Raw genomic sequence first — 57,005 nt, forward strand, 5'->3', positions numbered from 1 at the left:
CAAAGCTCTGGCCTCGTATAAGTTCTGGCGTTGATGCTAAATGTCCACTTCCGACTTTGGATTTAATAGGCGTTTATTTATTTAGCGTAGTGCTTTTTCTCAGCGACTGATTAAGAAAATCAATAAATGAGGTCACTTTCAATAACGGGTACTTTCTGCCCGAATAAAATGCATACAAGACTAAATCATCAGGTTCTTCGGGCAAATCTATTTTGATTAGTTCACCGCTTTCCAGCTCATTACGACAAGCATCCAGGGGCAATATCGCAAAGCCTAAAGCATTTAACGCGGCTGCTTTTGCCATTTGCCCACTATTTACTTTGTAGGTCGATGAAACATTAATCGTAAGGCCATTTTTGAAGCGCCATGGCATGCCTTGCAACACTGATAAACTCGTAATACAGGGGGAATTGCTGAGTTCTTTCAGTGATTCAGGTTTTACATGGTGTGACAGCAATTGCGGTGCTGCGACAATACAGCTGGGTAGGCGTATAATTTCTTTTGCAATCCAACCGGAGTCTTCCAGCCGGCCGCGATCAAATTTAAATAATATATCGAACCCTTCCATCAAACTATCAGTGGGATTGAGTTGCGTATCATAACTTAGATTAATTCTGGGGTGTTGAGCACAAAATTGTGCAATGGCATCGGCAAGAAAAGGTAAATCAGGTGCAACAATTTTCAAATGGCCTGCAATGCTATTTCCATAGCGGTGAACCTCTCCAAGCGTATCACTCATAGCCGTCATTAATGGTGAAAGTCCGTGGTATAACTGTTTACCCGCTGTTGAGGCTACCATCTTTCGTGTAGTTCGCTCGAGTAAGCGAACATTCAGGGCTTGTTCTAATAATGCCACATGTCTGCTGACATTCGAGGTAGGCTGTCCGAGTTTTTCTGCTGCCAGTTTAAAACTACCTGATTTAAATACGCAGTTAAAACTCAATAACCACTTCAATTCAACCTTATCTAACATAATTGTCTCATTTTATGGGATTGTTAAAGTAAAAATACCATGTTTATCCTGCTGTATAAATTTGAGAAGGTTGCCTTATACTTCGATACAGGACATTAAGAGTGAAAACAGTGAAGAATATAGCCATCATCGGCGGTGGCATCGCAGGCTTGTCTCTGGCAATCCTGGCCCGAAAGCAAGGTATTAACGTAACATTGTTTGAAAAGTACACTACGTTTTCTGGCTCCGGTGCAGGCACCACCCTTTGGCCTAATGGTACCTTTGTACTTGAACAATTGTGTGGGCTGGACAAGTTTATCGGGCAGGCTGGGAGGCCCCGATTAATGTGCCAGTATGATCGCCAAGGCGTTCAGAAGAATGAGTTTAATATTGAGGAACTGAATACTGCCACAGGATTCCCGACCTTGAGTATTCTAAGACGTGATCTGCTCCACATTCTCTCTGAACAACTGAATAAGCTGAACATAACGGTACATTTTAATCACAATATACACGCTAGAGAGATCCCAAAACTTCAGGAACAGTTTGATTTGGTTGTCGGTTGTGACGGCCGCCTCCAGTCTCCAGTCCGCGAGATACTGTATAAAAAGACTATTGCTCCGCAATACCAAGGTTTTGTTAATATCATTGGGATTAGTAAATTAAAACAAACTCATTCAAACCAAACGATTCAGGAGTATCGCGACAGTGGAGAAAGATTTGGGATCGTTCCTGTAAATAATCAATTCTGCTATTGGGCGGCTGCCTGGCCATGCTCGATCGATAAGAAAAGAACACAAAAAAGTTGGCATCATGAAATGCATCAACGTTTCGCCCGCTGGCCTGACGATATCCAAAAGGTATTAGATTGCTCGGAAGAAAGCTCTGTTAAGCGCATATTCGTGCATGATATCGACCCTCTACCTTACTGGCACAACAAAAACCTGGTCATGATTGGAGACGCTGCGCATGCTTCATTACCAACCTCAGGCCAGGGTGCTTGCCAAGCACTTGAAGATGCATGGCATTTATCCAGGTTGTTAAGCCGCCATTCGACGTTAGACAAAATGTTAGGTGATTTTTATACGAAGCGCATACATAAAACAACGAGTGCGCAAAATATTGGCAGACATGTGGCGCAGCAAATCTTTCACAATAAAGAATTGACGGACAACCCCTTACCGGAGATGTCCGCGACTCAACTTAGCAAGCTCTATATGCATGGGTTAGAATAAATTCCTACCAGAAAATAATAAAGCCAGAGTGTCGTATGGTGGAGATAGGGATGCGGTTGCCAATCAAGATTAAAATCCACTTCTGACTAAAATCAGAAGTAGAAAATCACATCCTTGTACATCTGCTGTTTGTCTGTCGCCGACTTTGAGCTATGCCAATCAATCTGATTGCCATGCCTAAGTTTCCTGCTAAATGGAAGACAACTTATGGCAATTCAAATTCATTCACCTTGGAACAAAGGCCGCATTGTCGGTCAGAAAAAGCCTCTTCAAATATCACATATATGGGGTATCTGAATTCGTTTAGAGCTTGAAGGGCGGACATTTAACTTCGCATTCTTTGCGTGGCGGGTATTAAGATTATAGGCGATGCTCGCTTCTCTAAAAGTTAAGTGATTGTTTCCATTGCAAAGCAGATGAATTCAAGTGGTTTACCTCGATAATCGACTCAGCGGGCTCACTACACCGTTTACACCTTGCTGAAGTACATGAGTATAAATTTGAGTGGTTTTAACATCTGAATACTCAGTTTCAGATATTCGTCAACCTGTGCAATTTGATTTCTGATAAAAGGAATAAGTTCTGTTGCTAGTGCAACAACGCGAAGCTGCGCGGCTTCCATACTTCTAAAACCGCTGTCATTGCTCCAGGTATTTCTCCACTTCAAATAGGTAGAGACGGTCCTTAGAGAATACTGCCTTAACAACATGTATTCAGAGACGTGATTTTAAAAAGGGGGCTTATCTTCATTTTGCTCAGCTATATTCAAGAAAACGACCCACTTGCGCGTTTTCGTCCTTTGCGAAATGAGCTCCGCCATCTTATAGGCATTACCTACTTTGACTTTAAGAGATATCGTTCTTCTGGCACTATGGATAAAAACGAGCCCATGCTTGGTAGAAAAACGCGTAATTTGTGCACTATTAAATTAATGGAATGGATGCGCCTAAACTACTCTAGTTACTGAGATAATGTTTAGGAGAAAGCGATGAAACAGCAAGTCGCGACACTTGGTATTGATATCGCTAAAAATGTATTTCAAGTATGCGGGATCACTACATTTGGTAAGAGTGTTTTTAATAAGAAAGTATCTAGAAGTAAGCTGCTTTCATTTTTAGCGCAACAACCGAGTTGTATTGTAGAAATGGCGGCTTCAGTAGTTTACATTATTGGGCTCGTGAAATATCAAAGCTAGGTTCATGGCGTCAAACTCATGCCACCTCAGCATGTAATGCCTTATGTGAGAACCAATAAAAGCGAAGATGCTCGAGCGGTTTGTGAAGCCGTTACTAGACCCTCAATGAGGTTCAGGTGTTAGGTAGCAAAGGAAATGCATAAATTTTTAGTTGTTTTAAGTACATTACTTCAGTTGCTATATTTGTTAGCACTCTTGCATTTTTCTTTCGGTTGTCTGGATGCTGTACAGGTTTATTCAAGCGGAGATCCCAAGGTTTTAGCAAGTACAATTTCTACCGCTATAGTTAGATCAATGATTCCGCATATACCTGGTTTTATCGGTTTACTGTTGGGCATATACCTGATTAAAAGTTCGTTAAAACAGCCGCCTAAATGGTTTAATTCGTTTCGTAAAGCATGTCCTACTTGTGGTTATTTTTCATACCGATGGGTACTCTCGTTAGGTGTTTGGCAAATAAGGCCTATAAAACATGTAACCTAAAAAAATTAAGTCACTCACTTCGTTCACTGGGACGCAGACATGCGGGGCGGCTTCGCCATTATGCCCTACGTGCCCGCGCCCGTTATTGAATAGTTAGCTTTCGTTGGGAATTTCTACTCATGTTTAGAATTTTATTAACGCCCCTTATTTTTATCTTTTGCTCTCTCGCTCATGCAAGTTGGAGTAGTTATGCCTATATATCCCCTGAAACTGAAGACGAATTCAAGATAAAGGTGTATGTGGTACCAGCGGATAAAAATGGGAAAATGTTCTTTGTGAGATTGAGCGCTGTTTCCTTTCCGTCCAAGCAAGCCTGGGTAATTACAACGTCAGCACCTATTTCTCCCGAGGAACAGAATCAGAGAAAACGTTTCTGGAGCGAGGTGCTTGATACTTCTGGCGTTGAATCCATTATTCCGTTGCGGCCCAAAGGTATACCCATGTTTCCTTCGGAAGATAAAGAGAAAACTGATAAGGTCTACGAAATGGTAGTTCCGGCAAGTCGAGTTCACAGAACATATATCTATATAGATTTTCCTTCCCCCGTTCATGATGGCGGTTATTTTTATTCTGTAGATATCGGTTCCTATGTTAAAGACGGCAAATAAAGCTAACAAGCCGTTAAACAACGATGCACAAACTTTGCTCCGTTTCGCGTATGGCTATCGTCATTCTACGCTACACTCCACAAAGTCTGTGCGCGTGTTAACGGAGGGTTAAGTTTCTAGAGAAGTGTTCGGGTAGAAAGGAGGTGTAATGAAAAAGATGTTTTTAACTTCGTCTTTCGTGGATGTAGCCGATTTATTCGTGAAGTTCGCCGAGGAAAAATGTGCAGGCAAAACTGTTACATTCATACCAACGGCGAGTCTTGTTGAAGATGTTAAATTTTATGTGGATGCTGGCAAAAAGGCTCTTGAAAAACACGGGCTAATTGTTGACGAGCTTGAAGTTTCAACGGCAACCAAGGAAAAAATAGTTAGTACGCTCGAAAAGAATGATTATATCTATGTTACTGGTGGCAATACTTTCTTTCTGCTTCAAGAGCTGAAAAGAACAGGCGCGGATAAAGTCATATCTGAACAAATAAATTCAGGGAAAATGTATATTGGTGAGTCTGCCGGTTCCATTGTGCTTTCACGCAATATTGACTATGTAAGAGACATGGATGATTTCACTGCTGCGTCGAACATTGGCACGTTTTCATCATTAGGCATGATTGATTTTTATCCGGTTCCTCATCATACAAACTTTCCATTCAAAGAGTCAGTCGAAAGAATCATCTCTACCTATGAAGGGAAAATAGATCTTTGCCCAATTAGCAACACACAAGCGATTGTCATTGATTGCAATAAATTTGAAGTTTGGGATGCTAAAACTTAACAAGTTACTCACCGGAAAAAACATCTCGCTGGCGCTCGTCATTTTCCGGTGAGTAAAGCGCTGAACTCAAGGTCTGTAGCGGTCAGTCAGATTAAATATGAGCTACTACAGATTGAGCAATAAAAAAGCGGCGCATTTAGCGCCGCTTAGCAGGGAGATAATGTCTTAGTGGTTACTGTTTGTTTTCCAGTAATGCACTGCCAATTTCAATTTGGCGTGGCTTTTTCTCTTCCGGAATTTCGCGTTCCAGGTCGATACTCAGTAGCCCGTGTTCCAGGTTGGCGCCGGTTACTTTTACGTGATCACCTAAGTGGAACTTACGTTCAAAGTTGCGCTCAGAAATGCCTTTGTGCAGGAACTGACGTTTTTGTTCCTCATCCTGGCTCTCCTCGGCGTCTTTTTTACCGGCCACAGTCAGCGCGTTTTCCAGCACTTCGATGGATACATCGTCTTTGCTGAAGCCGGCTACGGCCATGCTGATTCGGTATTTGTCTTCGCCCAGTAACTCAATGTTGTAAGGCGGATACGTAGCTTGATTACCGTTTTGAGAAGCTGCATCAATCATCGATGCCAGACGGTCAAAGCCAATAAAAGAACGGTAAAGTGGAGATAGATCGATAGTACGCATAGTCATATCCTCGCAATTAAGCAATATGTAAAGTTAGGTTTAACACCATCCCGCTTAGCGGCGATGGTTCCGTCGGTCTTTTTATTAAGCCCCGACAGTAAAAGAGATATGTGCGGCGGGTGTTTTTTCAATAGCGTGCATAAAAAAATCCCGCTTTTTTAGGCGGGATTTTTGAAAATCAATTTAAAATCAAAAGATTACATATATACAGATTTCACAATATGGCCATCTTTAACCACCAGGCCCACGTTTTCGAGCAGCGAAATATCATCCAGCGGGTTACCTTTTACACCCACAATGTCGGCTTTTTTACCGACGCTGATACTGCCTAGCGTGTCCTGTTGTTTAAGCAGCGTGGCAGGATGAATCGTGGCCGCCTGAATCGCCTGCATTGGTGTCATACCAAAGCGCACCATGCGAGCAAACTGCTTGCCGTTGTCGCCGTGCGGGTAAACCCCGGCATCTGAACCAAACACCATTTTTACCCCGGCCTTCACCGCCTTTTGAAAGTTCTCGCGCTGACGCTTTCCTACAATACGTTCTTTGGCGAGGCTTTCTTCTAAGATCCCAGCCTTTTCGCCTTCACTCAAAATATACTCGGTAACGTAAATATCCATCGAGAAGTAAGTGCCATGCTCTAGCGCCAGCTCAATGCCTTCTTCATCCAGTAAGCTAACGTGTTCTACTGAGTCTACACCGGCTTTAATGGCGGTTTTAATGCCACTGGTGCCGTGCGCATGCGTGGCAACGGTTAAGCCGCGCATGTGGGCTTCCTCTACCAGTGCCTGCATTTCTTCGAAGGTGTATTGTTGAACGCCCACTTTGGTGCCTTTCGATAATACACCACCAGTGCCACAGAATTTAATCACCGTGGCGCCGTATTTAATGTTACGACGCACGATTTCGCGCACTGCCCAGGGGCCGTCGGCTACGCCTTCACTCACGGTATGGAATTCATAAGGCAGCAGATTATTGTCACAGTGCCCGCCGGTTACGCCCAGAGACGGGCCGGAGACAAACATCCGTGGCCCTTGTATGTCGCCATCGTTAATCGCATCTCTTAAGGCCACATCAGCAAAGCCAGGGGCGCCCACGTTACGCACTGTGGTAAAGCCAGCCATGAGTGTGGCTTTGGCATGTTTTACGCCGGTCAGGGTAACCCGGGGTAAGGAATCCGCCAGACGCTTATAACCGTGTTTGGTGGCATCAGAGGTGAGGTGCACGTGCATATCCATCAGTCCGGGCATGAGGGTGTAATCGCCAAGTTCCATCACGTCGGCATCAGTGGGAATGGTTACCGAGCGTTTGGCGCCAGCCGCCACAATGGTGTTATCTTCCATTACCACTACGGCGTTTTTGATGAGTTTGCCATCTTCTACATCGATCATACGGTCGGCAGTCAGTACCGTGGTTTTAGCAACAGCGGCAGAAGCGCCAAGTGTCAGTGCAAGGAGTGTTATTATCGTTTTCATTGAGTCCCCTGGAATGTCAAAGCTTAAGATTCAAAACTAGCAGCTAGCCAGCAGAAGGTATAGCTTAATCGCGATTAAGCGGCGCTATTGAGCGAGGAAATCTCAGTTGCGCTGTGCACCGCGCTCGCGCAGTTTCATAATGAGGAAAACCAGCCCTAGCAAACCGGTTAACACCCACAGCGGGAAATCGCCCCAACGGCGGTAGGGCGTGCTGCCTGAAACGGTTGGCAACTTGGCTGATAAGGCTGCAGTTTCAAACTGCGGTAACTGCGCGACAACTTTACCCTGATGGTCGATAAAGGCCGATATACCGTTGTTGGTAGAACGGATCACGCCAATGCCGAGCTCTTTGGCTCGCATACGGGCAATTTGTAAATGCTGAGCAGGGCCGTGGGAGCGACCGAACCAGGCGTCGTTGCTAACGGTGATGATAAAATCGGTATCGGCGTAAAGGTTGGCTCTCACCTGACGCGGAAAGGCAATCTCAAAACAAATGGCCGGGGCCAGGTGCAGGCCATTGGCCAGCAGGTTGGGTTGTTGAAAGTCGCCGCGGTTAAATGATGACATGGGTAAGTCGAACAAAGGAGCCAGCGGCCGCAGTAAGTCCTCAAAAGGGACAAATTCGCCAATCGGTAGCAGGTGATGCTTGGCATACCGGTTGCCGTGAAAATAACGGTACTGGCCCTGTTCGTCGTCAGCATGGGTTTTACCCAGCACAATCAGGTTGTTCCAAGCTTCCTGGCTTTCAAAGTTATAGTTAACCACACCGGTGATGATGGCCGTATCGTGGCGGGCCGCCTCGGCGTTCATATCAGTAATAAAGTCCTGGGCCAGTATCTCCAGTTTTGGAATAGCGGCTTCGGGCCAGATGATCACATCGTTATCCCATATCAGGTTAGTGAGTTCCCGGTAAGTGTTCATGGTCGGCGCGTCCTGCTCGGGTACCCAACGCAACGACTGAGCTATATTGCCCTGAGCCATACCAATAGATACAGGTTGTTGTGGCTCAACCCAGCTAACCGTATTTAGCAGCAGGGCGGCAATTGTCACCGCGCCGGTAATGGCAATGGCCTGTAAAAAACGTTTGGTGAGGGTGGCCAGTGCCAGTGCACTTGTCATGGTCATTATTAACCATGTCATGCCGGTTTCGCCCACCATGGGTAGCCAGCCAGAAAGCGGGCTGTCGAGCTGACTGTAACCTAAAGATAACCAGGGGAAACCGCTCAGTAGCCAGCTTCTGAGCCATTCAGCGATAAACCAGATTACAGGGAGCAGCAGCGGCAGCAGGGCAGGCTTTACCCACCGTTTGGCAACGTAAAAACTGCATGCGGGAAACAGTGCCAGGTAGGCACATAATAAAAACATCATCAGCACCGAAGCGATGAGTGGCATACCGCCAAAATCGGCAATACTCACGTGCACCCAACTGATCCCGGCACCAAACCAGCCCAGGCCAAAGGTCCAGCCCAACCAGAAGGCTTTTTTAGGGGTATCAGTGAGGAGTAACTGACGTAGCGCTACTACCAGAGCGACAGGCGTGATCAGCCATAAGTCGAAAGGGGCATAGGCCATGGTTAACGACGTGCCGGCCAATAAGACCAGCACTAAAGGAAGCCACTTTCTCACGCCAATTACTCCAGGTCTGGCAGGGTCACTTTCAGTTGCATTAACCGGCGTTTATCCGAGTTGGTAATTTTAAACTGGATATTGTCAATCGTGATTTCATCACTGGTGGCAGGCATATGGCCAAAGGCTTTTAATACGATGCCGCCAATAGTGTCGGCTTCCTCTTCGCTGAATTTAGTCTCGAAGAAGCGATTAAACTCATCAACCGGTACCAGTGCCTTAACTGAATACGTGTACTTATTAAGTGGACGGATATCATCAGTTCCGTCCTCTTCCAGATCGTATTCGTCTTCAATTTCACCTACGATAAGTTCGAGAATATCCTCGATGGTCACCAGGCCGGATACACCGCCATATTCATCTACCACGATGGCCATGTGATAGCGCTGTTGGCGGAACTCTTTAAGCAAGACATCAACCCGTTTACTCTCAGGTACAATGACTGCCGGACGCAACACATCACGCAAATGGAAAGCCTGATCATCGTTATTAATAAACGCATAGCGGAGCAAATCCTTGGCTAATAAAATGCCTTCGATGTGATCTTTATCTTCGTTAATAACGGGGAATCTGGAGTGAGCGCTGTCGAGCATGACAGGCAGAAATTCTTCAACCGGCTGGTCGATGTCGATGGTAACCATCTGAGCGCGTGGGATCATGATGTCCCTGACCCGCATTTCGTTGACGCCAATAACGCCTTCGATCATTTCTCTGGTTTGGGGGTCGATCAGTTCGCGCTGTTCGGCTTCGGTGATGACCTCAACCAGGTCTTCTTTACTTTGCGGCTCTCCGGAGAATGACAGCTTCAGTTTGTCAAACCAGCTTTTTCCCGAGGAGCCGTTGGTAGAGTGGGGGTTATCGTCGCTCATAATGTCCGTGTCTAATTAGCGTTATAGGGTCTGTTTCTTGTTTATTGTTGGCTTTACGGCCCGAATGAACAATGAAAAAGCGCCTGCGTCTTTTGCAAAGTTAATCGTCTTGGTACGGGTCGTCAATGGATAATTTGGCTAACAGGTCAATTTCAAGTTGCTCCATGGCCTGCGCTTCATCCTCTTCAATATGATCGTATCCCAATAAATGCAGGGTGCCGTGAATAATCATATGGGCGTAATGATCGCCAATCGCTTTGTGCTGCTCAGCAGCTTCTGTAGCGATAACCGGCACACAAACAACCAAATCACCAAGCAGGTTAAGCGGCACTTCCGGCGGGCATTCAAAGGGAAAAGACAACACATTGGTTGGCTTGTCCTTGCCACGGTATTCGTGGTTAAGCGATTGCGACTCGTCGTTATCAACAAACCTTACGGTAAGTTCTTTTTCGCCGGTTTCAAGATGGTTAAGAACCAAAGATGCCCACGCGGTGAGTTGGGCTTCGTCCGGAATGGAAGCGATAAGTTCAGCGTTGCCATCAAAGGCTCGCTGATAATCAACAATGGCGCTCACTTAGTCATCACTCTCGTCGGATTTATCTTGCCTTCCCTGCTCCTGGGCTGCTTTTTTTGCAATCCGGATGCGTTCCTGCTCAGCGTCGTAATCTTCATAAGCCTGCACAATACGCGCGACTACCGGGTGACGAACCACGTCGCCAGCAGTAAAGAAGTTAAAGGAAATGTCATTCACATTTTGTAACACATTAATTGCATGGCGCAGGCCAGAGCGTGCCCCTCGAGGTAAATCCACCTGGGTGATATCACCGGTGATAACCGCCTGGGAATTAAAGCCGATACGGGTTAAGAACATTTTCATTTGTTCCACGGTGGTATTCTGGCTTTCATCGAGAATAATGAAGGCATCATTCAGCGTACGACCACGCATATAAGCCAGCGGGGCGACTTCAATCACATTACGCTCCATGAGCTTTTCCACTTTCTCGAAGCCCATCATTTCAAACAGTGCATCGTAAAGGGGGCGCAGATAAGGGTCGACCTTCTGGGATAAATCGCCGGGCAGAAAACCGAGCTTTTCACCGGCTTCAACCGCCGGGCGGGTAAGCAGAATGCGACGTACTTCCTGACGTTCCAGCGCATCTACTGCGCAGGCCACTGCCAGATAGGTTTTACCGGTACCCGCCGGGCCAATACCAAAGGTAATATCGTGATTGACCACATTAGCTACGTACTGCGCCTGATGAGGATTACGTGGTTTAATCACGCCGCGCTTGGTCTTGATATTGATTTCCTTGCCATACTGGCCGGATTCCTCGCGTTCCAGGCAATTGGCTTCCTGAATAGCGAGATGCACCTGCTCCGGTGGTAAATCCGGTATCAGCCCTTTAATCGGCTGCGTCTCAATGTACAGTAACTTAAGTAACTCACCGGCCCCTTTGGTTTGCTGAGGCTCCCCAACAATCTTAAAGAAGTTGTTGCGGTAGGTGATTTCGACGCCCAGTCGACGTTCAATTTGCTTGATATTATCGTCGAACGGGCCGCACAGGCTGGATAACCGTTTATTATCTTCCGGTTCCAGCACGACTTCATTACTTACCAGTTTACTCAAGTTACTTTACTGCCTCTTAAATTGAAGGTTGAAATTGGCTAACGCCAAGATCATCAGGCAGTTCGGCCTGATGTTTGGCTAAAATACTTTGTGGCGACACGGCCACGCGCAGGCCCATATCAGCCTCGCGGCGAACCACCTCGCCACGCAGCGAGTTACTGAATACATCGGTGATTTTAACATCCACAAACTCACCAATCATATCCGGTGTACCCGGGAAGTTAACTACCCGGTTATTCTCGGTACGCCCCTGTAACTCCATAATGTCTTTTTTCGATGGGCCTTCCACCAGAATGCGCTGCTCAGTATCCAGCATATTGCGGGCGATGCGCAGTGCCTGCTGGTTAATACGTTGCTGCAGCAAATACAGACGTTGTTTTTTGGTGTCTTCGCTTACATCGTCCACGGCATCCGCCGCCGGTGTGCCCGGGCGCGCCGAATAAATAAAGCTGAAGCTCAGGTCATAATCGATTGCCTGAATTAAATCCATGGTGGCTTCGAAGTCTGCATCGGTTTCGCCAGGGAAGCCGATAATAAAGTCCGAGGACATGCTGATATTCGGGCGCACTTTCCGTAATTTGCGGATCTTTGACTTATATTCAAGGGCAGTGTGACCGCGCTTCATTAGGTTCAGAATACGATCAGAGCCACTTTGAACCGGCAGGTGCAGATGATCAACCAGTTCAGGCACGGTTTCGTATACGGCAATAATATCGTCAGTAAACTCCACCGGATGTGAGGTGGTGTAACGAATGCGATCGATACCATCAATGGCGGCAATCAGTTCCAGCAGCTCGGCAAAACGGCAGACCGAACCGTCGTGATGCTCGCCACGGAACGCGTTCACGTTCTGACCGAGCAGGTTAACTTCACGTACGCCTTGTTCAGCTAACTGCGCGACTTCGAGTAGTACGTCATCCACCGGGCGACTGACCTCTTCGCCTCGGGTGTAGGGTACTACGCAGAAACTACAGTATTTGGAACAGCCTTCCATAATGGACACAAATGCCGTTGGACCTTCAGCGCGCGGCTCAGGAAGGCGGTCGAACTTTTCGATTTCCGGAAAGCTAATGTCTACCACCGACGTCTCTCCAGCCTGGATTTGATTGATCATTTCAGGCAGGCGATGCAGGGTTTGCGGTCCGAAAATTAAATCTACAAAAGGCGCCCGCTGGCGAATGTGGTCGCCTTCCTGGGAGGCCACACAACCGCCCACACCAATAATCAGATCCGGGTTGGTCTTTTTCAGATTCTTCCAGCGGCCCAGTTGATGGAATACTTTTTCCTGGGCTTTTTCGCGGATAGAGCAGGTGTTGAGCAAAATAACATCGGCCTGCTCCGCTTCTTCAGCCAGCGAATACCCGTGAGTTGAATCGAGCAGATCGGCCATTTTTTCCGAATCATACTCATTCATCTGGCAACCCCAGGTTTTGATGTACAGCTTTTTACTCATAACAATTCGATAATCACGTTGGGCTGGCGCAAATAGTCAGGATAATCAAGCTAACCCCGTGGCGCGCAGCGATATTGGTCAAAATAGCCGCGTATTTTAACTGTTATAAACCCTGATCGCCACCCTTGTGAACCGGTCTGAGCGGGATTTTAGCGCTTTTTCGATCCAGCCCAAGGCAAGTTTACGTAACACTTTTACAGTGACACAAGGCACTGATATAAAACGCACATTGCTATACAGTTCAGTTCGGGCATAATCGCTGAACATAAACAGGATTCCTATATGTTTGATTTTTGTATTAATGGCGCTGGTATGGTGGGTGCCGCCACAGCGCTAGGGCTGGCTCAGCAGGGTTATCAGGTAGCGATTATAGAACAGCGTCCGCCGCAACCTTATGAGTTTTCACAGCCGCCGGATTTACGCATGTCAGCCATCAGTGTGGCGTCAGTAGACTTATTGCGCGCGCTGGGAGCCTGGCAACATGTTGAAGCCATGCGAGTACGTTCCTACAGTGAGTTATCCGTCTGGGAGCGGCCGGATTGTCGAACCGACTTCAAAGCTAGTGATGCTGGTTTTGAACGCCTGGGTTACTTTGTGGAAAACCGGCTGATTCAGTTAGGCTGTCATCAGGCACTGAAAGCCTTTGATAACGTTAGTTGGTATTCACCGGCACATATTGCGGGTTTTCAGCGTACTGACAGTGTCGATGAAGCTGTTATTATTACCCTGGAAACCGGTGACGAAATTAAAGCTAAGTGGCTGATCGGGGCCGATGGCGCCGAATCCCAGGTGCGCCAACTCGCTGGGATTGGTATTTCAGGCTGGCAGTATGCCCAGCAGGCCATGGGCATCATTGTGGAATTTACTGCGCCGGTTGCCGATTGTACCTGGCAGCAATTTACACCGCATGGTCCCCGGGCATTATTGCCGATGCACGAAAATTACGCCTCGCTTATCTGGTACGATAGCCCGGAACGGCTTGCCGCACTGGCAAAATTATCGCCAGTCCAGCTAAAGCAGGCAATCGAAAACGACTTCCCACCATTAGGTGATGACTTTACGGTATTGAATAAAGCCGCCTTCACCCTCATTAGAAGACATGCCAGTGAGTATGTTGTTCCGGGCGTTATCTTAATTGGGGATGCAGCGCATACCATTAATCCGTTGGCCGGGCAGGGCGTAAACCTGGGGTTTAAAGATGTCGCCTGTCTGCTGGCTCAAACGGCTAACGGCCAGGTGAATGGCGAAGACTTTGCTGCTCGCCTACGCACAGGTTACCAGCAGCCTCGTCAGCGGGATAACACGCTGATGATGTCTGCCATGGATGGGTTTTATACCACCTTCAGTAATGATCATACGCCGCTAAAATGGCTGCGCAATGGCTTGCTAAAACTGGCGCAACATGCCGGGCCAATTAAGGCGCAGGTACTTAAATACGCAATGGGATTAGCTTAATGACCATACTTTACATTATTGGCATATTATTTCTGGCACTGGTTATTATTGTGCCACTGCTGGAAAAGTCGAAATGGCGAATGAGCGGTGAAGATATGTCGAAACTGACCCGCTGGTTCTGGCCGTTATTGATGATTTTACTGGTTGCCCAGTTAATCAAAATGTTGGTGACTTAAGCTGCTATGGTGGGACGGTGAAGATATTACTGCGCCCAGCCGCCGCTCAAGTCACTGACAATTTTGTCCACCATCCAGCTCAAACTCGCCGGTGACTCCACGCTGGTTGCCAGGGTTCGCATGGCGATAAACTGACCCTGTAACCACATAGCCGCCCGTTCAACCGGCGTGTCATTGGCCAGTTCACCCACTTCTTTAGCTTTCGTCACCACCGCCTGGAAAGCTTCTCGAAGGTTTGCCAGCGCCCCTTGCAATGAACTTTTCACGCCGTCGGGTAATTCTGCCCAATCGGCCTGGGTTTTAACAATCAGACATTGAATTTTATGCGCGGCGCTGTCGTCTACCGTTAAAGGGGAACGCAGGAATACACGCAGTTGTTGTAGCGGCGTACCACTGTTTGCCACGGCCATAATCTGACCATGCAGTTCATTGGTATAATGGTTGAGCACTTCAAGATACAGCCCTTCCTTATTGCCGAAAGCGGCATAAATACTACCAGGACGCTTATCCAGTGCAGTCTGCAGATCACGCATGCCAGTGCCAAGATAGCCTTTTAGCCAGAAGACTTCGGTTGCCTGTTGAATACTTTCTTCGCGTGGATAACCCATTCATCTACCTTATAAATAATAACTTGAACGATCGCTTAAACTTGATTTGAACGATCGTTCATAATGGCGCTATGGTAAAGCTTCATTCTCCAAAAATAAAGGACAGCTATGACAGATTTTACCATTCACACTATGAAAAGTGCGCCACAGGCGGCACAGCCGCTATTGAAAGACGCCATTGCCTCATTTGGCATGATCCCTAATTTACACGGGGTGATGGCTGAGTCTCCAGCGGTGCTGCTGAGCTATAAATTTTTACACACTCAGGCTCAGAATACGTCGTTCAGTCCTGAAAAGCTCACTGTGGTGTGGCAAACGGCAAATGTGGAGCACGAATGCCATTACTGTGTACCGGCGCATACTGGCATTGCCAAAAGTATGAAAGTGGACGACAGTATTACCGACGCACTAAGAAATAAAACGTCGTTACCGGAGCAACTTGAGGTGTTGCGTGAGACCACTAAAGCAATTCTGCTTAACCGGGGCAATCCGGACACCGCTCAACTCAAGGCCTTTTTTGATGCGGGTTACAGTAAGCAGCAATTACTGGAAATCATTCTGATCCTGGCGCAGAAGGTGATGAGTAATTATATCAACCATCTGGCCGATACCCCGGTGGATAAAGCGTTTGCAAAATATGAGTGGCATTCTGTCTAGGGCAGAAATGGGCCTGATATCTCAGGCCCATTTGTTATTACCAGATGCCGTCTTCGGTTTTACCCTGAATTTCACAGTCACCGGTTTTGTATTCCGGTGTTTCACCACGCTCGCGTTTATTGAAATAGTCTTTACTAATGCTGACGATGGTCGGCGTCATCCACATAATGGCGATAATATTAATCACTGACATCAGGCCCAGCGCCATATCGGCTGCCGCCCAGACCTCCGGTAAGGCCGCCATGGAGCCCCAGAAAATCATGGCCAGGTAACCACAGGTATACACAATCCGGCCAGCTTTATTATCGAGCTTAAACATATGCAGGTTACTCTCGCCGTAGGCGTAGTTAGCTACTACCGAGGTAAATGAGAAGAAGCAAATAGCCGCGGCAACAAAATCAGCGCCTCCGGCACCTATGTGGGTTTCCATGGCCGCCTGGGTTAAACGGATCCCTTCCATTTGATCGCTGCTAGAGCCGCCCGCAAGTAAAATAATAAAAGCCGTGGCCGTACATAACACCATGGTGTCGAGGAAGACGCCGAGCATTTGAATGTAGCCTTGAGATACCGGGTGATTCGGATTAGGCGCAGCACTCGCAGCGGCGTGAGGAACACTACCAGAACCCGCTTCGTTTGAATATAAACCACGCTGAATACCGTTTTTTACCGCCGCGCCCATAGCTCCGGCGCCTGCTTCCTGTAAACCAAAAGCAGATTGAATAATATTCATCAGCATCGCTGGCAGCTCGGTAATATTGATAGCGCAAACGAGCAGGGCGGCAAGTACGTAGCTGATGCCCATGAAAGGCACCACCCACTCCGCGAAGCGGGCAATACCGCGTAATCCGCCCACCACGATCAGCGCTGCCAGGGCAATAATTACAATGCCTGAATAGCTGGTGGGAATGTCATAGGCGGCATTTAGCGCATCGGTGATGGTATTGGCCTGCACGGCGGAAAAAATAAAGCCATAACCTAAAAATAAACACAGCGAAAACGCCACTGCCAGCCAGGTTTTATTCAGCCCTTGCTTAATATAGTAAGCGGGGCCACCACGAAACTCGCCATGGTCGTCTTTAACCTTATACAACTGGCCCAGCACACTTTCGGCAAAACCGGTTGCCATACCCAGCAGGGCAATCACCCACATCCAGAAAATGCTGCCCGCACCGCCCAGTGAAATAGCCACCGCCACGCCTGCCAGATTCCCGGTGCCGACCCGAGCCGACAGGCTGGTACACAGGGCCTGAAATGAACTTATCCCTTCCTTACTGCTGCTGGTACTGCCTTTCAACAGGCTGAACATATGGCCAAAGTGTTTGATTTGCACACCGCCAAGTCGCACGGTAAACCATACGCCGCAAATGAGCAGCATATAAATAAGAACCTGGCCGTTACCCCAGAGAATATTATTGATAAACGCAACGATGTCGTTGAGCACTGAAGAAGTCCTGTTTAATTATTATGTGGAAGGAGATTACACTAATACCTTGTCACCGATGTTTGACTTCACCATTACAAGGTTGCGTATCAGTGTGCCGGTCTGAGCGTATACTGTAAAGTAAAAACAACACGGAACTCGGTAGCTTAGCGTCACTTATGGTTGTGGGTGGCGCTGATATTGCTTCAAAAATGCCCGGATGAGTTCGGTCATGGCCAAATCATCGGTGCTGCCCAAACCGTACTTCGCGAGGACCCCGGCTTTGGGATTACCAGGCCAGATAACCGTTACAGTGCTGGTTTGACTGGCTTTGAACTCAACCCATTCGCGCCATGCCGGTTCTACACCTTCGTGCCAGTAACGAGGGGGAATCCGGCTGATGCTGATAGCGATTCACCGGGCCTCTGGTGCCATGGTAGATGAGTACCGGCATGGCCTTGCCCGGCGCCCAGTCTTTGGTAAAACGTACGTCTGCAATGGGGGCAATAGCGGCAAGTGTCTCTGCCAGATCGTAGGCCAGACGGCTGCTCATATGTGTTCCACCGGAACAGCCGGTGGCATCAATGCGAGTTGTATCGATGGGGTAGTGCTGCGCCAGATGAGCAGTGAGCCCCTTTGATGAAGGCCTCGTCGTGATAAGGGCTTTCAAGTTGCTCAACAATCCAGGTGTGACGGCCACCGGCTTCATAGCTGAATTTTGCTTTGGGCGCTACGACGATAAACAGATGCTGTTCTGCCAGGGTTTACTGCATAGTAAGCTCGCGCAATTTGCGCTGATGTGGAACCGAGCGCCTTTGCTGGGGCTGTCTGGTACAAACCGGCGCTGAAATAGCCTCTGTGGCAATTAAAAATAGTTTGAGCAGTGTCACAGACAGGTTGTCAGGCATTGCAAATGATATCTTTGAAAAACAAAGACAAAAACGTAACATAAGCAAGCCGCAAATCGTGAGAAGTCTGAAAACAAAAACGCCAGTCATCAGACTGGCGTTTTGTAATATGGCTGGGGTAGCAGGACTCGAACCTACGGATGGCGGGATCAAAACCCGCTGCCTTACCAACTTGGCTATACCCCAATCAACTGGGTGTGTTAGCTGATATGAAATCAACATAACGAAAAATGGCTGGGGTAGCAGGACTCGAACCTACGGATGGCGGGATCAAAACCCGCTGCCTTACCAACTTGGCTATACCCCAAATGGTGCGGAAGGAGAGACTTGAACTCTCACGCCGTGAAGCACTGGAACCTAAATCCAGCGTGTCTACCAATTCCACCACTTCCGCGCAGTGTCTCGCACATTAAAAAACCCATAAACTGGGTTTGCGAGAATGGTGGCTACGGCGAGATTCGAACTTGCGACCCCATCATTATGAGTGATGTGCTCTAACCAACTGAGCTACGTAGCCTCCGATTGTTTCACTTCCCTCTCAGGAAGTGGCGCGTATTATGCGTATATGGCGTTGGGTCGTCAACCCCTTTTTTAACACATTTGTTCAACTGCCTAATATCTGTGCGCCAGCGCTGGAAATTCAGTCAAAAGCGGCTTGGCAGGCGGTATTTTAACCTTATTTTGGGGGATTAAGAACGGATTGTTTATTTTTGACAGGCAATAAAAAAGCCCTCATCAGCGAGGGCTTAATTAAATTTTACAGGCTTAAACCAATCGAATTTATACGTTGAAGCGGAAGTGGATAACGTCGCCGTCTTTAACGATGTATTCTTTGCCTTCCAAACGCCATTTACCAGCGTCTTTGGCACCCTGTTCGCCGTTGAACTCTACAAAGTGGTCGTAACTGACGATTTCAGCACGGATAAAGCCTTTTTCAAAGTCGGTGTGGATCTTGCCCGCCGCCTGAGGGGCGGTTGAGCCTTCAGGGAAGGTCCAGGCTCGGACTTCCTTAACGCCCGCAGTGAAATAGGTTTGTAGCGTCAGCAGGTTGTAACCTGCTCGGATCACACGGTTAAGCCCTGGCTCTTGCAGGCCCATGTCGGCCATAAACTCTTCGCGGTCTTCATCGTCCAGTTCGGCAATGTCTGACTCAATAGCGGCACATACGGCAACCACTACGGCGTTTTCGCCTTCGGCAATGGCGCGCACTTCATCGAGGTACGGATTATTTTCAAAGCCGTCTTCGTTGACGTTAGCGATGTACATGGTTGGCTTAAGGGTGAGCATGTTCATGTAGCTGATGGCGGCCAGTTCTTCCTTGCTAAGCTCCAGTGAGCGTAACAGATTGCCTTCGTCCAGTGTGGGTTTAATTTTTTCCAGCACTTTTAACTCGAACTTGGCATCCGCATCACCGCCTTTGGCGCGTTTGGCTACACGGTGAATGGCTTTCTCGGTGGTTTCCAGGTCAGCCAGTGCCAGCTCGGTATTAATGATATCGATGTCGTCTTTAGGACTCACTTTACCGGCAACATGAACAATGTTTTCATTGTCAAAACAACGTACTACATGGCCGATAGCGTCGGTTTCACGGATATTGGCCAGAAATTTGTTACCCAGGCCTTCACCCTTGGATGCGCCTTCAACCAGTCCGGCAATATCCACAAACTCCATAGTGGTGGGGATTACACGCTGGGGATTAACGATTTCTGCCAGCTTGTCTAAGCGCAGATCCGGCACCGGTACCACACCGGTATTGGGTTCAATGGTACAGAACGGAAAGTTTGCAGCCTCGATACCCGCTTTGGTTAATGCATTGAATAGCGTTGACTTACCGACGTTCGGCAGGCCGACAATGCCACATTTAAATCCCATAATGGAGCCCTTGAAAATTTGAAGTTAATTATCTGCTTTAAAACTATGAAGGCGATTTTGCGCCATTTTCAAATCGTTTTTAAGTAAAATTTCGGTGCAACGAACTGCTTCGTCAATTGCTTGTTCTATCGCTTCTCTTTCCTGCTGCGCGGGCTTACCCAGCACATGGCCGGTTACCTTGCTTTTATGGCCTGGATGGCCAATGCCTATACGCAAGCGCAAAAATTCACGGTTGTTACCCATCCGCGAGACAATATCGCGAATACCGTTCTGGCTTGAACTGCCACCCATTTTAAACTTGGCAACGCCGGGAGGTAAATCAAGCTCATCAAAAGCAACCAGCATTTGTGAGGGGTCAATACGATAAAAATTGGCCAGTGCAGCAACAGACTGCCCGCTTTTGTTCATAAAGGTGGTGGGGTAGAGCAAACGGATATCCTGACCAGCAACGGTAATTCGGGCGGTTTTGCCAAAGAATTTGCTTTCAGGAGAAAGAGAAGTATTAAACGTCGATGCGAGTTCTTGTAAAAACCACGCTCCCGCATTGTGGCGTGTTTGTTCGTATTCAGGGCCTGGATTACCCAGGCCCACAATAAGACGAATGTCTGCCAAGGGAATTATTCCTCAGTAGCGTCGTCTTCTTCACCTGCTGATTCGTCAGCGGCTGGCGCTTTTGGCGCTGGCTTGATAGTTACCACAGCAAGGTCGTGTGCTTCGTCTTCTTTTGCCAGTTCAACAGAAGAAACACCTGCTGGCAGAGTCAGATCTGACAGGTGCAGGGTTTGCTCCATTTCAACTTTAGCCATGTCTACTTCGATGAACTCAGGCAGGTCTTTAGGCAGACAAGTGATTTCAACTTCGTTTACGTGGTGTTCAGCAATACCACCGTCTTTAATGGCCTGGCACTTCTCTTCGTTGACGAAGTGGATTGGCACAGACGTGTGTACGTCCTGACCAGCGATTACACGTTGGAAATCCAAGTGAGTAATTTTAGGCTTGAACGGGTGACGTTGTACGTCTTTCAGCAGCGCCTCAACTTTCTTACCACCGATGTTCAGGATAAGAACGTGTGAGTAGAACGCTTCGAAATCAGCAGCGTTGATCACTTTGTTGTGGTCAAGCGTTAAAGAAACAGGCGCTTCTTCGCCACCGTAAAGGATAGCAGGAACTTTGTCAGCATGACGAAGGCGGCGGCTCGCACCTTTCCCCAGGTCAGTACGGACTTCTGCATCCAGATTAAAAATTGCATCAGACATCAGATGTCTCCAAATAAAAATAATTGATGTTTACAGATTTTTGCGACCAAAATCTGCCATGAATAGGGTAAATCAGCCTCAAACGGCAAAAAATACTACCCGGCCCTAAATTAAAAGGCGGCGAATTCTACCACCCGATGCCAGAAGATACAAACCTCAAAGGGATTTTAATTTGGGTGGGGCGGACTCCGGTGGCCTGGCCTGGCTGTCATCCAGCACTTTCACGGCATCCACTTCGAGTAAGTCACCAAACTGCGTGGTGGTAATGATATCTTTATTCACACTGCCAGTGATTTCTACTATCAGTCCGTCGAGGCGATAAGCCTGGGGTAAATGGCGAAGGGTATAGCGTTTATTGTCGGTACTGATAAACGCAAAAAATCCGCCTTCAAAGGTTTTATAAACTATGGTGCCTGTAAACACCGCCGAAGCCGGACTGGTCTTGGGGTCATTGTCTTTATTCACTGGCGAAGACTCCTTACTGTCGGCACAGGCAGTCAGCCCGCATGCCATGACTATGGCTAAGAGTAATGCACGGCAAGTTCCCATTGATCATTCCCTTGTATAATTAACGTGTCAGATAAACAGTATGCAGGGCATCGCCTGAACGGGCAATGAATTACCCGGGAAAGTTTGTGCGTGCGGCTGAGCCTTCAAACATACGGCGTGACATACCAGCTCGGGCATTACCAGGTTTAGGGTAATCAGCTTGCCATTAGTAAGGCCTCTCATGGAAATGGATGGGCTAGCGCACATGTCCTTGTTTGAAGGTTGGCAGTGGTTTAAGGCTGTCTTGTTGCCGTTTTTTAAGACGTAGGTTTTGTCCCTGAGGCTGGCGGAGAATCAGCGCTCTCTGCTGCCTGGTGGGCGCGTATAACTACCCGGTTGCGGCCTTCATTTTTGGCCTGATAAAGCGCGTCATCCACTTCCTTCATTATAGTTTCCGGGTCTGTGCCTGATGTTGGGACAACGCAATATACGCCAATACTGATGGTGTAGTGTATTTGCTCGTCACGGTATATCACCAGATCGGCCGCAACACTTTGACGAATAGACTCAGCGAGATTAACCACTCGACCTTCGGTTTCATTACAGACCAGCAGACAGAATTCTTCACCGCCTACCCGGGCTGGCAGATCGCTGGCGCGCCCACTAACCCGCTGGATCAGTGCCGACAGTGACTGAATCACATGATCGCCGGCCTGATGACCCAGGGAGTCGTTGATCCGTTTGAAGTGATCGATATCCAGCATCATAATGCCAATCAGTGATTGACTGCGTTTAGCGCGCTGAATTTCCTCATTAAACCGTTTATCGAAATAGCGCCGGTTGGCCAGGCCCGTTAACGGATCGGTTAAACTGAGTCGTTCCAGCTCTTTATTCATGATTTGCAGCTTTCGCATCGCCACTTTTAATTCCCGCGTTTGCTCGTTCACCTTCAGCGACAGTTCCTCTTTAATCCGTCGCTCCATCCCGAGCACGCGTTGTTGGGCAGCCATTTCGCTTTCTTTTGCTTTAGCTGCCTCAGTGGACATTTGCAGCGCGATATCCTGGGCTTCGGAGCGCATTTTTCGCTCCCGGTTGATACGTTCTGCAAGGGCCATCGACAGTAATAGCACTTCGATGGTTACGCCAATACTCTGAATGTAATGTAACTCGATAACGTAGGGGGTAAAGCCGTTCAGACCGAGGAGCAGGATCACTGTGCTGGTGATCAGCACAAACCAGGAGAGCGTGAGGTATTTAGCCGATGTATCTCCCTTAAACCACAGGTAAACCGACACGCCTATAGCAAACAGACAATTAATCAGCCCAAAAACATCGATCACGGGAATTAATACGGATGTTGATAGTACTGGCGCCAGTGGGATTATAGCCAGCCACAGGTAGCCTCCCAACTGACTGCTGCGATTTAAAAACGGCCCGCGCTGTTTAAGTTGTAAAAACTGGCGGACAAACATTAAGGCAGCAAAAAAGCTGATGGGAACCAGTATGCGGTATGCGTAGGTCAGTAATGTAGTATAGCCAGTCCATAACCAGGCGATACCGGCCCCGTTCATAATTAATGTGTAAGCAGCCATACTGGCCACATAAAAGAAGTATGCAGCATATGCTCGGTGGCGCACAAAGATAAACAATGACAAATTGTAGCTAAACATGGCAAATAGCACGCCGTAGAATAAGCCGAGGTACCAGTTGCGTTGCAACTGATGAGCTGTAAATTGTTTCTGCTGCCACAATGTCACCGGGAGTAAAGCTTTCTCAGAGGGTAAAATCCGCAGATAAAGGACGGTTGTGGTATCGCTGCGTAACGCCAGTGGAATGGCAAAGGGAAATTCATCAGGTGAATTGGCGGGTATTTGCCAGTCACTAAACTGGCCCGTCGAGAGCAGGGTTTGCGTGGGCTCGCTGTAATGAAACCAGTCGATCGACTTCACCAATGGCCAGTCAATGGTCATAATCCAGTCTGCCGGCCCCTCGGGCATGATTCGCAGCGGAATTTTTATCCAGATGTAAGACTGGCGGGTACCCAGAAACAATGATGAATTAGGGTGAAATTGCCACTCACTCTCAGGCAATGCACGGACCTCATTAATCGACATCTTACTAAAGGCTTCGTAATAATACATGCCTTCGTTTAAATGGGTGTGGTCCAAATCGTTCGGTACCAGGTTAGTGATTTGGGGCTGTGCCGGAACCTGTGGGGAAGCAGTAATTGCACCGGGAAAAAGCATCAGGCAAAACAAAATGATACTAAACAGTGAGCGGGAAAATACCATGTAAAGAGAAGGTCGGTTTACCAACATGATTTAACTATAGCAACGGCTCACTGATTTGCCTCGAATAAGGGGAAATTCCAGGCAATATAAAGCCAGCAATGCTGGCTTTTGAGGAAGCAACCTTAATCTTCAGTATTCAAACATCGCTGAAATAGATTCTTCGTTGCTGATACGACGAATCGTTTCTGCCAGCATTTCTGATAATGTCAGTTGTTTCACTTTACCAATGGCAGCCATGTCAGTACTTAACGGGATACTGTCAGTTACAATAATCTCGTCAATCACGGATTCTTTAAGATTATTTGCTGCATTACCCGAGAAGATAGCGTGAGTAGCATAGGCATAAACCTTACGCGCACCGTGTGCTTTGAGGGCTTCTGCCGCCTTAGCTAAGGTGCCGCCGGTATCAATCATGTCATCCACAATAATACAGTCACGGTCTTTAACGTCACCGATAATATTCATTACCTGAGCAACATTAGCTTTAGGGCGACGCTTATCGATGATAGCAAGGTCGGTATCGTTAAGTAATTTAGCCGTAGCACGAGCCCGAACCACGCCGCCAATATCCGGCGAAACGACAATAGGCTCTACGAAATCGCGCTGAAACATATCGTTCAGCAGGATTGGCGTACCAAATGCGTTGTCTACCGGGACATCGAAGAATCCCTGGATTTGCTCTGCGTGCAGGTCAATTGTCAGTACCCGGTCAACGCCCACGTTTGACAGAAAATCAGCAACCACTTTAGCCGTAATCGGTACACGAGCTGAGCGCACACGGCGGTCCTGACGGGCATAACCAAAGTACGGGATAACCGCAGTGATTCGGCCGGCGGATGCGCGACGCAGTGCGTCGATCATCACGATCAGTTCCATCAGGTTATCATTGGTGGGTGCACAGGTAGACTGGATAATAAAAACGTCCGAACCACGGACGTTTTCATGAATTTCTACTGCGATCTCGCCGTCACTAAAACGGCCGACGGTGGCATTTCCAAGCTTTGTATAGAGGCGATTGGCAACTTTCTGGGCTAGTTCAGGAACAGCGTTACCCGCAAAGAGCTTCATGTCTGGCACAAGTGTTTCCTCGGTGCATTTTAAGTAGGAGGTGGCTGGGGTAGCAGGACTCGAACCTACGGATGGCGGGATCAAAACCCGCTGCCTTACCAACTTGGCTATACCCCATCAATGTTAGTCGTTATGGCTCAGGACATCTGTTGTAATTTTAATTGAAGCGGTGAAGTATTTACGCCTTTGGCAACAAATCCGTGCCAGTTTTCAGGAAGCGCTTGCTGCACTGCCTTTGCCTGATCCGGGTTACTAAATGTAGCAAATACGCACGCGCCTGTGCCTGTCATCCTCGACGGTGCGTAGTGTAACAACCACTGTAATAATTTTGCAACTTCCGGTTGGCTTTTACAGACAATTTTCTGACAATCGTTTTGCGTTGCATCAAAAGTATAATGCTGCCAGTCAATGAGTGGGGTATTACGCGGTAAATCGGGATGCGAAAATACCTCCGCAGTGCTGATGTTTACCCCGGGAAACACCACCAGATACCAGTTTTCATCAAGGCTGACCGGGTGGATCTGTTCGCCCACGCCAGCGGCGAAAGCGGTTTTGCCGTGTACAAATATCGGTACATCTGCGCCCAGTTCCAGGCCCAATTCAGCTAGCGCCTCAGTGGACAGACCACACTGCCAGTAATAATTCAATGCAACCAATGTGGTGGCCGCGTTGGACGAGCCGCCGCCAATACCTCCGCCCATAGGTAATTGTTTTTCAATATAAATGTCGCAGCCTTGTGGAGCGTTAACGTGGTTCTGTAATAACCTGGCTGCACGGTAGATTAAATTATCTTCAGTATTTACCCCGGAAATGGGGGTTATCAGTCGAATGTCACCGGTGTGATTCGGGACAAACGCCAAGGAGTCGCCCACGTCCAGCATCTGAAACAACGTTTGCAAGAGGTGATAACCTTTATCATTGCGCCCTGTAATGTGTAAAAACAGATTCAGTTTGGCCGGACTCGGCCACCAGTCGGGAGTTACTTGAGTATCCATTGCGAAATTCTTATTTTTATCCACTGATCAGGCTGAGCCGTATTGGTCAGTTTTATATTATGTGGCAGGAAAACATCGTCCACCCGCCCGTACTGGGCATAATCGACCTGCCAGCCCGCACACTGACGACAGCCGGGCATGAGCTGTTTGAGCAAACCGTTGTCGTTCAGGGTATATTCGTCGCCTGCGCGAGGCACGCCCTTCACCCAACTGAGTAACTGATCCAGTGGTATGTCCCAGCCGGTGGTCTGATATAGCAGAGCTGTGGCTGATGGGTCAGTATAAACTTCATCATCCGCTTCCAGACGGGCGCCTCCGGCAGTTTGTTCCATATCCACCAGGGTAACCCCCAGAAAGTTACTTAGCCTGAACGTAAATTGCGGATCGCTGACCTGCCAGCGAAGAGTGGCACTAACGGATTTCTCTGGCTCCCTGAGAGCCAGTTTGCCATTTATGTTCCACTTTTTAATGGCATCGAGTTTAAGCAACTGAGCCGGTAAGTTGATCTGGCCCTGAGGAGCCTGTGGTCGTGTGGCACAGGCACTGAGAAGGACTATAAGCAGAACGATGAAAACCTGACGAAACACGGATTAACCTGTAAAATCTATTAAGGTGATAGTTGAACATAGAACTATCGACACTTTCAATCATTTTGGCTTTTTCGTACAATGCCGCTCCATTGTAGCCGTAAACGAACCTCATGACCCTGATTGCCCTCGGAATTAACCACAAAACTGCTCCGGTAGAGTTGCGCGAAAAAGTAGCGTTTACACCGGATTCGCTGGTTGAGGCGTTGTCGTCATTAAAGCACCTTAACGGCGTGGATGAGTCGGTAATTGTTTCCACCTGTAACCGCACCGAAGTCTATGTGTCCAGTGAGACAAGCTGCGCCGACCAACTGATTGAATGGTTGGCTGACTTTCATAATGTCGATGCCAGCCAGCTAAGTGCCAATGCGTACATTTATGAGCAGGCCGCGGCTATTGAACATGTGATGAAGGTGGCCAGTGGCCTGGATTCTCTGGTATTGGGCGAACCGCAGATACTGGGACAAATCAAGCAGGCTTATAATAATGCCAAGCATTCCGGCATGGTGAATACGCAGTTTGATAAGTTATTCCAGCATACTTTCGCCGTGGCGAAGCGGGTGCGAACCGATACCGAAATAGGTGCCAATGCGGTATCTGTGGCTTTTGCGGCAGTACAGTTGGCAAAACATATATTTGCCCGTCTACCAGAGCGCTCAGTACTCTTGGTTGGTGCCGGTGAAACCATCGAACTGGTCGCTCAGCACCTGAAGGAGCAAGGAGTACAAAAACTCGCGGTAGCAAACCGTACCCGGGCCCGAGCCGAAACATTAGCAGCAGGACTTGGCGCTGAGGTGATGACTTTAAGTCAGTTGCCAGAAACCCTGCACAAATTCGATATCGTAATCAGTTCTACTGCCAGTCAGTTGCCGCTCATCGGCAAAGGGATGGTGGAGGATGCGCTCAAACAGCGTCGTAACCTGCCGATGTTTATGGTCGACCTGGCAGTGCCGCGTGATATTGAGGCCCAGGTCAATGAATTAGGTGATGCCTACTTATATACCGTGGATGATTTGCAGCACATCGTGCAACAAAACATGGCCTCCCGTGAGCAGGCGGCCGAAGAAGCTGTTAAAATTATTCAGCAGCAGGTAGTGAGCTATTTACAGTGGCAGCAGTCCCGCCAGACGGTAGATTTGGTTAAACAGTACCGTGACCGTGGCAATCTGCAACGCCAGGAGTTGGTCGACAAAGCCCTTAAGCAATTGCAGGAAGGCAAAGCGGCCGAGGCAGTGGTAGAAGAACTGGCCTACAAGTTAACCAATAACTTATTGCACTCGCCCACCCGCGCGTTGCGGGATGCGTCGACCCAGGTTGATCAGCGCACCACTAAGTGGCTGAGCCGTGTGTTTGAACTGGACAGTGACGAGTCCAGATAATCTGTATTTTATTTCAGGAAAAGTATGAAAGAATCCGTTGTCATTAAGTTGGAAAATCTGGTTGAACGTTTTGCCGAGGTGCAGGCGCTGCTGAGCGATCCCGGTGTAATCGGCGAGCAGGACAAATTTCGCGCCTTATCAAAAGAGTTTAGCCAGTTAGAAGACGTGGTTACGGGTTTTAATGCGTATAAACAGGCTGAAGAAGACTTGGCCTCTGCCGAAGAAATGATGGGCGAAGATGACGCAGAAATGCGTGAAATGGCCCAGGAAGAAATGAAAACGGCCAAGCAGGAAACAGAACGTCTGGAAGCAGAGTTGCAAATTCTGTTATTACCCCGCGACCCGAATGACGACCGTAACTGCTTTTTGGAAATCCGTGCCGGTGCAGGTGGTGACGAAGCGGCCATATTTGCCGGCGACCTGTTTCGTATGTACAGCCGCTACGCAGAGGCGAAGGGCTGGCGCCTGGAGATGATCAGCGCTAACGAAGGTGAGCATGGTGGCTTTAAAGAAGTCATCGCCAACGTAACCGGCGATGGCGCTTACGGCGTACTTAAGTTTGAATCGGGCGGGCACCGGGTGCAGCGCGTGCCGGAAACTGAATCCCAGGGTCGGGTGCATACCTCGGCGTGTACGGTAGCGGTATTGCCGGAAATCCCGGAATCCGAAGCCATCGAAATTAATCCTGCCGACCTGCGTATCGATACATTCCGGGCCTCTGGCGCTGGTGGTCAGCACGTGAACAAAACCGATTCAGCCATTCGGATTACCCACTTACCCTCAGGCGTAGTGGTCGAGTGTCAGGATGAGCGTTCGCAGCATAAAAACCGAGCCAAAGCGATGTCTGTATTGTCAGCTCGCTTAAATCAGATCGAAGAAGACAAACGGGCGGCTGAAGAAGCTTCAACCCGTCGTAATCTGGTAGGAAGTGGTGACCGTTCTGAGCGCATCCGCACCTATAACTTTCCGCAGGGGAGGGTAACAGACCATCGGATCAATCTTACGCTGTACCGCCTCGACGAAGTGATTGAAGGTAACCTCGGCCTGTTGCTTGAACCTATCCGTCAGGAGCATCAGGCCGATCTGCTGGCCTCTCTGGCCGACGACTAATTGTGGATTGCGAGGATACCGGTCCTGTCACTATTGCCCGGGCGCTGGCCTGGGCGACAGCTGAACTGCATAAAGGCGAGTCTCCGGCAGTCGATAGCAGGGTGCTGCTTTGCGCGGTGCTGGATTGTCAGCGCACGTATTTGTTTACCTGGCCTGATAAAGTCCTGACCGCTGCCCAGCAAATTCGTTTTAAAAACCTTGTAGCCAAACGTTGTGAGGGATATCCGGTGGCCTATCTTACCGGTACCCGTGATTTCTGGTCACTGACCCTCAGGGTCAATGAAACAACACTCATCCCAAGGCCGGAAACGGAGTTGCTGGTTGAAACCGCGCTGGCGCTTGATTTATCTGAATCAGCCAGCGTCTGCGATCTTGGCACCGGTACCGGCGCGATTGCTCTGGCCTTAAAAACGGAAAAGCCCGCCTGGCATATTACGGGGGTTGATCGCATCGCCGAAGCCCTTGAACTGGCGTCGACAAACGCCCGGCTGAACGGTGAGCTTAAGGTAAACTGGCTGCTTAGCCATTGGTTTGATGATATTGCTGCAGACCGCCGGTTTGACCTGATCATAACCAATCCTCCGTATGTAGAATCCGACAGTGAGTATTTGCAACAAGGCGATGTGCGCTTTGAACCGGTTTCCGCTTTGACTGCCGGAACGGACGGACTGGCAGATATCCGGACTATTATCCACCAGGCACCTGATTTTTTAACGCCAGGTGGTTGGTTGTCAATAGAACATGGGTATACTCAGCATGAGTCGATAAACGTGCTTTTCAAGGAAAGAGGATTTAGTGCTTGCCGGGGGATTGACGATCTTAACGGATTGCCAAGAGTCACCCTCGCTCAGTGGCAAAAATCCTAGCTTGTACATAAGCTTAAGGGAAATGAAATGCTCAGACAGGATGGAAATGCAGAATGAACGATGACGAGTTTTTATTTGTCGCTGACGATGACGAACCTGAATCGGCAGAGGTGGGTTACTGGAAAGTCTTAATCGTTGACGATGAACCCGAAGTCCACGCCATTACGAAGCTGGCACTAAACGATTTTACGTTAAATGGCCGAGCTTTAACTTTTATGAGCGCCTTTGACGGCGAAGAAGCTAAACGTGTTCTTCGCGAACACAGTGATATTGCTGTTGTGTTGCTCGATGTGGTGATGGAGTCTGATGACGCGGGTCTTAAAGTCGCCGAGTTTATTCGTAATGATTTGGAAAACCATTTCACGCGCATCATTCTGCGCACCGGTCAGCCTGGTCAGGCGCCGGAAAAAGATGTCATCATTAACTACGACATCAATGATTATAAGTCCAAAACAGAGCTTACCGCGCAAAAATTATTTACCGTCATTATCGCAGCGTTGCGCTCGTACCGTGACATTATCGTGATTGAAGAGGCCCGTGCAGGCCTTGAGAAAATCATCGATGCATCTGCGGATTTATTTTCATCACGTTCTTTGGAAGGCTTTATGCGCGGGCTTATCCAGCAACTGGCTTCTATTCTGGGGGGCGGTAAAAACGCAGCATACATTACCTCCGCCGTGGCACTGCCGAAACCGGTCAGCCAGGCTGGTGAACTGTACATTTTTGCCGGTAACGGCGAGTATGCCGGTAAAGAAGGCTATCGCCTGAAAGACTCTCTGAACGAATTTGAATATCAGCTGTGTCAGGCTGCACTTCGTAAACAACAGGTAGTCTATGCAGAGGAGCATCTGGTGGCTTATTGCCGCAGTGATAAAAATCATGGCTCGCTGCTGTTTCTAACCGGCTTACCCCGTCCCGTCAACGATATCGACCAACGACTGGTGCAGAAATTTACCGAAAATGTGCAACTGGCGTTTGATCACCTGCTCGACAGCGCTGAACTCAATGAGACACATTATGAGATTGTGCAGCGGTTGGGTGACGCCATGGATAACCGCGAAACCGACGAGTTTCATGCCAAGCGTTTAAACGAGATGAGTGAGTTGTTTGCCCGGCTGGCAGGAATGCCCGCGGCAGAAATCCAACAATACCTGACCGCGCTGCCGCTGCATAATGTGGGAAATTCCTTTGTACCTTATTCATTATTGAATAAAGACGTATCGTTAACCGATGAGGAGTATCATCAGATACAGCAGCATGCAGAATTTGGTTATCGGATCTTTAAAGACTCCAAGCGGCCGGTGATCCGTTTGGCTGCGCAACTGGCCCGTCACCATCATGAAAGGTGGGATGGCAAGGGTTATCCTGACGGTTTGGCAGGTAATGACATAAGCTTACAAAGCCGCATGCTGGCTATTCTGGATGCCTATGATGCGTTGCGTAATAAACGCAGTTATAAGCCTGCCTGGCCGCTGGAAAAAACGATGGAAACCCTGAAAAGCGCAGCAGGCAAACAATTTGACCCGGCGTTAACTGATCTGTTTTTAAGGCATATCGACAGGTTCGAGGCGATTCAGAGTAATTACGCCGGTTAACCGGTAATAACAACAATAAATCAAGGAGTGCTAGTTCTATGTACATGATGGCTAAACACCTGCACCTGACGGCAGTGGTTCTGAGTATTTTGCTATTTGTTTTCCGCTTTTTATATGGCCAGATGAAGCCAGAATTTCTGCAAAAAAAGTGGGTTAAAATCGTCCCCCACATTATTGATACTGTTTTATTGGTTAGTGCCATATGGTTATGCGTCATTCTCGCTCAGTATCCCTTTGTCAATGGGTGGCTAACCTTTAAGGTCATTGGGGTGATTGCTTATATTGGCCTGGGCATGATGGCTCTGAAGCGGGCTAAAACGCCATCAGCCAAGTGGGGCGCATTTTTAGCTGCGCTTATCGTACTGGGCTTAACCGCCAAAGTCGCGGTCACCAAACAGGTGTTTTTCTTATAACCGGAAATTGTTTATGACTAAAATTAATCAGGTAAGCGTGGCGGATATCACGGTTGCCAACGATAAGCCTTTTGTTCTGTTTGGCGGAATGAATGTGCTGGAATCAAGGGATCTGGCCATGCAGATTGCTGAACACTATGTGGAAGTTTGCAGTAAACTGAATATTCCCTACGTGTTTAAGGCGTCTTTTGACAAGGCTAACCGCTCGTCGGTACATTCATATCGTGGTCCTGGTATGGACGAAGGTTTGAAGATTTTTGAAGAAATTAAAGCGACATACAATGTGCCCATTATTACCGATGTGCATGAACCTTATCAGGCTGCCCCGGTGGCCGAGGTGGTGGATGTGATCCAACTTCCGGCGTTTCTGGCCCGGCAGACTGATCTGGTGGTTGCCATGGCAGAGACCGGCGCCGTCATTAATGTCAAGAAGCCGCAGTTTCTGGCACCCCACGAAATGCGCCATATAATTAAAAAATTTGGCGAAGCCGGCAACGACAACATTATCCTCTGCGAGCGTGGCAGCTGCTTTGGTTACAACAACCTGGTTGTTGATATGCTGGGCATGGATGCAATGAAAGACTATGCACCGGTTATATTTGATGCGACTCATGCGTTGCAGAAACCCGGTGGCAGGGAATCATCGGCCGATGGCAGACGTGCTCAGGCTGCGCAATTAGCGCGCAGTGGTATGGCGCTGGGTCTTGCCGGACTGTTTATTGAAGCGCACCCGAACCCGGATGAAGCCAAGTGTGATGGTCCATGTGCATTGCCATTATCAAAATTAGAGGGATATCTGGAACAAATGAAAGCGGTGGATGATCTGGTTAAACAGTTTGCGCCGTTAGATACCAGTGCTCAGTAACGACTAACAGATAAGAGAAGACCTGAAATGCTGTGCTGTGTAGCTCAGCACAGCATTTGCCAGGTGTGAAGGCCAGGTATTACTCGGTACGAGTGGTTGCTTCCTGACTGGACATCAGATTACTCTTGCGGGCGATGAGCATAGAGCCATTATTTTCTGAGTGTTGTTGCAGGGTTTCGTTAACCTGGTTGATAATACTTGACTGAATGTTAAGAACCGGTTGATCGATGCTGATTTCAACTGAAACCATGGCAGTGTTAACAGGCTGTAATTGGGACGCCTGCAGTTCATTTGCTAAAGTGGAGACTGACCAGCCCATAGTGGCCAGCATGAAGACTGCTGTAAGTTGTTTTTTCATATTCACACCTAAATAAATTAATAAAGTTGTTTGTAGTAAAAATGTTAAAAATTAACATTTTTACTTTTTGATAACCTTCTGCGTTGAAAGAAGATTTTTCAAATTTCGAGTGAATAATAGACAGTTTTAGCAGTCCTGAAAAATGAAAAAAATTACCCTATTTGGATTAGAAAAACTTATGCTCTTTTTATTGTCCAGTCATCCTGGTTGTAGTGCCTGATGCAGCGTCGTTTACCTCCCCTGAATGCCCTCAAGGCCTTTGAAGCCGCGGCACGTCATCTGAGTTTTACCCGGGCGGCCGACGAATTGTTTGTTACCCAGGCGGCGGTGAGCCATCAAATTAAGGCATTAGAAGATTTCTTATCGCTGAAATTGTTCATCCGGCGTAATCGAACCCTGTTGCTCACCGAAGAAGGGCAGGCGTATTTTTTGGAATTGAAAGACATTTTTAAAAACCTCCAGGATGCCACCGAACGCCTGCTGGCCAGAGGAAGCAAGGGCGCAATCACTGTTGCTACACCGCCGAGTTTTGCCAGTCAGTGGCTAGTACCCAGAATCAGTCAGTTCAGCCAGTTGTTTCCGGATATTGATGTGCGTCTTAAGGCTATCGATTTCGACGAAGGCTTTCTGACCGATGATATTGATGTTGCAATTTACTACGGGCGCGGGCGCTGGAATGGCATTCAGGCTGATAAACTGCACACCGAATTTTTAACACCACTTTGCTCGCCCAGCTTGTTTCAGGGGAGTAAACCGTTGAAAACACTTTCGGATCTGAAGCACCATGTGCTGTTGCATGATTCCAGTCGTGCTATCTGGAAAATGTGGTTGCAGCATTTCAAGGTGGCCGGGGTTAACGTTAATCAGGGGCCGGTTTTCAGCCATTCCATGATGGTTATGCAGGCCGCCGCATTGGGGCAGGGCATTGCCCTTGGCAATTCGGTGCTGGCGAAGCCTGAACTCGACGCGGGTCGATTGATAATGCCTTTTGAGGAGAAACTGGAAAGTCGCGACGCCTATTATCTGGTGTATCATGAAGGGCAGGGCGATATGGGTAAGATTGCTGCGTTTCGTGAGTGGGTAGTAAATTTAGTTAAAGAGGAACAAGCGTTTGTCTGAGTGGTATGTGGATACGCCGGTTAAACCGATAGCCAACCTGGTTTTAGCTCATGGAGCTGGTGCGGGGGCCGATTCGGCGTTTATGGTCGACATGGCTGCGCAACTGGCGGCACGTAATATTAATGTGCTGCGCTTTAATTTTCCGTATATGGAAATCATTAAAGATACCGGCAAGAAGCGGCCGCCGGATAAAATGCCTAAGCTGGAAGACTGTTTTAAGGCTGTTATAGAAGATGTGCAAACTCAGTGGCCGGCTTTGCCATTGTTTATTGGGGGCAAAAGTATGGGCGGCCGGGTGGCTACGCTGATCCTTGAACAATCCAAAGCCCTGGGCGCTGTGGCCCTTGGCTATCCTTTTCACCCGCCGGGCAAGCCAGAAAAACTCCGCACAGCACATCTGACGCAATTACACAAACCGTTACTCATTATACAGGGCGAACGTGACACCTTTGGCCGTCAAGAAGAGGTTGAGAACTATGGTTTGTCCTCCGCAGTACAAACTGCCTTTCTGGCGGATGGCGACCACAGCTTTAAGCCGCGCAAAGCCAGTGGTTACAGTCAAAACGAACATATTGAAACGGCGGCGAAGCTGACGCTGCAGTTTATTGAGGCTGTTGTATGAGAATGCACTTATTAATTGGCACACTGTTGGCTCTGTTGGGCGTTATGCTTGGTGCGTTTGGTGCCCATGGCCTGAAAAACATTCTTGATACCAGTGCGTTGACGACCTTTGAAGTGGCCGTGCGTTATCAGATGTACCATGCCCTGGCGGTTTTGTTGTTGGGTGGCCTGGGCGCTCAGGCAAGCTTGCTATGGCGAAAACGTGCTGCATGGATGTTCATTATTGGCAGTGTTTTGTTCAGTGGCAGTATTTACCTGTTGGTGCTAACCGGGCAAAAATGGCTGGGGCCGGTAACCCCTCTGGGAGGACTGTGCTTGATGCTTGGTTGGGTAGCATTGGTGACCGGAGTGATAAAAGGCGCTAAAGGTAGCCGGGAGGATGACCGGTAATGAATGATGCACAAAACAGTATCATCGCATATTGCCGTCCAGGTTATGAAGTCGACACCGGTAATGAGCTAAGCGAACGGGCAACACAAAAAGCGCTTTATGGTTATCCGGTGTTTAAAGTCGGTGAGGGGTTTATTCGCTTTCAGTTTCATGCGCCGGAACACGCCGAGCAATTTATGAGTGAAGTGGCGGTCAGTGATACCATCTTTCCCCGCCAGATGTTTTTAGTGCTGGCCAGTATAGCCATCGAAGACAAATCCGATCGTATCGGACCGATGTTACACGCCTTAGCGCAAAGCAATATCAGCCGCTGCGGCAGCTTGTTTGTGGACTACCCGGATACCGAAGATGGCAAAGTCCTGGCTAAATTATGCCGCAAGTTTGCAGTGCCCTTGCGCCAGGCGTTACGCGCCAAAGAGTACCTAACCCGCAAGGAACAACTTAATCTGCCGGCACTGCATGTCTTTTTTACCTCTGGCGAAGCCTGTTTCGTAGGTGTGAGTCAGGCAAAAATGCGCAGTCCTTTTGAGAACGGTATTTGCCGTTTGAAGTTTCCCGCCAAAGCGCCAAGCCGTTCTACCCTTAAGCTGGAAGAGGCGTTGTTAACCATGCTCACCGCCCGTCAGCGTGAGGCAATTTGCCGTCCTGGTGCGAGGGCGGTTGACCTTGGGGCCTGCCCCGGCGGCTGGACTTATCAACTGGTGAGCCGTGATATGCACGTCGAAGCGGTGGATAATGGTAAAATGGCAGATGACCTGATGGCCACTGGTCTGGTAGACTATCGCGCCGAAGACGGTTTTAAGTATCGTCCGCAGATGGGCCATGTAGAATTGCTGGTCTGCGATATGATTGAAAAACCCGACAGGGTGGCGGCGCTGATGGCGAACTGGTTAACCCGAAATTGGGCAACCCACGCAATTTTTAATTTAAAATTGCCAATGAAACGTCGCTATGAGACCGTACGCGCCGCAATAGAAGCGGTGGGATCACAATTAGCGTCAGCGAATATTAATACAACCATGGTTATTCGTCATCTCTATCACAACCGGGATGAAGTCACGGTTGCCGTGACCCGCGAAATTTGATTTATATTTTATTTAAAACAGTAAGTTAGGTGAAAATGGCCGAGTTTTCGCTGGATAAGTTTTAGTCTTTTTTCATAAAGGACTATAAATCCGGTATGGAAATCTTATATAATCGCGCCGTTTTTTTTACTCTGAACCAACGAAAGTGAACTAATGGCAGACTTATCTCATTACAGAAACATTGGTATTTTCGCCCACGTAGACGCGGGTAAAACGACCACTACAGAACGTATTTTGAAACTTACCGGTAAAATCCATAAGACCGGTGAAGTGCACGACGGTGAGTCAACGACTGACTTTATGGAACAGGAAGCTGAGCGTGGTATTACTATCCAGTCTGCTGCGACCACCTGTTTCTGGAAAGATCACCGCATGAACATCATCGATACTCCAGGGCACGTTGACTTCACCGTTGAAGTTTATCGTTCACTGAAAGTACTCGACGGCGGTATCGGTGTATTCTGTGGTTCAGGCGGTGTTGAGCCTCAGTCTGAAACCAACTGGCGTTATGCTAACGAATCAGAAGTTGCACGTGTTATCTTAGTAAACAAACTGGACCGTATGGGTGCAGACTTCTACCGTGTTGTTGGTCAGGTTAAGAAAGTACTGGCGGCTAACCCGTTAGTAATGACCCTGCCAATCGGTATCGAAGACGAGTTTAAAGGTGTTGTTAACCTGCTCGATATGAAAGCCTACATCTGGGATGACTCTGGCCTGCCAGAAAACTACGAAATCGTAGACATTCCTGAAGACATGGTTGAGAAAGCCAACGAATATCGTGAGCAAATGGTTGAAACTGCCGTTGAGCAGGACGACGACCTGATGATGGCTTACATGGATGGCGAAGAGCCGTCTTTAGAAGACCTGAAGCGTTGTATCCGTAAAGGTACCCGCGATATGTCTTTCTTCCCGACTTACTGTGGTTCGGCGTTCAAAAACAAAGGTATTCAGTTAGTACTGGATGCGGTTATTGACTTCCTGCCTTCACCTACAGAAGTTGATCCACAGGATCTGACTGACCCTGAAACGGGTGAGCCTACTGGTGAAGTAGCAACCGTTTCTACAGACGAGCCATTCCGCGCATTAGCGTTTAAGATCATGGATGACCGTTTTGGTGCCCTGACCTTTATCCGTATTTACTCTGGTGTACTGAACAAGGGTGACACTATCCTTAACTCAGCAACTGGTAAAACAGAGCGTATCGGCCGTATGGTTGAAATGCACGCCGACGAACGTACTGAACTTACTTCAGCGCACGCGGGTGACATTCTGGCCGTGGTAGGTATGAAGAACGTTCAGACTGGTCACACTCTGTGTGATCCGAAGAATGAGTGTACCCTTGAGCCAATGATCTTCCCTGAGCCGGTAATCTCAATTGCTGTTAAGCCTAAAGATAAAGGCGCTAACGAGAAGATGTCTATCGCTATCGGTAAACTGGTAGCAGAAGATCCATCGTTCCAGGTTGAAACCGATGAAGATTCTGGCGAAACCATCCTGAAAGGTATGGGTGAGCTGCACTTAGACATCAAAGTAGACATCCTGAAGCGTACTTACGGCGTTGAACTGGAAGTTGGTCAGCCACAGGTTGCTTACCGTGAAACTATCACTACTCCGGTAGAAGACAGCTACACGCACAAGAAACAGTCTGGTGGTTCTGGTCAGTTCGGTAAGATTGATTACCGCATCAAGCCAGGCGAGCAAAACTCAGGCTTTACGTTCACCTCTACCGTTGTGGGTGGTAACGTACCGAAAGAATTCTTCCCTGCCATCGAAAAAGGCTTTAAGTCTATGATGGGTCAAGGTGTTCTGGCTGGTTATCCGGTTCTGGACGTTGAAGTTGAACTGTTTGACGGTGGATTCCACGCCGTTGACTCATCAGCAATCGCGTTCGAAATCGCAGCAAAAGGTGCATTCCGTCAGTCTATTCCAAAGGCCGGTCCTCAGCTTCTTGAGCCAATCATGAAAGTTGACGTGTTCAGCCCGGAAGACAACGTAGGTGATGTTATCGGTGACCTTAACCGTCGTCGTGGTATGATCAAAGACCAGGAAGCTGGTGCAACAGGTGTACGCATTAAGGCAGACGTTCCTCTGTCAGAAATGTTCGGTTACATCGGTCACCTGCGTACTATTACGTCAGGTCGTGGTCAGTTCTCTATGGAATTCAGCCACTACTCATCTTGTCCGCAAAACGTTGCTGACAAAGTTATCGAAGAAGCTAAAGCGCGTAAAGCGGCCAAATAATCTGGTAGTAGTTAATTTGATAATTGCTGAGTAAAGCAAATTAATAAAACCCGCCTGATGGCGGGTTTTTTATGAGTGAGAAACAGAGAAATTGGCCAAGGTGTATAGAAAATATTTTTGCCATTACCGTTGAACCTCAGTGATGTTTAGGAAATAGTAGGGGGGTAAGCATCACAAAACAGTATTAAGAATTCTCATGAAAAGCATTGCCAAATTAGTGTTATTACTTTTGTTAATTCAAGGGTGTGCGTCAGTTCAGGATTATCAAAACTTCGAAAATCAGGTACTCGATGGCAGGTATGAGTCACTGGTGATTGATTACGAGAATAATACAGGCATTTTTGCGAATGAGCAGTATCGCCATCCTAAAATAATACTCGAGGCCTGCCGGGCTTATCTGGAATTAAAACGCTACACCACTTTTTTTGACTGTATTAGTACTATCGAAAATCAGGTTGCCCAAACGGGCTTCTTTACCACCATACAAGGTGCCTATCAGCTCAACACTGAACAAAGCAAAGCGTATATCGCCCCTTTACTTGCAAAAGCCTACCTTGACCTTGGTGATGCCCAAGAAGCATTGCGTCAGGCCAATACCGCGATGCATGCTGTTACGTTGCTCAAAGATTTCGACAAAAGCTGGTACGGATACCAGGACTTCAGGCTGGATTTGTTACATGAGCCATTATCCAGTGCTGTGATTGCCGCCAAGCTGCTGAATAAAGAACAGGATGCAAAATTATACTTGTCACAACTTGAAAGACTTGTTGACGAAGTAGACGAGGCTAATTCGTTTTTAAGTGGTCAGATAGAAGATCCGAATCCTAGAAATGCTCACCTTAACCTCGCAAAATCGTATTTTGCGCTGGAGCAATATGAGCCGGCACTAACGGAACTTAAAAAGTCGGGCGAAGTGGAGTTTGTGGGCTTACTCAGCAACATAGTGCTTCCTAGCGTTGTTCTCACTAAACTTGCGTTTAATGATAAAGACTACCTAAGTCAGGGCGATCGTGAATTTATCACTTTTCCCCGCCGTTATATGGTGGCAAGAATCACCTACGAAATGGGCGGCGTTGATACGGCGCAGGAGCAATATGAGAGTTTGATTAACAGCCCGCAGTTGAAGAATTTCGGCTCTTTGAAATGGGCCATACTGTTCGACCTGGCGAAAATCTACAAAGTACAGAATAATCCTTCAGCGGCACTTCGCTGCCTGACCGAATCCATCGAAGAAATCGAATCCCATCGTGAAAACATTAACACAGAAGCGGGCAGAATTGGTTTTGTTAGTGATAAGCAAGCGGTTTATTTTGCGCTCATTGAGCTGCTGTTTGAGCAGCAGCAATTCGAATTGGCATTTGAGTACGTTGAGCGCTCTAAAGCCAGGGCGCTGGTCGATATGTTGGCGGCAAACGAAGATTTTGGCGCGGCTCATTCCAAGCAACTACTGGATGAGTTAAAAGAATTGGAAATGGCGTCTTTAGCAGTGAGTTTTCGTGACGTAAGCGGCACAAATAGTCGCGGGATAAAGATTCAGTCACTGAATACCGAAGTAGACAAGCTCTCAGATGAACTGAGTTCGTTAACCAGAGTGAAGCCTACTAAGATAAACGATATTCAGGCGGAACTTAAAGAGACAGAACGTTTATTAGAATTTTATGGCGCAAATGATACTTACTATGCGTTTGTCCTCAGTAAGGCAAGTGTTGAGGCCGTTAAACTTAATACAGCTAACTTAGAAAACGCGATTACGGCATTTCGACAGAGTATTGAATCACGGTTGCCCGATTATGAGGAGGCATCAGTGACGATATACCGCGAGTTAATCAAACCGGTAGAGCCCTTGTTAAAAGGAGATATCCTCACCATTGTCCCTCATGGCAATCTCCATTACATTCCTTTTTCTGCGTTATCGTCGGGCGACAGCTATTTAATCGATAGATTTACTCTACGGTTTTTGCCATCCGCCTCGGTGATACGGTTCCTTAATAAGCGAGTGAACAATAAATTCGATTTGCTGGCGCTGGGGAATCCGGATTTAGGCAATGCGCAATATGATTTACCTGGCGCTCAGAATGAAACGTTGATGATTGATCAAGGCTGGGATGAGTCTAAAGTTTTGTTGAGACAGTTCGCTTCGGAAGCAAACTTTAAAACCTATGCGCCATCGTTTAGCTATTTACATTTAGCCTCACACGGTGAGTTTAACAGTGCAGTGCCACTACAATCGAGAATGTTGCTGGCGTCAGGAGACGGGGAAGATGGCAACCTTACGGTCTCAGAATTGTACAGACTGAGATTAAATGCCGATCTGGTTACGCTTTCAGCATGTGAAACCGGTTTGGGCGAAATAAAAAGCGGCGATGATGTTGTAGGGCTAACCCGCGGCTTTTTATTTGCGGGCTCTCAGTCGATTGTTGCGAGTTTATGGGCGGTGTCAGATGACTCCACAGCATTCTTAATGGGGGATTTTTATCGCAACTTAAAAACCATGTCGAAAGCGCAGGCACTCAGGCAGGCGATTATGAAAACCAAAGAAAAATATCCTCATCCTGCATTGTGGTCTGCATTTCAGATTACCGGAGCGCCCTGATAGTTCGGTGGTAGCAGGGCTGCAAAGCGCTGCGGATGGTTAGGGAAGTCACCGTTGAACACCGGATTACTGTTGCTGTTGGCAGAGCTGATCCAGGTTAGACGCTATTGAAGAAATGAGAGTGCCTGCCCTGTGGTTCTGTGGCTCCTGCTGTAGCTCCGCCAGACTAAAGGAATTTGTCCTGGCTGACATCAGAGAACATCTCGAACCGGGGAGGGGAGAAATAGTAGCCTTGTTGTTTTGTGATACCGAGTTCGACCAGAGTATCTCTTTCTGCTTTGGTCTCTACCCCTTCGGCAAGCATTCCGATATTTAAATCTCTGCACAGCGAAGACAAGGAGGGCTGGATATGCTTTTTCCGTGTGGAGGAGCCAATTCTACGAATCAAGCTCATATCAACTTTTAAACTATCTGGTTCAAGCTCAGCCAGCCAGTTTAAATTTGCGAAGCCAGAACCAAAATCATCCAGTGCTACTTCAAAGCCTAACATTTTATAGTATTCGATAATTTGTCTTAAGTGTGCGGTGTCAGGAATGTGCTCAGACTCAACAACCTCGAAAGTAATGTTTTCACAGGGCAGGCCGTACTTTTCTGCTGCTGCTAAAGTGGTACGTATACAGATATCGGGTTTGTAGACCGCGCCAGGTAAAAAGTTAATGTTTAATCTTTTGCGAAGCCCTGCTTTAGCTGCTAAAGCAATTGCTTTGACCCGGCATACCTGATCGAAGCGATAGATATTATTGGCAGTGACTCTATCAATAATGGTATTTGCGGGTTCATTATTAAGTCCGCGCACCAACCCCTCATAACCGAATACTTCTTTTGCGGATAGATCTACTAATGGTTGAAATGCCATACTGAAATCGAACGTTAATTCCTCGCCATTACGGCAGCCTTCACAGGACAGTGTTTTAGCATTCTCTTCAATAACAAATAATGGTAACTCTGAAGTCGTTACATTTTTAAAGTTCATAAATAAGTAAAAAACTCTCTTTTTATCGCCATTATCATGCTAGTCGTTTTATATAAGAATCACAATTGCGAGATGGTTTTGGCGGTTTCCGATTTAGCGCCTTCAGGGTGGGGCATCGGTGATGCAGATCAACATCAGTACCTGCAAAGTATATTAGGTTAAGAATATATACCGGAGGTGAGTCATGACCGACCAAAAGTTAATTTTGTTGCTTAAAATTATTATGAGCATTGGCATCAGCCTGATTCTGGCTGGTATTTACTGTCACATGTACAGCCAGACTATTGAAGAGATGGGCGTTACCGGCATCGTTATTAGTGCCTGTCTGGTTGCTATAGGGATGATTTTATCGCTACCAACCAAAATGTATCTCACCTTTGTACTGGTTAAACGTGAAGAAGACCGCAAAGCAGGCCTTTAACGTCGAGTTTTCGATATAGTTCAGTGGCTTGTCTCGGCCGATAGTTTTGTATTATCCATTAGTTGGCAACATAACAAATCAGAGCGGTACTGTCTGCGTTCGGTAGCTTGTAACGCTGGCTGGTATTCTGCCAGGTTTTGTTCTACACCTTTAGTATAGTCTTTAAATAAAGACGTTAATCGTATCGTGTTGGATAAACTAATGCTTGGATTGACATTACCAAAAAGGATAGCCGCATGGGTCAGCGTAATATCATAGAGTTTGCAGAACTTGATATCGATATTCAACAAAAGGACTTTTACCGAAAATGCCTGCTGGATTTAAATGATGTATTGGAACAGGTAATCGGCACTGAGGAGAGTGGAGCATTTATTGGTCTGGTTGCTAACCGTCTGGCTGACTTTTTCATGGATGCTTATCGCGTCTCGTCGGGTCACAGACGTTATTCACCAACGCAACTGGCTAACCTGTTGGTGGATTTAAAGCGTCGAATTGGTGGTGACTTTTATGTTGAATCCGTGACGGCCAGCAAAATGGTGTTGCGTAATCGTTGTTGTCCTTTTGGCAAACAGGTTGTTGGCAATACGGCGATGTGTAATATGACATCCGGCGTGTTTGGGAAGATCGTCGCCGATAGCCATAACTATGCAGCTGTGTCGATTGACGAAGCTATTGCCCGTGGTGACAACCAATGTCAGATTACGATTCTGCTTGAAGTTGCTGACGAGCTACCTGCCACCTACAAGGAGTTTTTCAATGTCTGATGATGCGATTGAATTACTCAATAAGCACATTAACATTGAAACTGTCCTGAGCAATATTAAGAACCCTGCCCTGGTGGTGGGAATTTCAGGCCGGGTTGCGAAGTTGAACAAACGCTGTGGAGTGTTGTTGCCTGAGCTGGTTGAAGGCGTATACCTGTCTGACTTTTATGAGGAAAAAGGCGTATTTGGTTCGTTTACGCAAATGATACGTCATGGTTTATCTGTCTCAGGTTTACACCCTTGTAATATAGCCCGAAAATTGCCCCAAGTGGCGTCGGAAAAAAGTCTGCTGGGCTATTTTGCCATGTTGCGTTCGCAGCTTACATACAAGCCTGTCGCCATCTTATTACAGGTGGATGAGTGTAACAGTAAGCGAGACCGGTTTCTGCGTTTGCAGCAGGCCTTCTCCGGTCCTCTTTCCGCACTTCGTCAGTTACACAAAGATGGCATACATGACCCTTTGACTAAGCTGAAAAACCGCCGGTTTATGGAGAGTTTTTTAGCTATGGAGTGTGATCTCAATAAACGTCAGTTACAGCAAGGCTCTATGGTTGTCATCGATATCGATTATTTTAAGCATGTTAACGACACATTTGGACATAGCACGGGTGACAGAGTGATTAAAATCGTGGCTGATGTGATTCGTGAGCGACTGCGTGACAGTGACGTGTCCTGTCGATGGGGTGGCGAAGAATTTGCTGTTTATTTACATAATACAACCGGTGTTGATGCGATTACCTTGGCTGAAGAATTACGAACCTTAGTGCAGGGCAGGGAAATAGTTGAACTGGGGCGAAAAGTACGCGTCACGGTGAGCCTTGGGATTACTACTATCAGTCACAATGATACCCCGGCAAGTTTGTTTAGTCGCGCTGACAGCGCCTTGTACAAAGCCAAGCAACAGGGGCGTAATCAGGTGTATATTGAATTTGTCTAATCAATAAGATTAGAGTTTTTGCACCGAATAGCCGCGTTTTTTTAGCATATCCAAAACGCTGTCCGGACCCGATAAATGCATGGTGCCAACCAGTATAAATTCCGTTTTCGGGGTATCGAGCATGGTCTCGATGCCAGGGAGCCAGTTTTCGTTTCGTTGTACCAGTAGTTGCTGATAGATATCCGGAAAATCCTTGCGAAAGCTTTTGCCCTGACTTTTATATAAGCCTTCCATATCGCCGCTTTGCCAGTATTTTTTGAGCTCGCCTAGTGCCTCGGGGAGCTGTTTCACATCATCCAACGCGTAGCGAATCATCTCATCTTCGTCTTTGCCACCCAGTGCGGCAATAAATGCCAACTGTTGCTGAGGTGATTCAAACCAGTCGAGTTCCTTACCGTCGGTCATGGCTTTAAAATAGTAAAATTCGTCCACGCCCTGACTGGTTAATCCCATTAAACGCAATTCGGTTAAACTCAGAGTAATGCTAACCAGAGCCGGTGTATAATTAGCCATGGCAGCTATGTCCATCTGCCGGGCCAGTAAGTGTGACTTAAGCGCCTGGTAGGTTTCCTTCGATAAAACGTCCTTTAGTTGTGTTCCGTCACCATAAGTTAGTCTGGCCTGTGAGTCCTGCTGAAAACGCGGACTGTTGAGCCCGGCAATATCGGTTTCAAACACCAGTTTGTCGGCCTGATTGTAGGCGGTGCCATAGGCATTGGGCAGAGGAAAGTCTTCAGGACTTAAAATATGCAGCGTCCCGCCAATGTAAAGAGTGTTGCCAGCCTTGCTCACTTGCCAGACCGAGGCGGAGTTTGCCAACCCGCAGGTGAATAAAAATAGCCAGCACAGATGCTTCAGCATGCTTGGGTGTCCCTGAATAAAACCGTTAATCTACCTGCTACGTGCTTATCCGGCAATGATTAATGGCTTACAACAGCCGGTGGGGGACCTGTAATATCAATAATTAGTGTTTCCACCAGTGGTGACGCCAGACCGGGATACCAATGTTCTTTATTTCCTCATAAAGCTGGTGGCGATCGGCTTGATTTAAGAATTCGCCAACCGTAACACAGTGTTCCGGGGTGACCAATGCCAGTTCGGGCAAGTACCAGTCGCGCGGGCTTTCTGACATTTCCAGGTGTGTGTCATGGCGGTTAAGCGTGACGGTTTGCGATGATTTCTGGTTACTTTGAATATGTACATAATCTTTTTCAAATGACAGGGTTTGGGTTCGGTAGGTGTTATGACTAACCCGGTAGAGCAGGTAGCATAGCAAGCCGACCTCAATACCGGCGAAGGGAAATACTATCCATATGCCGAAAAATGCCCACATGGTAGCGATTACCAGGACAACGCCTGCCATACCTGCCATCAGCCATTTATTATGGATCCAGTCGGCGGAACGGTTAGGCCGCAAACTGATAAGGCTAAAATGTGGCTGATGCTTTACCGAAACCATAAGCGTTGTTTACCCAAACTTTGTCGATTTTAGTATAGCGGGTAAATGTTGTAAAAATGTTAGTTTTGATAAAAGGTTGTTCGACTTCAACGAGAGATTCTGGCAAAGTGCTGCCGGTCAAAATCAATTGATTGTAAAAGTGAAGAAGACGTTCATTGCCCATCCCTGGCTGAGCCTGCTGGCCGTGTTGTGGTTATCCCTGGTTATTATTGTTGGCGGAATTGAGTTACCAGTAGTCCTGGCTCAGTATGGTGGGTTCTTGTTGCTGGGTATTGTCGGCGCTGTCTTTGCCAATGCCACGGGGGCCGGCGGCGGGGTAGTGTTCGTGCCCTTTTTTCAGCAACTGGCATTCTCTCCGCAGGCGGTCATTGCCACCAGTTTTGCCATCCAGTGCTGCGGAATGACCGCCGGTGCTATCAGTTGGCTGCAGTTTTACCGTCATATTCAAAGTCAGCAGCCTGACTGGTTGTTACTTCCGGCAGTACTGAGTCGTAGCATTCCTTTTGGCCTGGCCGGATTATGGCTGGCGCAGTATGGGTTTGACTACCTGGCGCCTCACCTGAGTTTTTCGGCGGTGTCATCCCAGTTACACATCGGCTTCGGGGCTTTCTCTATTTTACTGGCGTTGGCGATCATGGCCTCGTCGAAAAGCTTAAGCAGCGCTCAGGCGCGGAGTCATTTAATGGTGGCAGATAACTATTGGCTCGCCGTTATTAGCTTTCTGGGCGGCATTATTACCGCATATTTGTCGGTGGGGATTGGTGAACTTATTGCTGTTTATCTGATTGTGAGACGCTTTGATGTCACTATGGCGATTGGTGCGGCGGTGATTATTTCAGCGGTTACGGTTTGGGGCGCGGTTGGTTATGGTGCCTTAGTTAGCGCCGCTGTAAACTGGTATGTTGTCTTGTTTGCTGGCGCTGGTGCCGTGATTGGTGGCCGCCTGGCACGGTACGTCGTACTGTTTTTCTCGCCCAGACAGGTGAAACTGTTTTTTGCCCTCTGGGTGTTGTTATTGGGCATGTTGAGCATTGTGTAAACAGTGTGACGGTTACCTGTACTGTACGCTACCCATTAGCTAATTAGTATAGACTTTGGTCCTGCCCTTTAAGTTAAGCTTGCAAGTCTGCTATGGTGACTTTATCTATTTAATAGTGAACGGATCCTCACGCAATGGCTTATTCCCCAGCACATCTTTATTCCCTCCCGCAGCCCGAATGGAGCAAGGACGCTGTTATTTACCAGGTCAATACTCGTCAGTTTAGTCAGCTCGGAACGTTTGATGGAGTCACCGAAAAACTGGCTCATATTGCCGGGTTGGGAGCTAGGATCCTGTGGCTGATGCCTATTCATCCGATTGGCGAGAAACATCGTAAAGGTAAGTTGGGCAGTCCTTACGCCGTAAAAGACTATCTTGCGATAAATCCTGAGTTTGGTGACGAGAATAGTCTTCGGCGACTTATCCGTGAAGCCCATGGGTTGGGACTGAAGGTGATTCTCGACTGGGTGCCGAATCACAGTGCCTGGGATAACCGATTGGTTACGGAGTATCCCGATTGGTATGCGCGGGATTACAAAGGTGATTTTCGTCCCTCGCCCTGGTGGGACTGGAGCGATATCATTGAGTTTGATTACGATCAGCCGGGCCTGCGCGAGTATATGATAAAGGCCATGACTTACTGGGTTGAAGCGTTTGATATTGACGGCTATCGGTGTGATGTAGCCGGCTACGTACCCAATGATTTCTGGTGCCAACTGCGTACAGCGCTGGATAAAATTAAACCGGTCTTTCTGCTCGCTGAATGGGAAGATCGCGACCTGCATCGTGACGGGTTTAATATGACTTACGCCTGGAGCTGGAATGACGCACTGCATGATATCGCTCACCAAAGAGCACCGGTAGACAGGCTCAGAAAATACTATTCATGGAACGAAAGAGCCTGGCCCAGGTCAGCCTACCGCATGACTTTTGTCAGCAACCATGACAAAAATGCCTGGGACGGAACCCAGTATGAGCAGTTTGGTGAATGCCTTGAAGCAGCGATCGTATTGTCGGTGCTGGGGGAAGGCATGCCACTTATTCATAATGGTCAGGAAGCGGGAGAGAGCAAAAGACTGGCGTTTTTTGAACGCGATCCCATCGAGTGGCAGATTCACCCAATTGGCGATTTGTACCGTAAACTTATTCATCTGAAGCAAAGGGTTCCAGCGCTCTGGAATGGTGAGTATGGTGCTCGTATGATACAGGTGCCTAATTCTTTGCCTGAGCAGGTGTTTAGTTTTGTTCGCATGCAAGGCAATATAAAAGTGTTTGTGGTACTCAATTTGTCGGCAAACACCGCTGATGTAGATTTTTACGAAAATCTGTATCGCGATGAATACATTGACCTGTTTAAAGCGTCATGTACCAGGATAGCCCAAACCGATAATCTGAGTCTGCCACCCTGGGCTTATCGGGTGTTTGTGTCGGCAAACTTTCCCCTGATCTAACAGACCCACAGACGAGCTGTAAAAACTTTGGCATAATGGCCCTTTTGCACTCACTCAGGAACAACATGCCCAGTTTAGATGATGTATTTTCGGGCTCGGGATTGCTGGCTAAGGCAATTCAGGGGTTTAACCCCCGTCAGGCGCAAACTGACATGGCTAGAGCCGTCGCCAACGCCATTAACGATGCCGACAGTTTAATTGTTGAAGCCGGCACCGGCACCGGAAAAACTTTTGCCTATCTGGCCCCAGTGTTGCTGTCGAAGGGAAAAGCGATTGTTTCCACGGGAACCAAAAACCTTCAGGAGCAATTATTTCACCGCGATCTGCCGGTTATCAAAAAAGCTCTCGCCAGCAACCGCAAAACGGCGTTGCTAAAAGGCCGGGCTAACTATCTTTGCCTGCATCGCCTGGCTCAGCACGGCGGGAATTCCACTTTGGTGGAATCTGATGTACTGAACGAATTATCAACAGTCCGGGCCTGGGCTAATACCACTAAAACCGGTGATATGGGCGAGGTGAAAACCCTGCCTGAAGATGCGCGGGTGATCCCCCTGGTAACGTCAACCGTGGATAACTGCCTGGGCCGTGACTGCCCTGACTATGAAGATTGTTACCTGGTTAAGGCGCGTAAAAACGCTATGGAAGCTGATATCGTTGTGGTCAACCATCATCTATTCTTTGCCGATATGGCATTGCGCGACACTGGCTTTGGTGAGCTTATTCCCGAAGCTGACTGTATCATCTTTGACGAAGCGCATCAGATCCCGGAAATCGCCAGTGAGTACTTTGGTGAGGCCATCTCAACCCGACAGTTAACTGAAATCAGTAAAGAGATCACCCTGCTGTATCGTACGGTGTTAAAAGATGCCGACCAACTGGAAAAAGCCGGCGAAAAAGTGCGTATGCAAGCGGCAGATTTACGTTTGCTGTTTGCCGATAAACCTCAGCGTGGCCATTGGCTGGAGGCCATGGAACGCCAGGAAGTGGCAACCCAGGTTAGCCGCCTCGAAGATGCTGTGGGCGTATTATACGATATTTGTAAACTGCATATCGGGCGCGACAAAGACCTTGATAACCTGTTTGATCGTATTGTTCAGAGCCGTGAAAAACTGGCACTGTTTACCACCAAAGAGCACGACGGGATGAGTTTGTGGTACGAAACCACGCCGCGCCACATTGTGATGCATATGACGCCCCTGTCGATTGCAGCAAAGTTTCGCCGTTTTGTTGAGTCTGACGATCGCGGTTGGGTTTTTACTTCGGCCACGCTCGTGGTGGATAGCGATTTTACTCACTTTCAGCGTCGTATGGGCTTGGAAAAAGCCAAAACCATGATGCTCGACAGTCCGTTTGATTATGAACGTCAGGCAATGTTATGCGTGCCTCGGTATTTACCCGAGCCGCACATGCCGACCATGCGCAAGCAACTGGTTACCATTGCCAAAAAGCTCATTAAAGCCAGCGGCGGGCGTTGCTTTTTACTGTTTACCAGCCATGCTGCGTTGCAGGAAGTGGCTGCGGCATTACAGGAACAGATTGATAATCCGGTGCTGGTGCAGGGCAGTACGTCCAAGCAGGCTTTGTTAGGAGCTTACTTGTCTGATCCGTCGGCAGTACTGCTTGGCACTGGTGCATTCTGGGAAGGCGTGGACGTGCGCGGTAATGATCTGGTGTGCGTAATGATCGATAAACTGCCGTTTGCCGCACCGGATGATCCACTGCTTCAGGCCCGGTTGGAAGAGTGCCGTAAAAAAGGCGGTAACCCGTTTGGTAGTATTCAGATCCCGCAGGCGGTTATTACCCTGAAGCAGGGCGCGGGCAGGCTGATTCGCGACCCGGCAGATGCCGGAGTGCTGGTAATCTGCGATAATCGCCTGGTCACCAAACCCTATGCCCAGACCTTCCTTGGTAGTTTACCGCCAATGAAGCGTACCCGGGACGTGAGTGAAGTTGAAAAATTTCTGGCTAATATCGAGCAAACAGAACACCTTACAGAAGAATAACCCATGAACATTTTAACTATTGATACTGCTACCGAAGCTTGCTCGGTTGCCTTACAGTTTGATCAGTCACTGTTTACCCGTTACGAGGTTTGTCCGCAACAGCACAGTCAGAAAATTCTGCCCATGGTGGATGCGGTGATGAAAGAGGCTGGCGCTTCTTTATCGGCACTCGATGGCCTGGGCTTTGGCCGTGGTCCCGGCAGTTTTACCGGAGTGCGTATTGCCACCGGTATTATTCAGGGGCTCGCTCTGGGCAGCCAGCTCCCTGTTGCCGGGGTGAGTACGCTGGCTGCTATGGCACAGCAGGTGATAAATGCCGGTGACGTTAATGACGTTGCCGTGGCCATTGATGCCCGTATGGGCGAAGTGTATTTTGGCCATTATCAAAATCACCAGGGTATAGCGACGTTGGTGGGTGAAGAGCAAGTGACTTCACCTGAGAGCGTTGCTGAGCAAATTAATATCTCCTCAATGACGGCGGCCGGCACTGGCTGGCAGGCCTATCCGACATTAAGTGAACGGCTTAATGGCCAGTCTGTAACTGTGTCTTACCCTTATGCGAGATTTATGTTGCCCTTGGCGGAACAAAGTCTGAATGCAGGACAGGGCATGGCGGTTGATGCCATTACTCCCGAATATTTACGTAATACGGTTACCTGGAAAAAGCTACCTGGCCGTTAAAGTGCGGGCCCAGGACTGGCGTGATATTTGCTGTACGTTGAGTTTAACTCACGACAGCCCATTTGGCCGTCAGTATTTTGGCAACCGACAGGCGTTATCTGCTTCATGGAAATTCGTCAGCAATTAATCACACCCAATGTAGAGCGCAATGCTCCGCAGCCTAAACCTGCGGCAAAATCCGCAGCGGTGGAGCGTGTTGATAAAGCGACGGCAATCCAGCTAGATGCTGTTCAGGCCCGTACCGGCGATGATAAAACCCGTGCTCAGGCGGAGTCGTTTCGTCGAACGTCTGGCTACGATCAGCCCCAGGGCCCGGCTATTCTGGCCCTGGAAGCATACGCCAGTCATGAACGTGAAACCAGGCGGGCAGCTATTCGCGAAATGATGGGGGTCGACCTCTATGCTTAATCCGGCTACTGCCTGACTAAACTATCCTTGATTACCATTGTCATAATCAGTAACTTGTTGATTCATGTCGATGAATCAAGCTGAATTCAGTTTCTATTCAGTTTAATCTTCTACACTAAGTTAGAGTATTTCAGGATTGGACCCGACCATACTGATCCGTTGGTAAGATGTGGTCAGTATGAGTGATAAGTCAGGCACGGAGCCACCGGCTTATTGGGATCAGTTTAAATGAACCATGAGCCGGATGGCTCTTTCATGTTTTGCTAAAGCAAGGAACCCTTATGTTAGTTCGTGCATTTGTCGTTATCTTTGCATTAAGTCTGTCGGCTTGTGCAGTTGTTCCCGAACCCTTACAGGTACCAGAAAAAACGCCTTTGGTGGGATATAACAAGGCAGTGGTAGCGGGTGACGATATTCTGGGTAAAAGCGCTCGTTGGGGGGGCATTATTACTAATGTCGAGAATAAACCCGAGCAAACCCTTATTGAAGTAGTGTATTTCCCGCTGAATCACTATGGCAAGCCAAATACCAGTGAAGAAACTCCGGGTCGGTTTAAAGCGGTCATTAATAAGTTTGTTGATCCCATCATGTTTGAAAAGGGACGCACTGTGACCTTTCTGGGCAAGGTGGGTAAGCCAATGGCCGGTATGGTTGGCGAACAGCCCTATATGTTTCCGTCGCTAACGGTCGACAATTACTACAAATGGCGTCGCCAGAGACAGTACGATACATCGACGGTCTTCTTTGATTTTTACTCTGGCTGGTATTCACCGTTTTATCATCCTTACTGGAGTCCGTGGCGATTTGGCCCGAGCGTACGCATGATCCGCACTTACAAGGATCCGACCTATTGGTCGGGGAGTAAGAATAATTATCGGCCACCTGCCACGAGTCGCCCAAGTCCGAGTGTGCGCCCACAACCAAGGCCGCAACCGCCAAGTCCCAGAAACAAGGCTCAGCGCCGACTCGAGCCTTAGGTAATCAGTTGCCGCTTGCGGCAACTTTTAGCCCGGTGTGCGGCAAACTTCTGCCCCGGGCGATCTTGTCTGTATCAACAAAGGTTCTACATTTATCCTCGTCGCTGCTAAACTGCTGCTCAATGTCTATGAGTCACAGGGCAATGCCCCCAGGGAGTAGTAATGCAAGCGTGTGAGTTTTCAATATCGTCGGGCACCGTCAGAGGCATGACCAATGGCCAGCAAGGCCGGGTGGTGCTGGCGTTACATGGTTTTTTAGATAATGCCGCCAGTATGGCTTGTCTGGCGCCGTCAATGAACCAGTTTCAGTATATTGCCATCGATCTGCCCGGACACGGCCTGAGCGATCACCGCCCCCCGGGTGCCCACTATAACCAAATGGATTATATACAGGATCTGCATGAACTAGTGGTATCTGAAGACTGGCAGGACATTGTGATTGTCGGCCATTCCCTGGGAGGTATCCTGGCCAGTATTTATGCCGCTGTATTCCCGGAGCGGGTAAGTGCCATTGCCATGATTGATGCCTGTGGACCGCTGACAATGCCCGCTGAGACCAGCACAGAGCAATTGCGGACATCAATATTATCTCGTCTGCCAAAGCCTGGCCGCACTGGTACCCCCAGGGAGGTAGATCTGGATGCTGCGGTGGCCGCACGCTGCAAAATGAGCGACATTGCTGCTGAACACGCAGCGACTATTCTGCGCAGAAATATAACCGTCCGGGAAGATGGCCTGAGCGGTTGGCGCAGTGATCCCCGTTTGCGCACCAAATCGTCGTTACGATTAACCGAATCACAAGCGCAAAATCTTATGGAGGCCATCGAATGCCCGGTCTGGATCGGCGGTGCGTCAGACAGCTTTAAGGAAATGGAGACGACCTACAAAAAGCGCAAAAGCTGGTTGAAAAACAGTCGGTTTGAACTATTCTCAGGTGGGCATCACTTCCATATGGTTAATCCGTCAGCAGTCAGCAATGCGATTTGTCAGTTTGTTGAAGAAATGTAAATAACAGCGTTTATCTTTTGTTGATCATCCTATACTATATGTTACACGTCAGACCAGTGCTCTGACCCAGCAGTAGCAAACAACAAGAACAATCGAGAGACTTAAGGTGACAGGAGAGCTTGGTGGAAAAAATCTGGCTTAATCATTATGACTCGAGAGTAGCGCCGGAAATCGATCCGGACCGTTACACCTCCATTATCGACATACTCGACGAGTCTGTAGCAAAATATGGTGACAAAACAGCCTACATCAATATGGGCCAGACAATCAGTTTCAGTGAGCTCGACAGCCTGTCCCGGCAATTTGCGGCCTATCTGATGAATAACGGCTTTAAGCCCGGCGATGCCATCGCGATCATGATGCCTAATCTGTTGCAGTATCCGGTTGCTCTGTTCGGGATCCTGCGTGCAGGAATGACCGTGGTTAACGTCAACCCGCTGTATACAGCGCGAGAATTAAAACACCAGCTTAACGACAGTCAGGCTAAAGCAATCATCATCGTCGAAAATTTTGCCCATACCCTGGACAAAGTCATCGCGGACACCGGTATTAAGGAAGTACTGCTGACTTCTCTGGCAGACATGTTGCCGGCGCCAAAGCGTTGGGTAGTCAATTTTGTCGTTAAGCACGTTAAAAAAATGGTACCGTCTTACCGCCTGTCCGGGACCAAGTCTTTTATGTCGGCACTGAAAGCCGGCGAGAAACTCACCTATACACGGCCTGAAGTCACTAATGAAGACCTGGCTTTTCTGCAGTATACCGGCGGTACAACAGGGGTCTCAAAGGGGGCCATGCTAACGCACCGCAATATGATAGCTAACCTGGAACAGGTGTCAGGGATATTATCCACTGTCATCACACCGGGCAAGGATCTGGTAGTCACCGCATTACCGCTCTATCACATCTTTGCTCTGTTAGCTAACTGCTTGTTATTCCTCAAATTCGGTTGTCCGAACTTACTGATAACTAATCCCAGGGATATGCCAGGCTTTGTTAAAGAACTGGAAAAATACCCTTTTGCCATTTTACCGGGCGTGAATACCTTATTTAACGGGTTGCTCAATACGCCCGGGTTCAGCGAACTGGACTTTTCTAACTTTAAATTTGGTTTGGGTGGCGGCATGGCAGTTCAGCGTCCGGTGGCCGAAAAATGGCAAAAAGTCACCGGTACCGTGCTGCTGGAAGGTTACGGCTTAACTGAGTGTTCGCCTGTGGTTGCGGTTAACCCGCCTCAACTCGAAGCTTATAAAGGTGCCATAGGTTTGCCGGTTCCATCTACTGACATCATGTTAATTGACGATAACGGCAATGAAGTGGCGGCCGGTGAATCCGGTGAACTGTGGGTAAAAGGCCCGCAGGTAATGAAAGGCTATTACAACCGCCCGGAAGCCAGTGAAGAAATACTTAAAGACGGTTGGTTAGCCACCGGTGATATCGCCCGTTGCGATGAAGAAGGATATTTCTACATTGTTGACCGGAAAAAGGATATGATTCTGGTTTCCGGGTTTAACGTATTCCCGAATGAAATTGAAGAAGTGGCAGCAATGCATGATGCTGTGCTTGAAGTCGCCGCCATTGGTGTTCCCCACGATGTAAGTGGGGAGGTGGTTAAGCTCTTTATTGTCAGAAAAGATGATTCACTCACTGCTGAGGCCGTGATTTCACACTGCCGCATGCATCTGACGGGGTATAAAGTACCTAAACACGTAGAGTTTAAAGAAGAATTACCGAAAACCAATGTAGGTAAAATATTACGACGTGAACTAAGAGACTAGGGCGCGTCGTCAGGCCCGATTTTAAAGAGTATAACCGGCCTTGTGCCGGTTTTTTTAGTTTATGGATTATATTTACATACAGGATCAGGAAACCCTTGATGAGGTGTGTGCCAGAGCGGCACGCCAACCGGCAATAGCGCTGGATACGGAGTTTGTCAGAACCCGCACGCTAACACCCGAGCTTGGTCTGGTGCAGCTTTATGACGGACACCAATTGGTGCTTATCGATCCGCTGGCCATTGAGGATATGTCGTCGCTGGTCAGCCTGCTGACCAACCCCAATGTGATGAAGGTATTGCACTCCTGTTCGGAAGATTTAGAAGCCTTTCTGACCACCTTTAATGAGGTACCCACGCCTATTTTCGATACCCAGTTTGCCGCCAGCCTGCTTGGCCTGGGCGCCACCATGGGTTATGCCAGGTTAATCGAAATGCTGCTGGAAACCGAACTGGAAAAAGGGGAGTCGCGTACCGACTGGCTGGCGAGGCCACTGAGTGATAAGCAATGCCGGTATGCTGCCGATGACGTGCTTTATTTGCTGCCAGCGTTCCATCAACTGTACGAAATGGTTGAGGCGAAAGGCAAAATAGACTGGGTATTATCGGAATCGGCGTGCCTGGTCGAAAAGAAAAAAGCCAGCCTGCCGCCAGAATTTGCCTATTTACAGATCAAAAATGCCTGGCGTTTATCCAGCCAGCAGCTCACCGTATTGAAACATCTGGCTGCCTGGCGTGTTCGCCGGGCCAGAGAGCGCAATATGGCGCTAAACTTTGTATTTAAAGAGCCACACTTATATGAGCTGGCACTGCGGATGCCGCAATCAAAATCGGCGCTTGCCCGTATACAGAGTTTAACGCCTCAGGAGCGGCGCCTGAATCCTGATATGATCCTCAACGTAGTGAACGCTGGTTTACAGGAGTTCGATAATACGCCACCAGGTGAGCATATTGAGCGTATATCCCGTTTGATAGACTTTCCTGCGTATAAACAAACCCTAGCCAGGTTTAAACAGGCAGTGAGCGAAATGGCGATAGAGCACGGTGTTACAGAAGAAGTGCTGGCCTCTAAAAAACAGCTCAATCAGCTGCTAAAATACAAGTGGTTTAATGTTGATGAATGCCGCCTTATGGGGCTAATCCCCGACGTTCTGACCGGATGGCGTGAACCTTTGTTCAGCCCTGTCGTTAATGCGATATTACACGAAGATAATAATTGAAAAACACCATGTTGATTGCCGTTTATAAAACCGCTAGAAAAGAAGGAATGTATCTTTATATTCCCAACAAAGATGATTTCTCCGCCGTGCCTGAAGCGCTGATGAGCCGCTTCGGCACCCCTCAGTTAGTGATGATGCTGCCAGTGCATAAACGTGAAGTTCTGGGTGGTGTAGATAAACAAACATTACTGGAAGCCATGAACGAGCCTGGCTTTTATCTGCAAATGCCATCGAAGGAAGAAAACTGGCTGGAGGCTCACCGTACTGAGCTTGGCCTGTCATCCACATCACCTAAGTCTTAAGGGGCGATGTATGCGTAGATTATGGTTCGTATTGTTGTGTGCGGGGCTGTTGTTCAATCCTGTTTTTGCTCAGCAGACCGACGAACAACAAGCATTTGAACAGTATAAGTCCCAGCTTAAAGCCGATGCTATTGACGCTGGCTTTAGCCGTCAGTTTGTGGAAAATGCGTTTGCCACTATTTACTACCGCGCTACGGTGGTTAAGGCCGATAAAAATCAGCCGGAATCAAAGATAACGCTGGATAAATACCTGA

57 protein-coding genes and 5 tRNA genes (1 of these 62 cut by a window edge) are annotated in these 57,005 nt (G+C 48.1%); 34 read left to right on the forward strand and 28 right to left on the reverse strand.

Annotated elements, in window-relative coordinates:
* Positions 1-73: 73 nt before the first annotated feature.
* On the reverse strand, positions 74-973 hold the full coding sequence (locus AC2T0J_RS15470; RefSeq protein ID WP_489806676.1) for a LysR family transcriptional regulator: 900 nt from the start codon (positions 971-973) through the stop codon (positions 74-76).
* Between the two features lie 101 nt (positions 974-1,074).
* Between AC2T0J_RS15470 and AC2T0J_RS15475 the strand changes: the two genes are divergently transcribed.
* The 4 genes from AC2T0J_RS15475 (at position 1,075) to AC2T0J_RS15490 (ending at position 5,245) form a co-directional block, all read left to right on the forward strand.
* The gene (locus AC2T0J_RS15475; protein WP_489806677.1) at positions 1,075-2,187 is read left to right on the forward strand and encodes an FAD-dependent oxidoreductase; all 1,113 of its coding nucleotides are present in this window, start codon (positions 1,075-1,077) and stop codon (positions 2,185-2,187) included.
* Between the two features lie 988 nt (positions 2,188-3,175).
* On the forward strand, positions 3,176-3,382 hold the full coding sequence (locus tag AC2T0J_RS15480; protein WP_489806678.1) for a hypothetical protein: 207 nt from the start codon (positions 3,176-3,178) through the stop codon (positions 3,380-3,382).
* Between the two features lie 602 nt (positions 3,383-3,984).
* Positions 3,985-4,473, forward strand: a complete 489-nt coding sequence (locus AC2T0J_RS15485) for a hypothetical protein (RefSeq protein ID WP_489806679.1) — start codon at positions 3,985-3,987, stop codon at positions 4,471-4,473.
* Positions 4,474-4,621: 148 nt separating this feature from the next.
* Entirely contained in the window at positions 4,622-5,245 is a 624-nt protein-coding gene (locus AC2T0J_RS15490; RefSeq protein ID WP_489806680.1) for a peptidase E, read from the forward strand.
* Positions 5,246-5,417: 172 nt separating this feature from the next.
* On the opposite strand, the gene AC2T0J_RS15495 is transcribed toward AC2T0J_RS15490, so the two are convergent.
* From AC2T0J_RS15495 to miaB, 7 genes are all read right to left on the reverse strand, one after another.
* Positions 5,418-5,873, reverse strand: a complete 456-nt coding sequence (locus AC2T0J_RS15495) for an Hsp20 family protein (RefSeq protein ID WP_489806681.1) — start codon at positions 5,871-5,873, stop codon at positions 5,418-5,420.
* Between the two features lie 197 nt (positions 5,874-6,070).
* Positions 6,071-7,345: a Xaa-Pro dipeptidase gene (locus tag AC2T0J_RS15500; RefSeq protein ID WP_489806682.1), complete on the reverse strand. Its 1,275-nt coding sequence runs from the start codon at positions 7,343-7,345 to the stop codon at positions 6,071-6,073.
* A 102-nt stretch (positions 7,346-7,447) separates the two neighbouring features.
* Positions 7,448-8,917, reverse strand: a complete 1,470-nt coding sequence (lnt, locus tag AC2T0J_RS15505; RefSeq protein WP_489810352.1) for an apolipoprotein N-acyltransferase — start codon at positions 8,915-8,917, stop codon at positions 7,448-7,450.
* 59 nt (positions 8,918-8,976) lie between these two features.
* Positions 8,977-9,840: a CNNM family magnesium/cobalt transport protein CorC gene (corC, locus tag AC2T0J_RS15510; protein WP_123325602.1), complete on the reverse strand. Its 864-nt coding sequence runs from the start codon at positions 9,838-9,840 to the stop codon at positions 8,977-8,979.
* Between the two features lie 100 nt (positions 9,841-9,940).
* Positions 9,941-10,414, reverse strand: coding sequence for an rRNA maturation RNase YbeY (gene ybeY, locus AC2T0J_RS15515; protein ID WP_489806683.1), 474 nt, complete (start codon positions 10,412-10,414; stop codon positions 9,941-9,943).
* Positions 10,415-11,467, reverse strand: a complete 1,053-nt coding sequence (locus AC2T0J_RS15520; RefSeq protein WP_489806684.1) for a PhoH family protein — start codon at positions 11,465-11,467, stop codon at positions 10,415-10,417.
* A 16-nt stretch (positions 11,468-11,483) separates the two neighbouring features.
* Positions 11,484-12,920: a tRNA (N6-isopentenyl adenosine(37)-C2)-methylthiotransferase MiaB gene (miaB, locus tag AC2T0J_RS15525; RefSeq protein ID WP_489806685.1), complete on the reverse strand. Its 1,437-nt coding sequence runs from the start codon at positions 12,918-12,920 to the stop codon at positions 11,484-11,486.
* 282 nt (positions 12,921-13,202) lie between these two features.
* On the opposite strand from miaB, the gene AC2T0J_RS15530 reads away from it, so the two are divergent.
* Complete coding sequence (locus AC2T0J_RS15530) at positions 13,203-14,375, forward strand: FAD-dependent monooxygenase (RefSeq protein WP_489806686.1); 1,173 nt, start codon at positions 13,203-13,205, stop codon at positions 14,373-14,375.
* A complete protein-coding gene (locus AC2T0J_RS15535) occupies positions 14,375-14,551 on the forward strand; it encodes a hypothetical protein (RefSeq protein ID WP_489806687.1) in 177 nt (58 codons plus the stop codon). Before AC2T0J_RS15530 ends, AC2T0J_RS15535 begins: the two co-directional genes overlap by 1 nt.
* A 26-nt stretch (positions 14,552-14,577) precedes the next feature.
* On the opposite strand, the gene AC2T0J_RS15540 is transcribed toward AC2T0J_RS15535, so the two are convergent.
* Positions 14,578-15,159: a TetR/AcrR family transcriptional regulator gene (locus AC2T0J_RS15540; protein ID WP_489806688.1), complete on the reverse strand. Its 582-nt coding sequence runs from the start codon at positions 15,157-15,159 to the stop codon at positions 14,578-14,580.
* A 108-nt stretch (positions 15,160-15,267) separates the two neighbouring features.
* On the opposite strand from AC2T0J_RS15540, the gene AC2T0J_RS15545 reads away from it, so the two are divergent.
* Positions 15,268-15,816: a carboxymuconolactone decarboxylase family protein gene (locus AC2T0J_RS15545; protein ID WP_489806689.1), complete on the forward strand. Its 549-nt coding sequence runs from the start codon at positions 15,268-15,270 to the stop codon at positions 15,814-15,816.
* Between the two features lie 37 nt (positions 15,817-15,853).
* Here AC2T0J_RS15545 and AC2T0J_RS15550 read toward each other — a convergent pair whose 3' ends face one another.
* Positions 15,854-17,257 (reverse strand): alanine/glycine:cation symporter family protein, encoded by a 1,404-nt coding sequence (locus AC2T0J_RS15550; RefSeq protein ID WP_489806690.1) that lies wholly within the window; start codon positions 17,255-17,257, stop codon positions 15,854-15,856.
* 316 nt (positions 17,258-17,573) lie between these two features.
* Positions 17,574-17,789: a hypothetical protein gene (locus AC2T0J_RS15555; protein WP_489806691.1), complete on the reverse strand. Its 216-nt coding sequence runs from the start codon at positions 17,787-17,789 to the stop codon at positions 17,574-17,576.
* Between the two features lie 73 nt (positions 17,790-17,862).
* Here AC2T0J_RS15555 and AC2T0J_RS15560 point away from each other — a divergent pair, with 73 nt between their 5' ends.
* Complete coding sequence (locus tag AC2T0J_RS15560) at positions 17,863-18,084, forward strand: hypothetical protein (protein ID WP_489806692.1); 222 nt, start codon at positions 17,863-17,865, stop codon at positions 18,082-18,084.
* A 170-nt stretch (positions 18,085-18,254) separates the two neighbouring features.
* On the opposite strand, the gene AC2T0J_RS15565 is transcribed toward AC2T0J_RS15560, so the two are convergent.
* The 13 genes from AC2T0J_RS15565 to lolB form a co-directional block, all read right to left on the reverse strand.
* Positions 18,255-18,330: transfer RNA gene (locus AC2T0J_RS15565), tRNA-Gln, on the reverse strand.
* Positions 18,331-18,375: 45 nt separating this feature from the next.
* Positions 18,376-18,451 (reverse strand) — tRNA-Gln (locus AC2T0J_RS15570).
* Positions 18,452-18,453: 2 nt separating this feature from the next.
* Positions 18,454-18,538, reverse strand: a tRNA-Leu gene (locus AC2T0J_RS15575).
* Positions 18,539-18,584: 46 nt separating this feature from the next.
* Positions 18,585-18,661, reverse strand: a tRNA-Met gene (locus tag AC2T0J_RS15580).
* Between the two features lie 263 nt (positions 18,662-18,924).
* Positions 18,925-20,016 (reverse strand): redox-regulated ATPase YchF, encoded by a 1,092-nt coding sequence (ychF, locus tag AC2T0J_RS15585; protein ID WP_489806693.1) that lies wholly within the window; start codon positions 20,014-20,016, stop codon positions 18,925-18,927.
* A gap of 24 nt (positions 20,017-20,040) precedes the next feature.
* On the reverse strand, positions 20,041-20,628 hold the full coding sequence (gene pth / locus AC2T0J_RS15590; protein ID WP_489806694.1) for an aminoacyl-tRNA hydrolase: 588 nt from the start codon (positions 20,626-20,628) through the stop codon (positions 20,041-20,043).
* 5 nt (positions 20,629-20,633) lie between these two features.
* The gene (locus AC2T0J_RS15595; protein ID WP_489806695.1) at positions 20,634-21,272 is read right to left on the reverse strand and encodes a 50S ribosomal protein L25/general stress protein Ctc; all 639 of its coding nucleotides are present in this window, start codon (positions 21,270-21,272) and stop codon (positions 20,634-20,636) included.
* Positions 21,273-21,428: 156 nt separating this feature from the next.
* Positions 21,429-21,821 (reverse strand): hypothetical protein, encoded by a 393-nt coding sequence (locus tag AC2T0J_RS15600; protein ID WP_489806696.1) that lies wholly within the window; start codon positions 21,819-21,821, stop codon positions 21,429-21,431.
* 257 nt (positions 21,822-22,078) lie between these two features.
* Positions 22,079-24,079 carry a sensor domain-containing diguanylate cyclase gene (locus AC2T0J_RS15605; RefSeq protein WP_489806697.1) on the reverse strand — a complete coding sequence of 667 codons (2,001 nt, stop codon included), beginning with the start codon at positions 24,077-24,079 and terminating at the stop codon, positions 22,079-22,081.
* Between the two features lie 102 nt (positions 24,080-24,181).
* Positions 24,182-25,129 (reverse strand): ribose-phosphate pyrophosphokinase, encoded by a 948-nt coding sequence (locus AC2T0J_RS15610; protein ID WP_123326992.1) that lies wholly within the window; start codon positions 25,127-25,129, stop codon positions 24,182-24,184.
* Positions 25,130-25,161: 32 nt separating this feature from the next.
* Positions 25,162-25,237: transfer RNA gene (locus AC2T0J_RS15615), tRNA-Gln, on the reverse strand.
* A 20-nt stretch (positions 25,238-25,257) separates the two neighbouring features.
* Entirely contained in the window at positions 25,258-26,115 is an 858-nt protein-coding gene (gene ispE / locus AC2T0J_RS15620; RefSeq protein ID WP_489806698.1) for a 4-(cytidine 5'-diphospho)-2-C-methyl-D-erythritol kinase, read from the reverse strand.
* Positions 26,100-26,702: a lipoprotein insertase outer membrane protein LolB gene (lolB, locus tag AC2T0J_RS15625; RefSeq protein WP_489806699.1), complete on the reverse strand. Its 603-nt coding sequence runs from the start codon at positions 26,700-26,702 to the stop codon at positions 26,100-26,102. The genes ispE and lolB overlap by 16 nt, the downstream gene beginning before the upstream one ends.
* A gap of 113 nt (positions 26,703-26,815) precedes the next feature.
* On the opposite strand from lolB, the gene hemA reads away from it, so the two are divergent.
* The 6 genes from hemA to kdsA are packed head-to-tail and all read left to right on the forward strand — an operon-like array spanning position 26,816 to position 32,930.
* On the forward strand, positions 26,816-28,081 hold the full coding sequence (hemA, locus tag AC2T0J_RS15630) for a glutamyl-tRNA reductase (protein WP_489806700.1): 1,266 nt from the start codon (positions 26,816-26,818) through the stop codon (positions 28,079-28,081).
* Between the two features lie 24 nt (positions 28,082-28,105).
* Positions 28,106-29,191: a peptide chain release factor 1 gene (prfA, locus tag AC2T0J_RS15635; protein WP_489806701.1), complete on the forward strand. Its 1,086-nt coding sequence runs from the start codon at positions 28,106-28,108 to the stop codon at positions 29,189-29,191.
* Between the two features lie 2 nt (positions 29,192-29,193).
* Complete coding sequence (gene prmC, locus AC2T0J_RS15640; RefSeq protein ID WP_489806702.1) at positions 29,194-30,057, forward strand: peptide chain release factor N(5)-glutamine methyltransferase; 864 nt, start codon at positions 29,194-29,196, stop codon at positions 30,055-30,057.
* Positions 30,058-30,110: 53 nt separating this feature from the next.
* The gene (locus tag AC2T0J_RS15645; RefSeq protein ID WP_489806703.1) at positions 30,111-31,652 is read left to right on the forward strand and encodes a DUF3369 domain-containing protein; all 1,542 of its coding nucleotides are present in this window, start codon (positions 30,111-30,113) and stop codon (positions 31,650-31,652) included.
* 38 nt (positions 31,653-31,690) lie between these two features.
* Positions 31,691-32,065, forward strand: coding sequence for a SirB2 family protein (locus AC2T0J_RS15650; RefSeq protein WP_489806704.1), 375 nt, complete (start codon positions 31,691-31,693; stop codon positions 32,063-32,065).
* A 13-nt stretch (positions 32,066-32,078) separates the two neighbouring features.
* Positions 32,079-32,930, forward strand: coding sequence for a 3-deoxy-8-phosphooctulonate synthase (gene kdsA / locus AC2T0J_RS15655; RefSeq protein ID WP_489806705.1), 852 nt, complete (start codon positions 32,079-32,081; stop codon positions 32,928-32,930).
* Between the two features lie 79 nt (positions 32,931-33,009).
* Here the strand turns inward: kdsA and AC2T0J_RS15660 are convergent, their stop codons facing one another.
* Positions 33,010-33,288 carry a hypothetical protein gene (locus AC2T0J_RS15660; protein ID WP_489806706.1) on the reverse strand — a complete coding sequence of 93 codons (279 nt, stop codon included), beginning with the start codon at positions 33,286-33,288 and terminating at the stop codon, positions 33,010-33,012.
* Positions 33,289-33,507: 219 nt separating this feature from the next.
* On the opposite strand from AC2T0J_RS15660, the gene AC2T0J_RS15665 reads away from it, so the two are divergent.
* The 6 genes from AC2T0J_RS15665 to AC2T0J_RS15690 all read left to right on the forward strand — a co-directional run bounded on the left by AC2T0J_RS15665 (position 33,508) and on the right by AC2T0J_RS15690 (position 41,337).
* Positions 33,508-34,407 carry a transcriptional regulator GcvA gene (locus tag AC2T0J_RS15665; protein ID WP_105935502.1) on the forward strand — a complete coding sequence of 300 codons (900 nt, stop codon included), beginning with the start codon at positions 33,508-33,510 and terminating at the stop codon, positions 34,405-34,407.
* Positions 34,400-35,029, forward strand: a complete 630-nt coding sequence (locus tag AC2T0J_RS15670) for an alpha/beta family hydrolase (RefSeq protein WP_489806707.1) — start codon at positions 34,400-34,402, stop codon at positions 35,027-35,029. Before AC2T0J_RS15665 ends, AC2T0J_RS15670 begins: the two co-directional genes overlap by 8 nt.
* Positions 35,026-35,418 (forward strand): DUF423 domain-containing protein, encoded by a 393-nt coding sequence (locus AC2T0J_RS15675; RefSeq protein WP_489806708.1) that lies wholly within the window; start codon positions 35,026-35,028, stop codon positions 35,416-35,418. Before AC2T0J_RS15670 ends, AC2T0J_RS15675 begins: the two co-directional genes overlap by 4 nt.
* Positions 35,418-36,503 (forward strand): 23S rRNA (cytidine(2498)-2'-O)-methyltransferase RlmM, encoded by a 1,086-nt coding sequence (gene rlmM, locus AC2T0J_RS15680; protein WP_489806709.1) that lies wholly within the window; start codon positions 35,418-35,420, stop codon positions 36,501-36,503. Before AC2T0J_RS15675 ends, rlmM begins: the two co-directional genes overlap by 1 nt.
* 153 nt (positions 36,504-36,656) lie before the next feature.
* Entirely contained in the window at positions 36,657-38,744 is a 2,088-nt protein-coding gene (gene fusA, locus AC2T0J_RS15685) for an elongation factor G (protein WP_489806710.1), read from the forward strand.
* A 196-nt stretch (positions 38,745-38,940) separates the two neighbouring features.
* Positions 38,941-41,337 carry a CHAT domain-containing protein gene (locus AC2T0J_RS15690; RefSeq protein ID WP_489806711.1) on the forward strand — a complete coding sequence of 799 codons (2,397 nt, stop codon included), beginning with the start codon at positions 38,941-38,943 and terminating at the stop codon, positions 41,335-41,337.
* A 166-nt stretch (positions 41,338-41,503) separates the two neighbouring features.
* On the opposite strand, the gene AC2T0J_RS15695 is transcribed toward AC2T0J_RS15690, so the two are convergent.
* Positions 41,504-42,310 carry an EAL domain-containing protein gene (locus AC2T0J_RS15695; RefSeq protein WP_489806712.1) on the reverse strand — a complete coding sequence of 269 codons (807 nt, stop codon included), beginning with the start codon at positions 42,308-42,310 and terminating at the stop codon, positions 41,504-41,506.
* A gap of 184 nt (positions 42,311-42,494) precedes the next feature.
* On the opposite strand from AC2T0J_RS15695, the gene AC2T0J_RS15700 reads away from it, so the two are divergent.
* The 3 genes from AC2T0J_RS15700 (at position 42,495) to AC2T0J_RS15710 (ending at position 44,432) form a co-directional block, all read left to right on the forward strand.
* The gene (locus AC2T0J_RS15700) at positions 42,495-42,731 is read left to right on the forward strand and encodes a hypothetical protein (protein WP_489806713.1); all 237 of its coding nucleotides are present in this window, start codon (positions 42,495-42,497) and stop codon (positions 42,729-42,731) included.
* Positions 42,732-42,967: 236 nt separating this feature from the next.
* Positions 42,968-43,495: a methanogen output domain 1-containing protein gene (locus AC2T0J_RS15705; protein WP_489806714.1), complete on the forward strand. Its 528-nt coding sequence runs from the start codon at positions 42,968-42,970 to the stop codon at positions 43,493-43,495.
* A complete protein-coding gene (locus tag AC2T0J_RS15710; protein ID WP_489806715.1) occupies positions 43,488-44,432 on the forward strand; it encodes a GGDEF domain-containing protein in 945 nt (314 codons plus the stop codon). Before AC2T0J_RS15705 ends, AC2T0J_RS15710 begins: the two co-directional genes overlap by 8 nt.
* Positions 44,433-44,441: 9 nt before the next feature.
* On the opposite strand, the gene AC2T0J_RS15715 is transcribed toward AC2T0J_RS15710, so the two are convergent.
* Positions 44,442-45,293, reverse strand: a complete 852-nt coding sequence (locus tag AC2T0J_RS15715; RefSeq protein WP_489806716.1) for a TraB/GumN family protein — start codon at positions 45,291-45,293, stop codon at positions 44,442-44,444.
* 103 nt (positions 45,294-45,396) lie between these two features.
* Positions 45,397-45,891, reverse strand: coding sequence for a DUF2244 domain-containing protein (locus AC2T0J_RS15720; protein ID WP_489806717.1), 495 nt, complete (start codon positions 45,889-45,891; stop codon positions 45,397-45,399).
* Positions 45,892-46,030: 139 nt separating this feature from the next.
* Here AC2T0J_RS15720 and AC2T0J_RS15725 point away from each other — a divergent pair, with 139 nt between their 5' ends.
* The 11 genes from AC2T0J_RS15725 to AC2T0J_RS15775 all read left to right on the forward strand — a co-directional run.
* The gene (locus AC2T0J_RS15725; RefSeq protein WP_489806718.1) at positions 46,031-46,930 is read left to right on the forward strand and encodes a sulfite exporter TauE/SafE family protein; all 900 of its coding nucleotides are present in this window, start codon (positions 46,031-46,033) and stop codon (positions 46,928-46,930) included.
* 134 nt (positions 46,931-47,064) lie between these two features.
* On the forward strand, positions 47,065-48,381 hold the full coding sequence (locus AC2T0J_RS15730) for an alpha-amylase family glycosyl hydrolase (RefSeq protein WP_489806719.1): 1,317 nt from the start codon (positions 47,065-47,067) through the stop codon (positions 48,379-48,381).
* A gap of 65 nt (positions 48,382-48,446) precedes the next feature.
* Positions 48,447-50,384, forward strand: coding sequence for a DNA repair helicase YoaA (gene yoaA / locus AC2T0J_RS15735; protein WP_489806720.1), 1,938 nt, complete (start codon positions 48,447-48,449; stop codon positions 50,382-50,384).
* Between the two features lie 3 nt (positions 50,385-50,387).
* Entirely contained in the window at positions 50,388-51,065 is a 678-nt protein-coding gene (gene tsaB, locus AC2T0J_RS15740) for a tRNA (adenosine(37)-N6)-threonylcarbamoyltransferase complex dimerization subunit type 1 TsaB (RefSeq protein ID WP_489806721.1), read from the forward strand.
* 105 nt (positions 51,066-51,170) lie between these two features.
* Positions 51,171-51,473, forward strand: coding sequence for a hypothetical protein (locus AC2T0J_RS15745; RefSeq protein ID WP_489806722.1), 303 nt, complete (start codon positions 51,171-51,173; stop codon positions 51,471-51,473).
* A 281-nt stretch (positions 51,474-51,754) separates the two neighbouring features.
* The gene (locus AC2T0J_RS15750) at positions 51,755-52,450 is read left to right on the forward strand and encodes a Slp family lipoprotein (protein WP_489806723.1); all 696 of its coding nucleotides are present in this window, start codon (positions 51,755-51,757) and stop codon (positions 52,448-52,450) included.
* Between the two features lie 162 nt (positions 52,451-52,612).
* The gene (locus tag AC2T0J_RS15755; protein ID WP_489806724.1) at positions 52,613-53,458 is read left to right on the forward strand and encodes an alpha/beta fold hydrolase; all 846 of its coding nucleotides are present in this window, start codon (positions 52,613-52,615) and stop codon (positions 53,456-53,458) included.
* Between the two features lie 122 nt (positions 53,459-53,580).
* Positions 53,581-55,233 (forward strand): long-chain-fatty-acid--CoA ligase FadD, encoded by a 1,653-nt coding sequence (fadD, locus tag AC2T0J_RS15760; RefSeq protein ID WP_489806725.1) that lies wholly within the window; start codon positions 53,581-53,583, stop codon positions 55,231-55,233.
* Positions 55,234-55,294: 61 nt separating this feature from the next.
* Positions 55,295-56,449, forward strand: a complete 1,155-nt coding sequence (gene rnd / locus AC2T0J_RS15765; protein WP_489806726.1) for a ribonuclease D — start codon at positions 55,295-55,297, stop codon at positions 56,447-56,449.
* On the forward strand, positions 56,446-56,751 hold the full coding sequence (locus AC2T0J_RS15770) for a YcgL domain-containing protein (RefSeq protein WP_489806727.1): 306 nt from the start codon (positions 56,446-56,448) through the stop codon (positions 56,749-56,751). The genes rnd and AC2T0J_RS15770 overlap by 4 nt, the downstream gene beginning before the upstream one ends.
* Positions 56,752-56,761: 10 nt before the next feature.
* A protein-coding gene (locus tag AC2T0J_RS15775; RefSeq protein ID WP_489806728.1) for a lytic murein transglycosylase crosses the window boundary here: on the forward strand, positions 56,762-57,005 show its beginning. Its footprint extends 743 nt past the window's final position; 244 of the gene's 987 nt are visible here — the first part of the coding sequence; the start codon lies at positions 56,762-56,764; its stop codon lies off the right edge, out of view.

The sequence above is a fragment of the Alteromonas sp. ISO5 genome, assembly GCF_058105165.1.

What these genes read in the sequence shown, in the direction of transcription:
- AC2T0J_RS15470 (WP_489806676.1), bottom strand. Translation starts at nt 973, where the DNA reads ATGTTAGATAAGGTTGAATTGAAGTGGTTATTGAGTTTTAACTGCGTA.
- AC2T0J_RS15480 (WP_489806678.1), top strand. Translation starts at nt 3,176, where the DNA reads ATGAAACAGCAAGTCGCGACACTTGGTATTGATATCGCTAAAAATGTA.
- AC2T0J_RS15485 (WP_489806679.1), top strand. Translation starts at nt 3,985, where the DNA reads ATGTTTAGAATTTTATTAACGCCCCTTATTTTTATCTTTTGCTCTCTC.
- AC2T0J_RS15490 (WP_489806680.1), top strand. Translation starts at nt 4,622, where the DNA reads ATGAAAAAGATGTTTTTAACTTCGTCTTTCGTGGATGTAGCCGATTTA.
- AC2T0J_RS15495 (WP_489806681.1), bottom strand. Translation starts at nt 5,873, where the DNA reads ATGCGTACTATCGATCTATCTCCACTTTACCGTTCTTTTATTGGCTTT.
- AC2T0J_RS15500 (WP_489806682.1), bottom strand. Translation starts at nt 7,345, where the DNA reads ATGAAAACGATAATAACACTCCTTGCACTGACACTTGGCGCTTCTGCC.
- lnt (WP_489810352.1), bottom strand. Translation starts at nt 8,917, where the DNA reads ATGGCCTATGCCCCTTTCGACTTATGGCTGATCACGCCTGTCGCTCTG.
- corC (WP_123325602.1), bottom strand. Translation starts at nt 9,840, where the DNA reads ATGAGCGACGATAACCCCCACTCTACCAACGGCTCCTCGGGAAAAAGC.
- miaB (WP_489806685.1), bottom strand. Translation starts at nt 12,920, where the DNA reads ATGAGTAAAAAGCTGTACATCAAAACCTGGGGTTGCCAGATGAATGAG.
- AC2T0J_RS15530 (WP_489806686.1), top strand. Translation starts at nt 13,203, where the DNA reads ATGTTTGATTTTTGTATTAATGGCGCTGGTATGGTGGGTGCCGCCACA.
- AC2T0J_RS15535 (WP_489806687.1), top strand. Translation starts at nt 14,375, where the DNA reads ATGACCATACTTTACATTATTGGCATATTATTTCTGGCACTGGTTATT.
- AC2T0J_RS15540 (WP_489806688.1), bottom strand. Translation starts at nt 15,159, where the DNA reads ATGGGTTATCCACGCGAAGAAAGTATTCAACAGGCAACCGAAGTCTTC.
- AC2T0J_RS15545 (WP_489806689.1), top strand. Translation starts at nt 15,268, where the DNA reads ATGACAGATTTTACCATTCACACTATGAAAAGTGCGCCACAGGCGGCA.
- AC2T0J_RS15555 (WP_489806691.1), bottom strand. Translation starts at nt 17,789, where the DNA reads ATGAGCAGCCGTCTGGCCTACGATCTGGCAGAGACACTTGCCGCTATT.
- ychF (WP_489806693.1), bottom strand. Translation starts at nt 20,016, where the DNA reads ATGGGATTTAAATGTGGCATTGTCGGCCTGCCGAACGTCGGTAAGTCA.
- AC2T0J_RS15595 (WP_489806695.1), bottom strand. Translation starts at nt 21,272, where the DNA reads ATGTCTGATGCAATTTTTAATCTGGATGCAGAAGTCCGTACTGACCTG.
- AC2T0J_RS15600 (WP_489806696.1), bottom strand. Translation starts at nt 21,821, where the DNA reads ATGGGAACTTGCCGTGCATTACTCTTAGCCATAGTCATGGCATGCGGG.
- AC2T0J_RS15605 (WP_489806697.1), bottom strand. Translation starts at nt 24,079, where the DNA reads ATGTTGGTAAACCGACCTTCTCTTTACATGGTATTTTCCCGCTCACTG.
- ispE (WP_489806698.1), bottom strand. Translation starts at nt 26,115, where the DNA reads ATGGATACTCAAGTAACTCCCGACTGGTGGCCGAGTCCGGCCAAACTG.
- hemA (WP_489806700.1), top strand. Translation starts at nt 26,816, where the DNA reads ATGACCCTGATTGCCCTCGGAATTAACCACAAAACTGCTCCGGTAGAG.
- prfA (WP_489806701.1), top strand. Translation starts at nt 28,106, where the DNA reads ATGAAAGAATCCGTTGTCATTAAGTTGGAAAATCTGGTTGAACGTTTT.
- AC2T0J_RS15645 (WP_489806703.1), top strand. Translation starts at nt 30,111, where the DNA reads ATGAACGATGACGAGTTTTTATTTGTCGCTGACGATGACGAACCTGAA.
- AC2T0J_RS15650 (WP_489806704.1), top strand. Translation starts at nt 31,691, where the DNA reads ATGTACATGATGGCTAAACACCTGCACCTGACGGCAGTGGTTCTGAGT.
- kdsA (WP_489806705.1), top strand. Translation starts at nt 32,079, where the DNA reads ATGACTAAAATTAATCAGGTAAGCGTGGCGGATATCACGGTTGCCAAC.
- AC2T0J_RS15660 (WP_489806706.1), bottom strand. Translation starts at nt 33,288, where the DNA reads ATGAAAAAACAACTTACAGCAGTCTTCATGCTGGCCACTATGGGCTGG.
- AC2T0J_RS15665 (WP_105935502.1), top strand. Translation starts at nt 33,508, where the DNA reads ATGCAGCGTCGTTTACCTCCCCTGAATGCCCTCAAGGCCTTTGAAGCC.
- AC2T0J_RS15675 (WP_489806708.1), top strand. Translation starts at nt 35,026, where the DNA reads ATGAGAATGCACTTATTAATTGGCACACTGTTGGCTCTGTTGGGCGTT.
- rlmM (WP_489806709.1), top strand. Translation starts at nt 35,418, where the DNA reads ATGAATGATGCACAAAACAGTATCATCGCATATTGCCGTCCAGGTTAT.
- fusA (WP_489806710.1), top strand. Translation starts at nt 36,657, where the DNA reads ATGGCAGACTTATCTCATTACAGAAACATTGGTATTTTCGCCCACGTA.
- AC2T0J_RS15690 (WP_489806711.1), top strand. Translation starts at nt 38,941, where the DNA reads ATGAAAAGCATTGCCAAATTAGTGTTATTACTTTTGTTAATTCAAGGG.
- AC2T0J_RS15695 (WP_489806712.1), bottom strand. Translation starts at nt 42,310, where the DNA reads ATGAACTTTAAAAATGTAACGACTTCAGAGTTACCATTATTTGTTATT.
- AC2T0J_RS15700 (WP_489806713.1), top strand. Translation starts at nt 42,495, where the DNA reads ATGACCGACCAAAAGTTAATTTTGTTGCTTAAAATTATTATGAGCATT.
- AC2T0J_RS15705 (WP_489806714.1), top strand. Translation starts at nt 42,968, where the DNA reads ATGGGTCAGCGTAATATCATAGAGTTTGCAGAACTTGATATCGATATT.
- AC2T0J_RS15710 (WP_489806715.1), top strand. Translation starts at nt 43,488, where the DNA reads ATGTCTGATGATGCGATTGAATTACTCAATAAGCACATTAACATTGAA.
- AC2T0J_RS15715 (WP_489806716.1), bottom strand. Translation starts at nt 45,293, where the DNA reads ATGCTGAAGCATCTGTGCTGGCTATTTTTATTCACCTGCGGGTTGGCA.
- AC2T0J_RS15720 (WP_489806717.1), bottom strand. Translation starts at nt 45,891, where the DNA reads ATGGTTTCGGTAAAGCATCAGCCACATTTTAGCCTTATCAGTTTGCGG.
- AC2T0J_RS15730 (WP_489806719.1), top strand. Translation starts at nt 47,065, where the DNA reads ATGGCTTATTCCCCAGCACATCTTTATTCCCTCCCGCAGCCCGAATGG.
- yoaA (WP_489806720.1), top strand. Translation starts at nt 48,447, where the DNA reads ATGCCCAGTTTAGATGATGTATTTTCGGGCTCGGGATTGCTGGCTAAG.
- tsaB (WP_489806721.1), top strand. Translation starts at nt 50,388, where the DNA reads ATGAACATTTTAACTATTGATACTGCTACCGAAGCTTGCTCGGTTGCC.
- AC2T0J_RS15745 (WP_489806722.1), top strand. Translation starts at nt 51,171, where the DNA reads ATGGAAATTCGTCAGCAATTAATCACACCCAATGTAGAGCGCAATGCT.
- AC2T0J_RS15750 (WP_489806723.1), top strand. Translation starts at nt 51,755, where the DNA reads ATGTTAGTTCGTGCATTTGTCGTTATCTTTGCATTAAGTCTGTCGGCT.
- AC2T0J_RS15755 (WP_489806724.1), top strand. Translation starts at nt 52,613, where the DNA reads ATGCAAGCGTGTGAGTTTTCAATATCGTCGGGCACCGTCAGAGGCATG.
- rnd (WP_489806726.1), top strand. Translation starts at nt 55,295, where the DNA reads ATGGATTATATTTACATACAGGATCAGGAAACCCTTGATGAGGTGTGT.